Origin of the sequence: Bacillus sp. RSS_NA_20 (genome assembly GCF_020165915.1) — a bacterium.
Taxonomy (GTDB): domain Bacteria; phylum Bacillota; class Bacilli; order Bacillales; family Bacillaceae; genus Bacillus; species Bacillus altitudinis.
Genome location: NZ_JAIUKW010000005.1, coordinates 517,641 through 574,123 on the forward strand (window position 1 = coordinate 517,641; position 56,483 = coordinate 574,123).

Sequence of the window (56,483 nt, forward strand, 5' to 3'; positions counted from 1 at the left end):
AAAACGCATTCTTTGATGAGAAAGCAGACTTACAATTAAGCGAGACGGCTAGACACTTTATCGCAGGTATTGTGAAGCACGCAACAAGTTTCACAGCGGTCACAAACCCAACGGTGAACTCTTACAAACGTCTTGTTCCTGGCTATGAAGCACCTTGCTACGTAGCATGGAGTGCACAAAACCGCAGCCCATTGATTCGTATTCCAGCATCACGCGGCATTAGCACACGTGTAGAAGTACGCAGTGTAGACCCATCTGCAAACCCATACCTTGCACTAAGCGTATTACTTGCAGCAGGTCTAGACGGAATCAAAAACAAACTAGACGCACCAGCGCCAATCGACAGAAACATCTATGTCATGGACAAAGAAGAGCGCCTTGAAAACGGCATCGCTGACTTACCTGCAACACTTGCAGAAGCACTTGAGCTGCTCAAGTCAAATGAAGTCATGATCAACGCACTAGGCGATCACTTATTCGAGCACTTCATCGAATCAAAAGAAATCGAATGGGATATGTTTAGAACCCAAGTACATCCGTGGGAACGCGATCAGTATATGTCTCAGTATTAATCAAGAAACCCCTTGAAGCCATTGGCTTCAGGGGGTTTTTATTTTAATTAGTATATTTTTATAATCGAAAGAGCCACTTCTTATGCAGAAGTGGCTATATGTTATTTATGACTATCACAGATGCAATCAGTAAAGATATACTGATTGCACCTAGTCCTAAACCTTCCCAACTTCCTACGAAAAAACTTATTAATAATAAGATAATACTTATGATGATGAGAATCGATGGTATTCCATACTGTAAAGGTGCATCCTTTCTTTTAAAGATAACAGAAACAACAAGTATAACAATCGTAAGGATAACTGTTAGCAGCCAAAATGATGACATTTATTGACCTTCCTTCTTTTAAAAATATATGAAATTATTTTATTTCCTCATCCATTACTTTCTTATACTTTTCAAATTCAGCATCTTTCATTTCACCGTTCATTTGTAATAAAATGTTTCCTTTTGAATAGGTGTGAGAGAAGAACATAGATCCAGCATTGCCTAACTCATCATAATAGGATTTCGCCTGCTGTAAATCAGTTTCATTTCCAAATTTAAAAATTCGTCCACCAGCATTTTCACCTAAGGAAGGAACGAGAATTCTTTTTCCTTCTTCTCTTATATTTCCAAACTCTTTTTGTTTAAGATCAGATGGTTTTTCTGCTTCAAGCCCAGCACTTTTAAAAGCTTCAATAATATTGGCTGTCGTGAGCTGTTTTTCATTTGATGCTGCGCTACTGCAAGCTGTTAGCATCATTAAACAAATAAAAATGAATATAGATAATTTCTTCATATTGGATCCTCCTGATTTTTAGGTGCAAAGGAAATTTTACATGAAGTACCTTCTTTTTACTATCGTTTCGACAAAAATAGACAGCGTGAATGACTAAGTAACAAATATTCTTCTTTTATTTTGATTAAATTGTCAAATATACTCAGCAAGATGGTATACTTATGTGCATATTTTACTAGGAGGCATCACCTTGAAATCATTTTGGGAAATAGACGAGGAAGGTTACTATACGTTAAAAAAGATCAACGAAGCAGAAATAGCTAAAGCTGAAAAGAAACTTGGAGTCATTTTACCAGATACATATAAAAAGCTCATATTAAAACAGAATGGTGGTTATACCGTTCATAATGCTTTTTCAACCACTTACTCTAATTCATGGGCTGAGGATCATATTCAATTTAATCACCTGATGGGTATCGCCGAAGGTGAAGGAATTATGGATAGTGCCTACTTAATAAAAGAGTGGGAGCTGCCAGAAGGGCTTGTTTTGATTAACGGCGATGGCCATACTTGGGTAGCGATGGATTATCGAAAAACGAAAGAGAATCCTGCAATTCATTATTTTGATGTTGAGATGGAAGAAGACTTTAAGTTAGCTGATTCCTTTGATGAATTCATTGAGGGGCTTTATACAGCTGAGTACAGTGTTGATGAGGAAGCAGCAGAGGGTGAATACGAAGAAGAGGAGGAGGAATATATAACTAAAGCAGAACTTGAAGCGATCTTAGAGAAAGAAGCACCTAATCCAGCCGATATTCATCAAATTACTAAATATCCGTTACAAGACTTAGAAGAAGTAGAGTTGTTCTTTAAAAGAATAAAAAGCTACATTGAATCTGTTAAAGATGAAGACGTTCTTTTTGAAGTAGCTAGAAGCATTGAAACAATCCTTATATTAAGAGTAGATACAATGCCAAGTAACGATATTATAAAAAAGACATTATTTGAAATTGTAGACATTTTTGAAAAAACTAAAATTCCTCAGATAACTGTAACAGCTGGAAATTTCGCTGTTAATATTGATTTTTTAGATTAAGGCAAAATTAGAGCATGTAGAGTATACTGTATAGGGTGAATTTTCATAGAGTGAATGAGAACGGATGTTTAATTATCTGTTTTGTTTTGATTTCATTATAATATAATTTAGATTGATCCCTTCATGAACCTGACTGAAACTCAGTCAGGTCTTTTTATATCAATTTCAAAACAATATTTTGTGAATTTCTTTTTAAAAAATAAAGGTGGTCAATCTAAAAGAAATAAGTATCAAGTCCTTTCTGGCTACTCTCTCTTTTAACCAACTCTTTAATTGCATACCATTCAATTATTATCATATTTGCGGGATACCGAAAATTTCTATTATGAGCAGATTCACTTTACATATGTTGTAAAATGCGTGTTAGAATTATACTAGGGATTTGTTTAGAAGGGGGTAAAGGAATGTCAGGATTAATTGCCTCTCAGGAGGTAGGGAACATGTTAAACACTTGGAATCTTGCGATACAAAAAGGGGATTTATCGGCAGCTATAGAAATGCAAGATGACATAGACAGGGCAATTGATTTAATGGAAGAAAATCAAGATATTCTTTTGTATTATCAACTTTTGAGCTTTAGGCTTAAGCTGAAACTTCAGAATATTAGCAGAAATTTAGATAAGCCATTCTTTCAGCGGAATGCTCCAGACGAAAAAGAAGAAAAAACAAATAAACTAATGTCATATTACTTCTACTTTTATAATGGGATCTATCATGACTACTTACAAGATTATGATAAGGCATTAAGTTACTTCAGAATAGCTGAAAAAAAGTTGGCTTATGTTGATGATGAAATAGAAAAAGCTGAATTTCATTATAAAATCGCAGTTCTATTTTATGATTTGAAAATGACCTTTTTATCAAAATATCATGCACAAATTGCGTGTGACACATTTAATGCCCATGAAACATATATCAAAAGACAGATTAACTGTAGGATGCTACATGCGTTAAACTTAATTGATCAATTTGAATATGATAAAGCAAGAGCTCTTTTTAGTGAAGCTGAGAATATGATCGAAAGTATTAATGACAATCATTTAATCATTCATCTATATTACAATATGGGTTTTCTAGAAAGCAAAAAAGAAAATTTAGAAGAAGCATCAGCACTATTTAGGCGTACGTTGAGTTATAAAGAGATCGAAAATCAAGATTTATTGAAGTTGAGATGTTTATATGAACTTTCTAGAATAGAAATCTCCAGTAAAAGTAATGACGCGATTGAATGGATTGATCTAGGCATTTCTTTATCAGAACAAGTCAACCATAACGTTTTTCAAATAAAATTTAAATTGTTAAAAGAACTATTGTATGAAAAAAATCAATCTCAATTGAACAATATAAACAATCTGTGTTTAGAGCTTGAAGAGAAAAGAGTATGGGTTGATTTAGAGGAAATTCTGGTTGATGTGGCGAAATATTTAGAGGGGAGAGGCTTGCTGAAACAATCATTAAATTACTATAAAAGAGCCTTACTCGCAAGCCAGTATGTAGGAAAAGGAGTGAATTAATTGAAGAAGTCGGTTTTTATTACATTTTCACTAGTTGTGGTAGCTCTAGGTACACTTTTCTTTACAAACGGTTTGACTCAACCTCTACATGAAGATGTCCAAACAGTTGCATCAAGAGGTAGCTCTGGAGGTTAATTGGTTAAAAAACGATAAAGTGGATTAAAGCGTCAAGCTCCTTATGGTATAAAAGAATATGCCATAAAGGAGTCTTTTTTATATGAAAATATTAGATGCTCCATTTGCTTTGATGGCAGCGTATAGAGATACTAAAAAACAAATGAATGTATTAAGCTTTTTGAAGAGGAAACTTTTAGTGTCCGTTAGAGGAACGCTGGCTATTACCCAATTTCACTGTATATATTTATGCGAGAACTGTATAAAGCATGGGATTCTGAAAAACCGAAAAAAATTTATGGAGAATTTCAGGATGTTTTTTATGAAGAAAGAGAAGAAAACAATTTGAGATAAAAATAAATATAGTACATACTTTCAATTTTGTTACTTAAATCCTAAATATGGAACTGACTGTAGAATGTTAAGACTGATTGTTTTATAATTTCACGGTAACATAACGTAATTAAAAGTATAAAACGTAAGTGAAAGTATATCGGGGGATTTGTATGATAAAAGAAGAAGTTTTTCAAATAGTTTTGTTTACAGTCCTTTTGGCAATTTTTCTTTATCAAGGTGTACAAAGAGATTTTCCTTTTGAATATCTGATTACCTTAGTTGTGTGCTATGTTGCTGTAATAGTTTATAGAATTATAAAAGTAATGAAATATAAAAAGGAGTAAAGTACCGTTAAGTAGTTTGAGCTATTTTTGTTTGCGGTGTACGCAATCACTATTTGGATCAGACGTTTGAGGTCATGGCTCTTTAGCATGTTGACATTAAGAATTATATAATGAACTAAATTTAACTTCGGAGGTGCTTTTATATGTCTATTCAAGTGGATGATGATGATGTTTTAGAGATGTGTAATATATATGCTCAAGAAACTCATCACAGAGAAGCACTGATTTTAGGAAACAGGAAGGGTCTATTGGAATTAAAAAATGCGATAGATCAGGCTTTGAAAAATGGTAGTGCTGTTGCAAATTTATACCCATCTGATTTTGAAGGGTATGAAACTTGTATTGCTCTAGTGGATGATGAAAAGCAGTTTGAGAAATTAATTACTCCTTATGTAGAGGAATATACACAAGATGATGATGCGATTGATCCAATTGATATTATTAAAGACTACGATTCCAAAAAAGAAAAACTCTTATAATAGGGTTTTTCTTTTTTTAGTGGAGTATAGTTTCACCTTTTTTAGCTTTGTGTTTACTTGGAGTAAGGGATGGAGAAAGTTATGTAGGTGTGAAAATAAATAAATGGTAAACAGAATATTACAGGGTGGCATTACAACCCCAAGTGATTTGAGATGCAAAAAATTAATAAGTGTCTTAATGATTGCTATCATAATTTGATGAAGTTGTGATGGAGTTTGAACGTGAAAGTAATCTATGTGAGTACTGCCTACCGAAGTGTAGACTATAAGAGCAACTTTGCTAAATCATTTTTGAAAGGTCTTAAAAAATATGATATCGTTGAGAAAAAATTGTTGGGGGGATGTAAATGAAACGCACATTATACATGTTGTTAGGAGCCATCATTTTAACTTATTTTACTTTGATTTTACCTTTTTCAAAAATATACAACAGTGGACTGTTTGAAGTATTGTCTTTTTGGTTAATTCTAATCTTTGTATTTTCTTATAATAATAAAAACCATACTTGAGATATTTACGATTTTTTCTTTATATGGTAGTGTGTGGGCGGAGGTGTTTGGGATGAAAATCAGGTTCATACTCATTTTACTAGCTTTCGTATTCTCATTGACAATGTTTGGGGGTATTTCAAGTGCAAAAAGTAAGGAAACTAAAGATAATACAAGCCAAGAACATTCAGTCAAACTTGAAGTTGTCAAGTCTACTACATATTATAATTCACTAGATGGAGAACGAATTGAATATAATTCTGAGAATGAAAAGCGGATTGCAAAAACAAAATTAGAGGACATAAAGAAGTATAAAAAGCTCACAGGAAAAAGTATTTCATACGAAGATGTAGGGTTGAAAGATAATGGTGATTTAGGAGAATCTGATAAAATACATACCTTATCATCTTTACCGCCAACCGATCCGGCAACAAATAGCAAACTGCTTATTTCTCAACAAGTTTTTTATAAAGGTACATCTGGAACTAATTATAAATATCAATATCATTCTTATGCCGAATGGTTTAAAAAGCCTGTTAACCATAAAAAAGATGCGTTTGCAGTAGCTTGGGATACATCTGCAGTCCCTTTATCAGGTACTTTTGAGGGGTATTGGCAGCAACAAAAGGCCGTTGCTGATGGTAAAGGTGGCCTCACACATGTAACAGAAGATAAACAACTATCAGCTGATACAGACTCATACAAAAATTATGGTCATGGAGTTATTCTTTCACCTGGCTATGGAGATACTCAATTTATAACAATGGATAGAGATGTACTTGTTCCAAAGTCTAAAAAAGGAGATCCTGCAAATATTATCACAAAATATCATCACACTTATGCAACAATAAATGGTATTTCCATTAGTGCTGGCCCAGCTTCAATAAGTTTTAGTGATAGTTGGGGAGATGATTTAGTTACAGAATATAGCTTTGTATATGGAGATAGATAAGAGAAGAGGGAAGCCCTTCTCTTTATTAGGATTCCTTATTAATTCCTATTGATAACAGCATCTCATTCAATGAGTATGTTCAAATTCTTCAAAATTGGTTAAAAAACGATAAAGTGGATTAAAGTGTCAGGCTCCTTATGGTATTCTAGTAAAAGAATATGCCATAAAGGAGTCTTTTTTATATGAAAATATTAGATGCTCCATCTTTACTATCAGCTGTAGAACAGAGATCAAAGGCCTATCATGAGCTTCAAGAAGAAATGAAACTTGTGAAAAAAGCATTAAAAAGTGTGTCGGGCTTAGGTGATGAATTTACTGGAAAAGGTGCAGACAATATCAAAGCTTTTTATGAGGATCTTGCGCTGTACACAGACACTTATCTTGATTTTATCAATATGCAAAAGGCTTTTTTAGATGGGGTGAAAGGAAAGCTTGATGATGAATCATTAGGCGGGAGTACTTTTATTGATGAGCACTTTTTAGACACTCAATTGAAACAAGGGATTCAGAACAATAAAGATATGGTCAAAGAACAAAAAGAGGCACTTTCCACTATTTTTGACGATATCAGTGATTTAATTGAATTACATACTTTTTCAAGTAAAGAGGTCAATGAACATTTAGACGATGCGAACAAAAAAAGAAAAGAGACCATTGAAGTTTTACATCAAATAGACAATGATTTGAAAACGGAATACGCAAAGTCAGAAGCGGTTGAGAATCACCTCAACACTTTTTATGCAAAGATGATGGCTGCTACTGGAAAAGGAAAGAATGCGCAGCCAATGTATTATGATGCAAAAGCATTTCATGAGACAGACGTGTACAAGAACCATGATCAGATTGATGCTCAAGTGAAAGCCTATTTAAAGGTGAAAAAAGAAGAAAAAGAAAAAAGAAGAATCAAAGAACTGAAAGAAAAGCTCAATGATCCTTCGTGTCTATCAGAAGCGAAATACTTTGAGATTGTAGATGAGATCGGTTATGAGAATCTCACATATGATCAAAAAATGTATTACAGTCAGCTTCTCCAAATCAAAGCACAGGAAGAAGCATCAGAGGTGTTCATTGATAGTGTAAAAGGTGCTGCAGTTGGTCTATATGATGTGGCAAAAGATACAGTGACCGGAATCTATGATCTTGTCACTGACCCTGGTGGGGCTGTGGAATCAGTTGTAACGGCTGTTTCACATCCAATTGAAACATCGAAAGCGATTGGAAAATCGATTTCAGACTCATTCCAAAAAGAAGTCATAAATGGTGACGCGTATTCACGGTCACACTGGTTCGCCTATGCGACTGGTTCTCTTGCAGAAATTGTCTTTGGTTCTAAAGGGGCAGGAGCCATCACAAAAACAGGGACAACAGCTGCCAAAACAACAGTGAAGAAAGGCCTTGAACAAGGAGCAAAATCAATCGGTAACGTCACCATTCCGAATCTATTGCCATACTCACCAAAGTTTCAAATGGCTGGTGGCCCGAAGCTGCCGTATAACGTGTTTGACGGAGAAAATCTCAAAAATAAACTTCTCTCCATGGCAAAGCGACTAGACAACAATTCAGGATACGGAATCTCTAAGACAGGCAGAAGATTACCGGCACCCAAATCACCACCGACTGTTGTCAGTTACGGAGAGCACTATGTGCGATGGAAACGCAAAAAGGTATTAAAACCGAATGTCGTTTATTCAACAAAGCAAGGTTACACCTACACAACAGATCACTATGGCCGCATTGTCAAAGTCGAAGCAAATAATTTAAAATATGGAGAGGTCAAAAGAAACCAATATGCCCAATCCAATTCAGGAAAGCCGGATCGATTATTAAAAGATGATGGAGGGCATTTAATTGCCTCTATTTTTAAAGGGTCTGGAGATATTGATAATCTTGTACCAATGAGTTCACAAATTAATCGAAGTGGTGGGAAATGGTATGAGATGGAGCAAAGATGGTTGAAGGCATTGAGGGCTGATCCACCTAAACATGTAGAAGTTAGCATTGAACCTATCTATAAAGATGATTCCTTAAGACCAGATAGTTTCGTCATCGAATATAACATTGGAAAACGATCCTATCTTGAAAAAATTAAGAATCAACCTGGAGGCTAAAGATAATGGAAGGATTAGAATTGAATTATAAAAAAATAGCAGAAGCAATTAATGAAATGATTCCATGTGATTGGGATAAAGTTTGGATGTATGCAGAAATATTGGATGATTCAGCAGGAATTACCTTTTATTTTACTGAACCTAATAATGAAGAACGAGTCTATGGGCACGATATTCCAAAACGATATAGTGTAAGTAACTCTACATATAAACATTTATTTGTCGAGCTCAGTGAAATTCTTGAAGAGTTGAAGAAGGAATATATAGAAAATGGTCTAGGTGCTTGGACAACAGCTACTCTCGAGTTGGAGAAATCGGGTAAATTCTCAACTGATTTTGGATACGAAGATGTTTATTCTTTAGGTATTGACAATGTACAAAGAATAGCCGTTTGGGAATACGAAACGTTCGGATTTCTACCTGAAGATGAGGAAGATAAAGAAGCTGTGCTAAATTATTTGAAAAATAGCAAATAGCAAATGACCCTCCAAATAAATGAAGGAGGGTTTTTGTAATATTTGTTTTCATCGGAATTTCTCATTTCATCTATTTAAACCGATAAACCGTCACTTCACACTCACCAAGGACCTCTTCCATCATCTCTCGAACAATCGTCCAATCGCCGCCTGCCAAGCCGCAGCCGATCCCATAAGGAATGGCGATAGAATGAAGGGGGTTCTTTTCATTTGGATTTGTCACTGTCTGTTTTAGATGTTCAAAGCAGCTGCGTAATGCGTCGTCATCTGTTTGTTTTGTTTTTCTTCCGTATCCAACTTGGGCGAATAAGTTGGCAATGGTTTTTCCGTCGCTCGTTGTGATGAACTGGACGGAGCTTAATAAATCATCTCCTTGTTCTGCACATAACCGTTTATAGTCTTTATACACATTTGGGTATTTGCTTTTGATTTGCTTTGCTAATCCTGCTCCCATGACACCCTTACAATTCACTTGGTGACAGATGATGTCTTCTTCTGCGTCTAAGATATTGCCTTCTACCGTTTTAATCATTTTAAGTCATCCCTTTTCAATAAAATGCAAACTTATGTTCTATTATATCAGTTTTGATGACATTATGTTTAAAAAAATGGATACGTTCATACGACCAAATTGGCAAAAAAAGTCCATGACATCTAAAATAGTGAAAGATAAAGAAAAAGTAGTAAGGAGAGTCTTATGGATAAAATAGAAACAAATCGTTTAATTCTTAGACCATTTCGTGATGAAGATGCACCCGGAATGCTTGCATACTTGTCTCAACCAAGAGTGAATTGTTTTCTGGATGATCAAATTTTTACATTAGAAGAAGCGGTCGCTAAGGTGCAAAAAAGAAAAGCAGATCACTCTTATATGGCGGTTTGTTTAAAAGAAAGTCAGTTGATTATCGGTGAACTGTTTCATTTAAAAGATGAGCCGGACACGTATTCGATTGGCTGGAATTTTCATGCGTCATATGAAGGAAAGGGATATGCCCGTGAAAGTGCTGAAGCGCTCTTGTCATATCTATTTGTCAATCAAGGAGCAAGGCGTTTATATGCATATGTAGAGGATGACAATGATCGATCTCAAACATTATGTGAGCGTTTAGGTATGAGGAAAGAAGGCTTCTTTCTTGAGTTTGTTTCATTTACTACAAATGAGGATGGCACCCCTAAATATGAAAACACCTATCAATATGCTTTGCTGAAAAAAGAATGGGAGCAGTATCATTCTAAATAGTGCTTTGTTTCTTGGTATCCGAATGACAACGAAGTGACAAAAATGTGAGATGATCCCTTTATTTTGTTCGCTCGATCGATGTCACGGTCTTCTTTTTTCATTTATCCTTTTCCTAAACGAAGCAAAAGGAATGAAATGAGATGCAGGAGTTTAATGAACGGGTATTTCGGTCGATTAATCAACTTAGTATGAATCACGATGTCTTAAATCCAGTTCTTATTGGATTGGCTGAATATTCAGTGATGTTCATTGCGATCATGTTTTTGATCATGTGGTTTCAAAATCGGAGCAGAAGAAACAGATGGATGATGATATCTGCTGGGTTGACCTTTATTTTGGCAGAGATGCTAGGGAAAGTCGCTGGGCTCTTTTATTCCAATCAGCAGCCCTTTGCAGAATTGAATCATGTTAATCTTTTAATCGAAAAGGAAGTGAACAACTCTTTTCCGAGTGATCACACCATTTTTATTTTTTCCATTTGTATAGTCTTTTGGCTTTTCCACAAGCGTCGTATTTACTGGCTTTTCATTGCCTGCGCTGTAGGATTTTCAAGGATTTGGGTAGGTGTTCATTATCCATTTGATGTGTTGGCAGGTGCTGTGATCGCTTGTTTAACGGCAGTAACGGTTGTTTATTTGCCGCTATTCCAAAAGGGCGTTAATGTACTTCTGTCGTGCTATGAATGGGTGGAGCAGAAATGGACAGGAGAGAGAACCAAATAAAATGTAAGTCCACGAAAAAACACCCCAATCTGTTATGAAAACAGATCGGGGTGTTTATTATTTTCGCCAAAATGTGGAACAATCTGCTTTGTCTTCAATGTTAAATTCGATGATTTTTTTTAGGAGAGGGTAGTCAATTGGTAAGCTTTCTTTCATCCGAAACATCTTTTTTCCATGGTCATAACCAGCTTGTACAATATCTGTTGAAAAGTGATCAATCCCTTTTCCTTCTGGCGCAACAGAAATGTGGTGTTTTGCGACGCTAAATCCGATAATAAATGTGCCATGATCTGTGAACATGGGCTGATTCCAAGCAATTCTTGGCTCTAATTGAGGGAATGTGTCTGAAATCCATTGTAAGATGTCTTGCATGCGCTGTTTCAGCTCTGGATGACCGATGTTGCTTACATATTCTTCAAAAACCTGCATTGTTTTCATCCTCCATATTCATCAAGCCTCAGACGGGATTCGAACCCGCACTCCTTTCGTAAGCATAGGCTAGGGGGCAACACGCTTCCCTACGGAATTTCACCGACAGGAGTTTCACCTGTCTCAGCTCATTTGCTTTTCGGTGCTTCTGAAACCCTTGCCTTGCGACCCGCTAGCTACAATTGTTTTACGGCGCTCTTCCCTTCTAGAGCTACTGAGGCACGGAAGTTCTTGTTCATATTATATAGAGAAACTTGAAAAATGAAAAGCAGTGCTCATGATTCAGGGCAATCACTCAAAATAGTCAATGGAATAAATCCAAAAAGCCCAATAAGGGTTTTTTTCAATTCAACTGTGTCTTTTGATAAAAAAAGACGGAATTTTTAGTGTATGCATCATTGACTAGGAGAAAGAAACGCAATAACGAAGGAATCGGTTATTGAAGATTCAAGTGATTCATATTAAAATGATGTCAAATGGACTAATTAGCAATTGCTAATAGAAGTTCCATATTTAGTGAAATCATGTGGTGTAGCTGAAGGTGATTGGGGGTGTAGAATGAGCAAAGTTCCTGTGGCGGAATTGGCATCACTATTAAATGACTGGAACATGGAAATCAAAAAAGATCATGCAGATGAGGCAGAACGGCTATTTGCTAAAGCGAAACAGGCAGTAGAGGAAATTGATGATGCTGACATCCTCATGTATTATTCTCTTCTAGAGAAAAGGCATCATATTCTGATGTACAATTTAAGAGGGCAAAAAGGCAATGTTTCAACGAAAAGTATAGAAGGCCATTATGGGAAAAAAGATGATGATTTGTCTAATCGCCTTGCTTATTATTTTGATTTTTATGAGGGTGTGTATGAACAGCATCAGGGGAATTATGAGGTTGCATTACAGATGTATCAAAGTGCGGAAAAGCTCTTAGATAAAATTCCGAGTGAAATTGAACGCGCTGATTTCGATTTTAAGGTCGCGTGGCTTTACTATCGCCTGAGTCATATTATGCTTTCATTAAGTTATATTCGCAGGGCTCTACACGTCTATAAACGTCACAAGCAATATGAAAGAAGAACTGCACTTTCATATTCTCTTATTGCAGCCAACCTTACAGAGATTGGCAGGTACGAAGAAGCGCTTGAGAATTATCGTTTGGCGGAAGAGGTGTTGACGAGCGAACAGGATGATTTTATGCTGGCTCAGCACCATCATAATGTGGCCATTTTATATTCATTTTGGAATAAACCGAAAGAATCCATCAGCCATCTTGAAAAAGCATTGTCTCATCAAGAGTATTATGATTCAGATTTCTTTTTCCATTCTACGTATCTGATCAGCCGGGAACTCTGTGTGATTGGTGAAAAGCAGCGCGCAAGCCAGTATATAGAGGCTGCATATGCACGAATAAAAGATGCTTCTCATGAAGTGTTTCAGCTCAAAATAGGCATCGTACATGATCTTTACTTAACGAATGTGCCACAAAGATTTCAGCAAATTAATGAGAAATTAAGAAAGTTAGAAGAAAAGAATGAATATCATGAAGTGAAAGAGCTTTCTCACTTTGCTGCAAAGTATTGTGAAAAGCAAGCACTTTATGAGCAGTCTGTTTTTTACTTGAATAAAAGTTTAGAAGCGGATTTACATATGAAAAGAATGGGGTTGATATAAGATGAAAACAGGATTAAAAGTATTATTCGTTGTGGGTTTAGCGGTCGCTGCGGCTGTTTTAACTGAAAATGTAGCGGGTTCTTTCGAAGTAGCAGAAAAAATCATTGGTGGTTAATCACCCAATCATATCTCGCCCTTGTTGATGATCATCAGCAAGGGTTTTTTATATGGGTGAAAATAGGCTCTTCTTATTAAACGCTGCAAGAACGTTTAATAAGAAGAATTCGCAACAAAGGGGGTGTGCAAATTTGTTACCTGCTCCATTATTCTAAATAAACATAGGGCAGAGCAACAAGTTAAAAAGGTCACCTTTCTTTGCTTAATTTAATTTTTTGCAGGACTTTTCATTCAAATTTTATGAAATTGGTCTATTGTACATAGAAATTGTTACAAAAGAGGGAACACCGCTCCATTTGTCACGCATATGATGAGATGAAGTGTAAGTTGAAGGCAGGTGATTGTATGGATCCACGGGTGTATGGAGGCTTTCATGGCGGCGGTTTTAGCGGTGGAGCAGTGGGACCTCATATTGGCTTTGGCGGGTATTATGTGAGCCCTGGCGTGTTCTCGGGCTTAGGAGGTTACCCTGGATATGGAGGGTTCGGGACGTTTTCTGGATATTCTCCATATGGCTCCACATTCATTATGGGGCGTCCTCCTGGTTTTTATGTAAGAAGTTATTAATGTTTCATCAAAGTGGTTGAAATAGCCATCTAAGATTGGCTATTTCAATTGGTGAAAGTGCTTAAATGTAGCTGTGATTACAATAACCCCTAGGATGCAAATAGGCAGCCAAATGATGATAAACGGATCGTACGCATCTGTGTATGCTGCTAAAGCAGCACCTAGGCAGTAAAAGACAATAGATCCAATTCGCAGAAAGCTCACATGCTGAATAGGGGCTTTTCTTTTTTCCCGATTTGATAAGCGCTGCGCCAAATCTTCAAATAAGTTAGCAAGTGTACTCGTTAAAACTGTTGTAGAAATGCCAGCGACATTTAATTTGCGTGCGGCCGCCGTTTGCATGCCCATCGCCATACTTAAAAGAATAATCAGCATAAAATAAGCACCTTGCGTATAAGGGAAAATGGTCATAAGAGCAAATAGAAGCAAGATGATGACTTCTATGATAAAGATGCGTGTAACGGCTTTTGGCCAAAATGTTTTTTCTTGTTTTCCACCTATGACAACAGCTAGTAAAACACCTAGAACAAATCCGCTAAGTGCCGTGATGGAATGAAGAGCGGTTAACTGCAATGAACTGCCTGCTGCAATGCCAAGCAGTACAATATTTCCCGTCATATTTGCTGTAAACACATGCCCAAGGCTTAAATAGCCAATAACATCCACTATTCCTGCGGTAAGACATAAGAACATCAGTGCAATGTTTCGTATTGAGTGTGCGGTCAAAATAGTCATCCCTTTCTTCCTCTCTAATGAATAAGTGTAACGCTTAATGACCGCGTGTGTCCATTTTATGAGCTGGTAATATGTCCTGCAGCTGATATAAAACTTGTCGAAAAGAATCATCATTCACATGGTGCCTCATTTGACGGAATGGATCGCCTTTTTCCTTTAGACGTTTCATAACAGCCGGCATCGTAAATAAAGAAGGATGACATTCTTCGCTATTTAATTCTTCCCATTCAATCGGTGTTGCAACAAGTCCAAGCTCGTTTCCTCTCGGGGAATACGGGGCGATGATTGTTTTTCCAGCATCATGTTGAAGGTAGTCTAAATATAAACGGTTGCCGCGGTTTTTCTTTAGACGCTCTAGCGTAAACAGCTCGGGTGCTTGTTCGCATAAAAATTGGCAGATGAACGCAGTGAATTGTCTAGTTTGTTCATATGTGAAGGCATTTTTCTTCAATGGGATATAAACTTGCAGCCCTTTCCCACCACTTGTTTTAATAAATGCGGTGAGAAAGAGTCCATCTAAAATGGCCTTGATTCGTTTGGCTGCTTCTATTGCTAGGTGAAACTCTTTAACAGAAGGCGGATCTAAATCAAATACAATTTCTACAGGCCGATCTGTATCTCTCGTTTCAAAAGGAATATGAAATTCCATCGCCAGCTGGTTACCGAGCCAAAGCAACGTGTCAGGATCATTACAGATTGTGTAAGAAATATCGTGCGCTTGATCTGTCTCAACAAAATCAGGCGCATAATCGGGCGTTGCCTTTTGATAAAAAGATTCTCCACCAGTGCCGTGAGGAAAGCGTATTAACGTAAGACGTCTTTCACGTAAAAAAGGTAATAAACAGGAAGCGGCTTGCCTCAAATAAAGTAAGTAATCTGCCTTTGTGATATGAAGGGCAGGTACAACCGGTTTCTCTGGGTGGGTGACGTCAATCAAAGCTGGGAGCGGATAAAGCTGTTTGAGCATGTGTTGAAAGGTACACGTTGCTGGGTCTGCATCGAATAAAAACGAAGAAAACCGGGGCTCTCGTAAGGCTGATCCATCAAAAGAGATACAGGCAATCTTTGCGACAATGGATGGTGGGATTTCATAATGTGATGCTCCAGTCATTTGACCTTTAGTTAGAAATAAGGTGCGCAGAGTTTGTTCTTCTTCTTTAGAAAAACCATGCTTAAATTGGACAACCTCTATGAGATTCGTTTCTTGATAAAGACATCCTTGAAAATAGCCATTGTCTTTATCAAAACGAGTCACGATGACAGATACATACCGCCAATTTTTGATTTTGAGCCATTCTTTCGAGCGGGTATGCTCCTGCCATTTACTCATCTTCTTTTTAGCAACTAATCCTTCCGCTAAATAGGTCAGCATGATTTTTTTCATGTCATCAGGGCTGCTATCGGTTTGGATGATTTGAAGAAGAGAGGGGTGATTCAGCTGAACGGAGGGAGGAAGATTTGCTGCTTGGAACACCTCATGCAGCTCAGCTTTTCTTTCAATCAGCGGTAAATCAACGAGGGATTTCCCTTTGCATCTCAATAGATCAAATGCAATCAAATGACATGGAAACCGCTTAGCCTGGCGTTGAATGGTTTCTGTGTTTTTCAGGCGGCCTCTTTGCTGAACTTTAGTAAAGTCGCTTTCTTGTTCACTCAGTAAAAAGACCAATTCTCCATCTAGGGTCAGCGGTAAAAAAGGTGCAAGCTGCTTTGTTAGTTGCTGGCACTGATCAATGACTTCAGGAAATTGTTCATTTAATCGCTTTCCGGCTCTGCTCTCTAAATGGATGGCGTCTTTTTCCCATATAAGAATGGCCCTAAAGCCGTCATATTTTAATTCATACAGCCAGTCTGCTCCAACAGGAATATCATGTGCAGACGTTAAACGCATCGGTTTCATTGTGTTTTCACTTCCTTACATCATGTGTTCTTATGGTGGGATGAAATTTTCATAAACATACATAACTCTGATGAAAACATTACATAGTAAGAAGAAAAGAACGGAGGCGTTACGATGCATACAGTATGGAAGGGCGGCATTAGCTTCGGACTGGTCAATATTCCAGTCAAGCTGTTTACCGCTACAGAAAACAAAGATATTAAATTAAGACAGCTTCATAAAGAATGCCATACGCCGATTAACTACAAAAAGGTTTGTGCTAACTGCGGCGAGGAGGTAGCGCCAGAGCAAATTGTAAAAGCGTACGAGTATGCCAAAAATAAATTCATTGAATTGGATGAGGAAGAACTCGAAAGGCTGAGAAAAGAAAATGAAGAAAAAGCCGTCGAAATCATTGATTTTGTGAAGATAGAAGAAATCGACCCCATCTATTATGAAAGAAGTTATTTCCTATCTCCAGATACCGGCGGAGCAAAGGCTTATTCATTATTAAGAAAAGCGTTGAAAGAATCAGGGAAAATCGGTGTAGCCAAGATCATGATTCGCTCAAAGGAGCAATTAGCAATTGTTAGGTGCTACGAACATATTTTATTAATGGAAACCATTCATTTTCCTGACGAAATTAGGCAAGTATCAGACGTCCCGAATATCCCGCAAGAGGAAAACATCGTGAAGAAAGAGTTAGACACAGCGCTCCTTTTAATTGAGCAGCTGACCACCACATTCGATCCAGCCGCATATCGGGATGAATACAGAGAGCAGCTGATGAATGTAATTGGAGACAAAATCTCTGGAGAACATACCGTTCAGCCAGAAACGACAGGTAAAAAAGAGGCTTCATCCAATGTCACCGATTTAATGGCCGCTTTGCAGGCTTCTATCGATCGATCAAAACCGGCAAAAACGAAAAAAGCAGCACCTAAGAAAAGAAAAGCACCCGCTAAAAAAGAAAAGAATGCATAAAGAAAAGACCGCTCGCCAAAGGGCGGTCTTATTTGGGCTTCACCACATCCTGAATCGTCCCGTCTGTTCGGTGGATGACAACTGCTGTTCCTTTTTTAGATGAAATCTCTTTCGCGCGGTCGATGGCTTCCTGTTTCGTTTCTTTTACCTCACTTGCACGCTTCGCTTTTTCAGTTTGAACCGCCCAGCCTTCATCATGTTTCACGACATGCTGCGCATGATCCGTGAGCTCAGGTCGTGCAGAGCTGCTTTTCTTAGAAGGAGTCACAGAACCATGAGAGTGAAAGTCCTCCATTTCTTTTTCCGTCGCATTCTTTTTCCACTCTTTCGCTTGATTGATCGCAATTGGAATCGCTCTACCTTCTTCATAGCCTTCCTGCACCATTTTGTTGGCAATCTCAAGTGCTTTTTTTCGAATGACTTTGTCTAGTGATTGGAATGAAGCTGGATAATCTTCCATTGTCCAAGGCATATTGAACGCTCCTTTCTTTTATTTGAACACCTTCCCCCATATGCAATGGATCAAACATTTAACCATCTCAATCCAATGGCTTGGTTGAAATACATCGTTTTGCTGAGGAAGAATGTTTTCAATTCCTGCACAATAGAAGATAGTAAAGGAGTGATTGAAATGATGATGAAAGGCTTGTATGAAGCACATTTACCTGTGAGTGATTTGAAGGCATCCATTTCTTTTTATGAAAAATTGGAATTAACACTTGCTCATGAAAATGAACGAGTGGCTTTTCTATGGATTGAGAAAGGAAAGAGCTGGCTTGGCTTATGGAAGGCTGATATATCCACTATTCCATATCATCCAGCCACTCGACATGTTGCGTTCCAAATAGAAACATCCAGCATTGAGCAGATCAAAGAATGGCTGATAGAAAAAGGGATCAGCATACATCCGATGTTTGGCTTTTCGGAAGAGCAACAGCCTTTAGTACTTGATAATCCGCCACAATTTCATGCCGCGATTTACTTTCTTGACCCAGATGGCAATTTGCTTGAATGCATTGCACCGCTTGAAATCGATGCAGGAGAACATCATGAGATGATGACATTTGAAGATTGGGAAAGAAAGAAACATCCGTTTATTGATTGACAAAACCGCTTATTGTAACTATATTGATTACAACGGTGGTGAAGGAATGTGAAACAAATTAGCAGCAGATATACCATTGCTGTTCATATCTTGTCTTTTATTGCGGGTGTTTCAAAAGAGTGCACAGGGGATTTTATTGCAGAAAGTGTTAATTCAAATCCAGTCATTATCAGAAAAATGATGGCTATGCTCAAAAAGGCGGATCTCATTGAGATTCGCCGAGGAGTTGGCGGTGCTTCTTTAAAAAGGCCGGCAGAGGACATTACTCTACTAGATGTGTACCGGGCTGTGGATGTAAGCGAAGATGAAGAGTTATTTAACTTTCATCAACCAGTCATTGCATGTCCAATTGGTCAAGCCATGGATACGAGACTGCGGCAAGAACTTAAAGAAGCACAGTCCGCACTTGAGCATCACCTTAAACAAGTGACAATTAAGCAATTATTAATCGAGGCGGAGTAGAAAAAGCTCATACATAGAGCTTTTTTTACCCCTTCGTTGTAACCATTTCGATTATAACGAATGATCTGATGCAAGAAACCAGCTGCTTCATACATGAAACATCACCGTTGAACGAAAAATGAGGAGGTCAAATCAATGACATTATTAGTGACAGGTGCAACAGGACAACTTGGATCGCTCGTCGTCAAACATTTGCTCGCAAAAGTACCAGCTGAACAATTGGCGGTCAGTGTTCGAGATCCGCAAAAAGCAGTTCATCTAAAGGAAGCTGGGGTGGATGTGCGCAAGGGAGACTTCACACAGCCGGATACACTTCAATCAGCGTTTCAAGGGATTGATCGCCTTTTGATCATTTCGTCTGGGGATGGAGACCGCGTGAAGCAGCATATCAATGCCATCCAAGCAGCGAAAGCAGCAAATGTGTCATTTATTGCTTATACAAGTGTTGTCAATGCAAGAGAAAGTCAGCTTAACCTAGCACATGACCATGCAAAAACAGAAGAAGCAATTTTGGCCTCTGGCATACCTCATGTTTTTCTAAGAAACAATTGGTATGTGGAAAATGAAAAAGATACGATTCTGGCATCAGTGAACGGAGCGCCGTTTATCAGCCCAATTGGTGAAGGTAAAGTCGGCTGGGCAACAAGAAATGACTATGCAGAAGCAGCAGCAAATGCGTTAACACTGCCGGCACATGATCAGGAAATCTATGAATTGTCAGGACCGCTTCGCACACACACTGAACTTGCACAAATGGTCAGCAAAGTGAGCGGGAAAGAAATCAAAGTAGAGCACATGGATGTAGATACATTTGGAGAATTTTTAGCGTCAAATGGTGTACCGAAAGAAGCTGTTCCATTTGTCAAAGCGATGCAAAGCGGAATTCGCGATGGGGCATTAGCAGTCGAAAGCCATGATTTCGAAAAACTATTAGGCCGCTCTTTAACACCTATTGAAGATAGAATACGAGAAATGATGTCAAACTAAACATGTAAAAACGCCCTGTAAAAGGGCGTTTTTTTCATGTACCTTCACAAGCATGATGTCCAAATTTTAGACAAATCCGTTCGTTGAAATTTCAGAAATTTGGGATTAAAATGAAATGAAGGTCCATTATTCAGTCATCAGATGACCGGACATAAATCAAGGTGCAGCAAAAGAAAGGAAGTTCGCCGATGAGAGTCAGTTTATTTGTCACCTGTATCATTGACACGATGCAGCCACATGTAGGAAAGGCGACTGTTGAGGTGTTAGAGCGGCTTGGTGTTGAAGTGGAATTCCCTGAAGAACAAGTGTGCTGCGGGCAGCCCGCCTTTAACAGCGGCTATACAAAAGAAACAATCAAAGCGGCCAAAAATATGATGAAAGCCTTTGAATCAGCTGAATATGTCGTCACACCATCAGGTTCTTGTAAGGCCATGTTTTTAGAATATCCGCACCTTTTTAAAGAAGACCGAGCGTGGTTCGCCCGTGCTCAGGCACTTGCTGCGAAAACATATGAATTAACGGAATTTATTGTTGATATATTACATGTAACAGATGTAGGAGCGAGTTTGAAAGGAAAAGCCACCTATCATACCTCCTGCCATATGACGAGACTGCTTAGAATTAAGGAAGCGCCTTTCACACTGTTGTCAAATGTCAAAGATTTGGTGATGGAACCATTGCCTCGCGCTGAAAATTGCTGCGGATTTGGAGGAACTTTTTCAATCAAAATGACACCCATTTCTGAGCAGATGGTCGATGAAAAAGTACAAAGCATAGAGGAGACAGGCGCTGAATATATCATCGGTGCTGACTGTGGATGTCTGCTGAATATCGGGGGAAGGCTGAATCGTCTTCATAAGCCAGTTAAAGTGATGCATATCGCAGAAGTGTTGAATAGCCGCTGAAGCTAAGAGGGGGAACGGCACATGAGTATGAAAATTGGAGAGAAGGCTTTTAAAGAGCGGATCGGCGAAGGATTAGAAGACGCTGTGATGAGAGGAGCTGTTTCCTCTGCACAGGAGCGTCTGTATAAAAGACGGATGACTGCAAGTGAAGTGCTTGGAAACTGGGAAAAGTGGCGTGAACTTGGAGAGGACATCAGGCAGCATACACTTGCCCACCTTGATGACTACTTATATCAATTAAGTGAGAGCGTGAGTAGACGTGGAGGTCATGTGTTTTTTGCAAAAACAAAGGAAGAGGCATCGGCGTACATCCAAGATGTCGCACAAAAAAAAGCAGCAAAAAAGATCGTGAAATCAAAATCAATGGTCACAGAAGAAATTGAAATGAATCAAGCGCTAGAAGAGATTGGCTGCGAGGTAGTTGAAAGCGATCTTGGAGAATATATTCTTCAAGTTGATGACCATGAACCACCTTCACATATCGTGGCACCAGCCCTTCATATGACGAAAGAACAAATACGGGAAGTTTTTCACGAAAAGCTTGGATATGATATGTCAGAGACTCCTGAAGAAATGACCAAATTTGTAAGAGCTTTGTTACGAGAAAAATTTCTTGAAGCAGACATTGGTGTGACGGGCTGTAACTTTGCTGTGGCTGACACAGGATCGATTTGTCTTGTGACGAATGAAGGGAATGCGGATCTTGTCACGTCCATTCCAAAGACACATATCGCAGTCATGGGGATGGAGCGGCTTGTACCAACGATGGAGGAGCTCGATGTCCTTGTCGGTCTATTGTGCCGAAGCGCAGTCGGTCAAAAGTTAACAAGCTATATCTCTGTCGTGGGGCCAAAAGGAGAAGAAGAAGTTGATGGGCCAGAAGAGTTCCATTTGGTCATTGTGGATAACGGACGGTCAAACATATTAGGGACAGAATTTCAGCCAGTTTTGCAATGTATTCGGTGTGCAGCCTGTATCAATGTGTGCCCCGTTTATCGGCATGTTGGCGGTCATTCGTACGGATCAATTTACCCGGGTCCGATTGGTGCTGTTCTTTCGCCGCTACTTGGAGGATATGACGACTACCAAGAGCTTCCTTTCGCCTCAAGTTTGTGCGCAGCCTGTACAGATGCTTGTCCAGTGAAAATTCCACTTCACGAATTATTAATCAAACATCGACAAGTCATCGTTGAAAAAGAGGGGAGAGCGCCTAAAGCGGAAATGATGGCAATGAAAATGTTCGGAATGGGCGCATCCACTCCTAGAATGTATCGATTTGGAACAAAAGCAGCCCCTGTGCTCTTGAAACGTATGGCTTCAAACGGACAGATTTCAAAAGGTGCGGGTCCTTTAAAGAATTGGACAGAAATTCGTGACCTCCCAGCGCCAAGCAAAGAAAGGTTTCGGGATTGGTTTAAAAAGAAACAAAAGGAGGAGCGACAATGAAAGGAACCATTTCTCATCGGGATCCATTTTTAGCACATATCCAGCAACAATTAGGCAAAAGCTCCTCCAAGCCTGCATCTATTCGGCGTCCGGTTTGGAAGCATCGAGTCAATTGGGAAACAAATGAAGGTCTGTCGAAAGAAGAATTGGTAGAGCAATTGAAGGTGCAATGTCAGCAAATTCATACGAAAGTGGTAGAAACAACGCCAAAAGAAGCACCCTCAACGTTACGATTATTGATGAAAGAGTATGGAGAAGGTCCTGTGATGACTTCGAGCGATAGACGTTTTGCACAATATGAATGTCATCCTATGTTTCAAGCCTTGCGGAAAGAAGGAATCTCAGTCACTAGCTGGAATGCAGATACATCAAGAGAAGAAAATATAAGGCGGGCAGAACAAGCGAAATATGCAGTGGTATTCAGCGATTACACACTTGCAGAATCCGGAACCGTTGTTCTTTCCTCCCATCAAGGTCAAGGGAGAGCACTTCATTTTTTACCGATGATGTATATCGTATGTATTGAAAAAAGCACAATTGTCCCGCGGATGATTCATGCTGTTTCAGCTCTTCATCGCCTAGTAGAAGAAGGAGAGCAGACGAAAGGCGCCATTCATTTTATATCAGGTCCAAGTAATTCTGCCGATATTGAAATGAATTTAGTCGTTGGTGTTCATGGGCCGGTGCGGGCTGTGTATGTATTAATAGATGATGAATGAGGGCTTTCGTGAAGAAAGCTTCAGCGTGTAGGCAAACCCTCGCATTCGGTGTCAGTCCTGCGCTTCGGTGCTCACGAATGTTAAATTCGCTCCGCGCCGATGCTCATCCTTCCTAGGACTGCAAAGGTTTTCTATCACGCTGAAAAGAAGACAAAGGGCTAAAATCAAGTTCATTTTAGCCCTTTGTCAACAATCTGGGGCTTTCCTGAAGAAAGCTTTTTTTATGTAAACATTCTTAAAATTCATCTTGCCTCTAGGCGAATGGTCATAGTAAGATGACGTCATACAAGATGAGAAGCTCATCTACTGCTGATGTAAAGGAAGCTGCTAATGGAAATGAAGACAAATGCTCCAAAGAAGTCGATTGCGGTGCCGCTTGTGATCTCCATCATTGCGATTTCGTTTTCGGCCATTATTGTGAAGTGGTCAAGTGCGCCTGCTGCTATTTTAAGTATGTATCGAATGATATTTGCGGCGGTTTTGATGCTTCCGTTTATTCTGCCGCGTCAAAAAGAGTTTGTCTCGTTAAAGCGGAGAGACTGGTTTTTCTTATGTATGTCAGGTTTCTTTTTAGGGCTCCATTTTGTTTTGTGGTTCGGCTCATTGAAGCTCACCACAGTGGCGAGCTCTACAATCATCATTGCACTTCAGCCGATGGTGTCATTATTAGGCGGATTTCTCATTTTTCGTGAACGAACAACGAAGTCAGCCATTTTCACAATGTGTGCGGCGATTGTTGGTGCGCTCATGATCGGATGGGGGGATATCGGACATAGCCAAGACGCCATTATAGGAGACATTTTATCCTTTTTCAGTGTAATCGCTGTTGTTTGTTATTTATTAATCGGTCAACAAGCTGTGAGAAAGATATCTCATTGGATTTATAGTTTTTGTGTATTTGGTTTTGCCGGCCTTTTTTTAATTTTATTTAACCTTATACAGCAAACGCCTTTTGTAGGCTATTCGGGTAAAGAATGGGGGATTTTTTTACTGCTCGCCATTATCCCTACCATGTCCCATGTCATTAACAACTGGCTGTTAACCTATGTGAATGCGACAACTATTTCAATGAGTATTCTAGGAGAACCTGTTGGGGCAACGATACTCGCTGTTTTACTGCTTGGAGAGAAAGTCACGCTGCTGCAAATGTTCGGTGGTCTTCTTGTCCTTTTAGGTGTCTTTTTCTTTTTGATGCAGCAGCGACAAGGGATCGTAATGAAAACACAAAAATCCGGCTAACTCCCGGATTTTTACTCTTTTAAATGATTTTTTTCAACCACTCTGTTTAATCTAGCCTCTACTTTCTTTAATTCCACTTGTTTTCTTCTTATCATTCGAATGGCAATCACAATGATGGTCACGATCAATGCGATGAATAGAAGAGAAAATACTTGGAATACGATATCCCCAACATAGAATGCAGCACTCTCTTCATTAGACATATGTAACCCCTCCTTTTGATATCTATATATTACCATATTCAATAAAAGATTGAGATTTATCCATAATTTATCTATAATAGGTAAAATATCACTCATTAAAGGAGAACCATTATGAGAACTTTAGTCCTTTTACGAGGTCTCCCAGGTGCAGGTAAATCAACTTGGATCAAAGAACAAGGGTTAGAACCATATACATTATCAGCGGATCAGATCCGTCTGTTAACCCAGCCTCCGCAGTTATCAGTCAATGGGAAGCCGGAAATTTCAAGCAAACATGATCATAAAGTCTGGTCTTTATTATTTGAACTCCTCACAGCCCGAATGGAACGAGGAGACTTTACTGTCATTGATGCAACACATGTCACAAGTAAGTCCATTTCGCAGTATAAATCATTAGCTACTTCATATCGCTATAGAGTGTATGTCGTCGATTTTACGCAAGTGCCTCTTGAAACATCCCTGCTGCAAAATCGCGGTCGAGAGCCGCACAAAGTAGTGAAGGAATCTGTGTTATATCAAATGAATGAACGGTTAAAGACAGAGAAGGTGCCTTCATGGGTAACCGTTTTGACGCCTGAGGAATATCAAGCTATTATGACTTATCAGCCCAGATCTTTTGATCAGTATGAGGCCATTCACGTCTTCGGTGATATTCACGGCTGTTACACAGCTCTAAATACTTATTTGCAAGGAGACTTGAAAGAAAACGAGCTTTATATCTTTGCAGGTGATTTGCTTGATAGAGGAATAGAAAACAAGGAAGTGTTAGAATGGATGCTGGCACATAGAGAATGCCGCAATGTGATCGTCATTGAAGGAAATCATGATCAGCATCTTTACAAATATGCACATGAAGAAAAAGTGAGAAGTAATATGTTTAACCGTCATACTGCGCCTGAAATTGCAGAAGCAGGTTTTGACCTAAAAGAATTAAGGAAGTTTGTCAGAACATTTCATCAGCTCACCTATTTTACGTATCATGGTCAGACATTTCTTGTCACCCATGGTGGGCTTGCCCATTTGCCAGAAGAGCTTCTGCATGTCTCAACGCAGCAGCTTATTCACGGAGTAGGTGAATATTCAGATGACATTGACCACTTATTTGTGCAAAATACTTCTGGATTAGATATCATTCAAATTCACGGTCATCGCAATTTATATAGACTGCCTATCCAAGCGGCGGAAAGATCTTATAACCTCGAAGGTCAGGTTGAATTTGGTGGACAGCTGCGTGTGTTAAAAATTACAGCAGGCGGGATTGAGACACATGAAATTGACAATCCTGTCTACAGAGCTTCTGAAAACAAGCAACCGGTCTTTGTTCAGCCCAATGTGACGCTGGATGATTTTTTATCCCATTTAGATCAGCATGAATATGTACAAGAATTAAAGCTGCCACACGATATTTCATCTTTTAATTTCACCAAAAAAGCATTTAGTGAAAGACAATGGGATGAAATAAATGTCAAAGCAAGAGGGTTGTTTATCAATATGACTTCAAAGCAGATTGTGTCTAGAAGTTATAATAAGTTCTTTAATATTGATGAACGTCCTGAAACCAGAATGCAGCATTTAGTGAATCATCTTCAATTTCCTGTGACGGTCTATGATAAAGCAAATGGATACTTAGGCACGGTTGGGTTTAACGACATAAAAGATGAACTGGTGTTTACGTCCAAATCGTATACGTCACATGTGAAGCAAAATCAGCATGCTGCTTGGGTCGAAGAGCTATTTTATGCGACCTTTGACGATGTGCAGGTCGATTACATCAAATCATACGTACGCGACAACCATGTATCCCTTGTATTTGAAGTCATTTTGCCAGGGAAAGATCCGCATATTATCACATATGATCATGATCAACTCATTTTACTTGATATCGTGAAGCGTCAGCTGAGCTATGAAAAAGAACCATTTGCTGAAGTGAAAAGGCTCAGTGAACAGCTTGGCATGCGGTGCAAACAGCAAGTGGCAGTGTTTCATGATTGGACCTCTTTCTATAAATGGTATCAATCTGTATCACATGATGACACAATCAAAGAAGAAGGCTATGTCATTGAGGATAACAGCGGCTTTATGACCAAGTTAAAGCTTCCTTATTATCAATTTTGGAAGCAAATGCGATCCATTAAACAGCGTGTTGCAGATAAGCGCTCCACCCAAAAATATATGCAGGCTTTGCAAACAGCAGAGCAAGCAAGATTTTATACATGGCTACTCGAGCAAGATCCAGTAAACGTGAGAAACAGCTCAATCATTGAGCTGCGTTCACAATTTGAGCAAACAGAAGCGGCCCATTTGAATAATGACGGAATAAATGCATAGTCTAACAAAGAGTCTTTTCTAAAGAAAAGGCTTTTTTTCATGAAATCGAAAGGTGGAAGCTGAAATGCCAGATCACATTGAAGTCATTCTTCGAACCATATTTGCTTTTGCTATTTTATTCGGCGGTGCCCGTCTTCTTGGAAAGCAAACCATTGCGCAAATGAATATTTTTGATTTCATTGCGGCGATCAGTCTAGGTTCAATTGCGGCGAACTTGGCGTTTAATACTACGCTTCCGCTTCATCACACAACCATTTCTTTTATTACACTTGTGATCATTATTTATGTGATTTCTTTACTTGCTTTAAGAAGCCGGAAGATGAGAGGTTTTATGGCCGGTAAACCAACGCTTGTGATTCAAAATGGCAAAATCCTTGAAGAGAATATGAAAGGAATGAGGTATACACTTGATTATTTAAATCAACAGCTCAGAGAAAAGAATGTGTTTGACATTAGTGAAGTTGAATTTGCAATGATTGAAACAGATGGGCATATGTCAGTGAAAAAATACCCTTCATTTGATTATGTCACGCGAAAAGACCTTAACCTGTGGATGCAGGCAGAGCGTTACATGCCCATTGAAGTCATTATGGACGGAAAGCTCATTTTGAAAAACCTTCATGAAAACCAATTAACGGAGCAGTGGATATATGAAGAAATTCAAAAAAGGCAGCTGTCTTTAAAAGACATTGTTTATGCGGTTCGTTCAAGTAATGGCAGTTTATACATTGATACATATGACGATCACATCCATTCTCCAATTGACCAAGAATGAACATATAGTTCAGACGACACCCGCGCGTCACAGAACTGCCAATATTTATAAGTCATTTGGATGTCATCTATCTAGGTATCATTTCTCAATTATTATTATTTTCTGAAAATGTAGTGACGGAGAAAAATAAGTATGTTTAAGTATAAATAGAAGAATTTAAAATATTAATATAATATACATCAAGCGGAATGAACATTCATTCCTGATAAAACGAAAGGAGAGAATGAAATGCCCGCAGCAACTACTGATAAACAGGAGCAGATTATGAAGGCTTCTCTGGACTTATTTATTGAACGGGGTTTTGACGGTACAACGATGCCGATGATTTCGAAAAGAGCCAATGTTGGAGCAGGAACCATTTATCGTTATTTTGATAGTAAAGAGGCTCTTGTGAACATTTTATACCAGCGAAGCCTGACTGCATTTATCGACAAGGTGAATACAAACAGTCCAGACCCTAAAGCAAGTATCAGGGCTTATTTCAAACATGTCTTTTACTGCTTAGTGCTCTTTACAAAAGAGAACCCAAGTGGTCTGTACTTCTTAGAAATTGACAAACGCTCACACTATTTAGATGAGACAAGTAAAGAGAAGATGCAGCAGCTATTAAATGAGCTATTTCATATTTTTGAAGAAGGCAAAAAGGATGGAATTCATCCAAATCTTTCAGGGAGAACGATTTTATCCATTGTATTTGGAGCGTTCGTTCAGCTTCATAAACAGATTCTAGCAGAGGAAATTGAACCAACGATTGAATTTTTAGAAGATATTGAGCAATGCTTATGGCGTGCCATTAGCGTTGCATCATAAAGAAATAAAGGGAGTGGGCACATGCAACAAATATCAATCATTCCAAAACCAAAAACATACGGACCTTTAAAAAATATTCCTCATATCAAAAAAGGAGAGCTTTCTCAAACCTTTTGGCGGCTGGCAGATGAATTAGGGCCGATCTTTCAGTTTGAATTTTCAAAAGCAACAAGTATTTTTGTTTCCAGCCATGAACTTGCCAAAGAAGTATTTGATGAGAGGCGTTTTGATAAATTCATTGGAAGCAGTCTCAATAAAGTGAGAACATTTTCAGGGGATGGGTTATTTACAAGTTGGACAGAAGAGCCGAATTGGAGAAAGGCTCATCACATCTTGATGCCGGCGTTTAGCCAGCAGGCCATGAAAGGCTATCATGAGATGATGCTCGATATTGCCACACAGCTTGTACAAAAATGGCAAAGAACGGGCCGTGATGACGAAATTGAAGTAGCAGAGGATATGACAAAGCTCACTTTAGATACGATCGGGCTATGCGGTTTTGATTTTCGATTTAACAGCTTTTACAAAGAAAATCAACATCCATTTATTGAAAGCATGCTAAATGGCTTAAATGAAGCGATGGATCAAGCAAGTAGATTGCCGGTCGCAGATAAATTAATGATCAAAAGAAGAAAAGAATTTGAACAAGATGTTGATTTTATGAAGCAATTAGTAGATGACATTATTCAAGAACGGAAAAAACAAGATAAAACGGGCAATGATTTACTGTCTCTCATGCTACATGCAAAGGATCCTGAAACAGGTGAACGCCTGTCAGATGAAAATATCCGTTATCAAATCATTACCTTCTTAATAGCGGGTCATGAAACAACAAGCGGATTGTTATCATTTGCGATTTATTTTTTACTAAAGAATCCAGACAAATTAAAAAAAGCCGCACAAGAAGCAGACGACGTGCTACAAGGCGGCCTGCCGACATTTAAGCAGGTTCAAAAACTAAGTTATACGCGTATGGTCTTAAATGAAGCACTTCGCCTCTGGCCGACGGCGCCTACGTTCTCTCTTTATGCGAAAGAGGATACAGTCATTGGAGGGAAATATCCGATCAAAAAAAACCAAAGTGTCAGTGTGCTGCTTCCTAAAATACATCGGGATCAAGCGGTTTGGGGGGAGGATGCAGAAGAATTCAAGCCTGAACGTTTTATGCATCCTGAAAAGATTCCACAGCATGCCTATAAACCGTTCGGAAATGGCCAGCGTGCATGTATTGGGATGCAATTTGCCCTTCATGAAGCCACGATGGTTCTGGCGATGGTTCTGCACAACCTTGAACTGATTGACCATACGTCGTATGAACTGGATTTAAAAGAATCTCTGACCATTAAGCCGAATGATTTTAAAATCAAAGTGCGGCCAAGAAAGCAGCAATTCTTTATGGCGCCTCCGAAAGAAGAACCAACAAAAAGCACGGCATCTGCTGAAGCAAAAATAGCGAGTCATGGAACACCGCTATTGGTCTTGTACGGATCAAATCTGGGCACAGCAAAGCAGATGGCAAACGAATTTGCTGAAGACGGGAAAGCAAAAGGGTTTGACGTGACAACGGCACCGCTTGATGATTATACTCGAAAGTTACCAGAGTCAGGCGCAGTTTTAATTGTAACGGCTTCATACAACGGTCATCCGCCTGATCATGCGAAACAGTTTGTGGATTGGGTGACGCAGGATGATGAGCAGGATCTATCAAATGTGACATTTGCAGTCTTTGGGTGTGGGGATCGAAATTGGGCGAGCACGTATCAGCGTATTCCTCGTCTGATTGATGAAGCACTTGAAAGAAAAGGGGCGAAGCGTGTAACGGATATTGGTGAAGGCGATGCGGGCGGTGATATGGATGAAGATAAAGAAACATTCCAGAAGACAGTCTTCGATGAGCTTGCAAAAGAATTCAATTTAACCTTGCAGGAGAAACGCCAAGAAAAGCCAAACCTATCCATTGCATATACGAATGAGCTAGTGGAACGTCCTGTAGCTAAAACATACGGTGCCTTTTCAGCTGTTGTATTGAAAAATCAAGAATTACAATCTGAAAAAAGTACCCGCCAAACAAGGCATATCGAACTTCAATTACCTGAAGGCAAGCACTATAAAGAAGGAGATCATATCGGAATCGTGCCAAAAAATAGTGCAACACTCGTTCAGCGAGTGTCCGATCGTTTTAAGCTGGATCCCAAGCAGCACATGATACTCTCTTCGGAAAAAGAGGCAAGTCATTTACCATTAAATCAGCCAATTCAAGTCGGAGAATTGTTGGCGTCACATGTAGAGTTGCAAGAGCCTGTGACACGTACTCAGCTAAGAGATCTTGCAAAATATACGGTATGCCCACCTCATCGTATTGAACTTGAACAAATGGCGGGAGAAATTTATCAAGAAGCTGTATTAAAGAAGCGTGTGACCATGCTTGATTTACTAGAACAATACGAAGCATGTGAACTGCCATTTGATCATTTTTTAGCCCTTTTACCAGGATTGAAGCCTCGTTATTACTCGATCTCCAGTTCGCCAAAGGTAGATGAAAAGAGGCTTAGTATCACAGTAGCTGTTGTGAAAGGAAAATCATGGAGCGGACGCGGTGAATACGCAGGGGTCGCATCAAACTATTTATGCGGACTGCAAGAAGGAGATGAAGTGGCATGCTTCCTTCATGAAGCTCAAGCAGGATTCGAATTGCCGCCTTCTCCTGAAATACCAATGATCATGATTGGACCAGGAACAGGTATCGCCCCGTTTAGAGGGTTTATTCAGGCAAGGGAAGCATGGCAAAATGAAGGGAAGTCGTTAGGTGAAGCCCATCTTTATTTTGGTTGCCGCCACCCGCATGAAGATGATCTGTATTATGACGAAATGCAGCTTGCAGAAGAAAAAGGAGTCGTCACCATCCACCGTGCTTACTCTCGCTACGAGGAGCAAAAAGTGTATGTCCAGCACTTCATTAAAAATGATGGAGCCAAGCTCATTGAATTGCTCGACAAAGGCGCCTACCTGTATATTTGCGGGGATGGAAAGGTCATGGCACCAGATGTCGAGGCAACACTTATTGAACTGTATCAGACTGAGAAACAGTGTGCGAAAGAAACAGCTGAACAATGGCTGACATCTCTAGCCAATGACAACAGATATGTAAAAGATGTATGGAGCTGATCATGTTGAAACCGCCAAATTGGCGGTTTTTCTTTTTTCATAGAGAGATCGCTAGAATAAATATTTGGAAGATACGAAACACCTAATTTACAAATGAAATATTTTGTAAAAAATAAGAATATTCTCTCATTTACTCCAATATGAAACAATCGTATCATTTTTGATATAGGACATAAAGGAGGAATATGATGAAAAAGGTGAAAAAATTAATCCCTTCTCTACTCGTTTTTGGTGCTTTAAGTGTGCCTAGTTTTGCCCATGCAGCATCTGATTCAGTACTTACGTCTGATTATGACATGGTGACTTCTGACGGAAAGGTGATTTCTTCAGCTGACTTCCACAACGATATGAAAACCCCCTCATCCTTTGACAAAGTGGATGATCTCTCTTCTACTATTGGCGAAAAAGTAAAACCACTCACAAAATATTTAAAAGACTTTCAAACAAAAGTAGTTATAGGAGACGATGGTAGAACAAAAGTGACGAATACAAGAGTAGCACCCTATAATTCTATTGCCTATATTACATTTGGTGGATCTAGCTGCACAGGAACACTCATTGCTCCAAACAAAATATTGACAAACGGACACTGCGTCTACAATACAGCCACAAGAAGCTATAGTGCAAAAGGGTCTGTCTACCCAGGCATGAATGACAGCACGGCCGTGAACGGCTCAGCAAACATGACCGAATTCTATGTACCAAGTGGATATATCAACACGGGGGCGAGTCAATATGATTTTGCCGTCATTAAAACAGATACGAACATTGGAAATACGGTCGGCTATCGCTCTATTCGTCAAGTGACAAATCTAACAGGTACAACGATTAAAATTTCTGGATATCCAGGTGATAAAATGAGATCGACTGGCAAAGTGTCACAATGGGAAATGTCAGGTCCAGTCACGAGAGAAGATACGAATCTCGCATACTATACGATCGATACATTTAGCGGAAACTCTGGCTCTGCGATGCTAGATCAGAACCAACAAATCGTCGGGGTCCATAATGCGGGTTATTCAAACGGAACGATCAACGGCGGACCAAAAGCGACTGCTGCCTTTGTTGAATTTATCAACTATGCGAAGGCGCAATAAAAATAGAACAATCAGCTTGTTTCCTTTACAGGGGACAGGCTTTTTTTATCGTCAAATGCAGAAAAGTTTCTTTTTTTGTTCATCACTATTTCATATTTAAAAGCTATGCTGAATGAAATAAATGATAAAGAAAGAAGAGATATGAGTGAAAAATAAAAAAATAGATATGATATTGTTGTTGATTTTATTGATTGCAGCTTTTCTCTACACCTATCAAATTTGGCAGAATGACAGTGCCAATCAATATTATTTAGCTGCAGTCAAAAGTATGTCCAAAAGCTTCCATCACTTTTTTTATGCCTCATTTGATGCAGCTGGATTCGTATCAATTGATAAACCACCCGTCGTTTTATGGATTCAAACCATCAGTGCACTTATTTTTGGCTTTCATACATGGAGTGTGATATTGCCGCAGGCACTTGCTGGAGTGGGATCTGTTCTTCTTCTTTATCTCATGATAAAACCGGCTTTCGGTCAAGGTGCTGCAAGGGTGTCAGCGGCCGTTATGGCTCTCACGCCAATTGCCGCAGCTGTGAGCAGAACAAACAATATAGACAGTATGCTCGTCTTCACATTACTTGCGGGTACGTATTTCTTAATGCGTGCTGTAAAAAGCGGAAAGATGCGCTGGCTTCTTATTGCCTTCGCTTTGGTAGCGGTAGGATTTAATATGAAGATGCTGCAAGCGTTTATGGTCGTTCCAGCATTTATTTTCTACTATTTTATTGCTGCTCGCGTACCGTTAAAAAAGAAAATTTTCTCGCTCTTATGCTCGATCGTCGTATTAGCCTGCTTATCTCTATCGTGGGCAGTTACTGTAGATATGACAGCTGAAAGTGAGCGCCCTTATGTGGGAAGCAGTCAAACAAATTCAGTGTTAGAACTTGCCTTTGGGTATAACGGCACGGAACGGCTGCTTGGTCAGACGACAGGGAAATCCTTTGGTGACATGAACCAGCAAGCAGGTATGGTGATGCCAGACAATTCTGGATTAGGCGATTCGTCAGAGGATCAGTCAAACAGAAATCAGCCGCCACCACCCCAAAATCAAATGACGCCACCTCAACATGGTCCAGATGGTGGTTCTCCGCCTGGAAGTGCTGTAGGTCAACAAAGCATGAATATGTATGGCACTGGGAATCCCGGTATATTTCGTTTATTTCAATCTGCATTGTCAGGTCAAATCAGCTGGATGCTGCCGTTTGCTTTGTTTGGACTTTTAGGGATGATCATCAGCTGGTGGAAGGAGAGAAAAGCTCAATTAAATGAATGGAAACAAACGATGTTTTGGACAGCATGGCTGATTCCTGCTGCCGGATTCTTTAGTATTGCGGGTTTCTTTCACCATTACTATCTCATTATGCTTGCCCCGCCTATTGCAGCACTATGCGGCATAGGAGCTAAGAAGATGGGAGAGTTATTTAAGGCCAACAAAGGAGTATCTGCGTATTTGCTTCCAGCAGCAATCGCTGTTACAGCCATCTTCCAAGGGTATATTTTGAGTAACTATACGACTCAAATCAGTAGTATTTGGATGTATGCCATTGCGATTGCGGGAACAAGTATCGCTATCCTATTGCTGATGTACAGAGAAAAACAATTGATCATGAAACGACTGCTCATCACCGCTTTGACAACGCTGTTACTGATTCCAGGTTTTTGGTCCGCCACCCCAATCATATATGGTGGAAATGCTGTTCTTCCAGAGGCAGGTGTTCAGCTGGCTAGTTCACGAGGAGGGAACATGTTTACATCTAGTGTCAATCAAGGCTTACTCACTTATTTAAAGGCGCATCAAACAGGAGAAACGTATTTATTTGCAACGCTTACGACTGTTACCGCAGCGCCATATATTATTGATGAAGATGAGAATGTCATGGCTTTAGGCGGTTTTAATGGGACAGATCCTATTTTGACTGTCAATAAATTAAAAGCACTTATTCAACAAGGAAAGGTGAAATACTTTTTATTACCAGACAATCAGTCATCAGCTAACAGCAAATTGGTGAGCTGGATTAAATCACATGGTACAGTCATCTCATCAGAAGAATATAAACAATCCTCATCAGCTGAAGAAGGGATGCCGTCCGAGATGTCTTCGCAAAATGAAATATTATATAGAGTAGATGAAATATCTTAAGTAGAACAAGGCGAATGATGAAGAAATCATTCGCTTTTTCTTATGAATCTTTTGCTAGGCAGATTCAGCACATGTTTTTCACATGTCATCACGCAGCCACTCATACATTAAAAATGACTCATTTCCTTCAAGTCAACATCATTTCATCAAAAGTATGAGGAGGTCACGAGCTTTTGAAAATGAGAAAAGGCTGGATCGCTGCTGTCGTTCTTTGTTTTGTCATTTGGATGGGTGCGTTATTAGGTGGTTTTGGAGAGGATCGTTCCGCAAAAGGGGCAGATCGTTATGATCATGTGATTCAATTTCCTAAGGAACGGTATCCTGAAACAGGCAGTCATATTCAAGAAGCTATTCGAAAAGGGCACTCAGATGTGTGTACCATTGACCGAAATGGGGCAGATGCCCGCAGGCAAGAATCATTAAAAGGAATTCCCACAAAACCTGGTTTTGACCGGGATGAATGGCCGATGGCAGTGTGTCTTGAAGGAGGAAAGGGGGCGAGCGTTCAATATGTCAGTCCATCAGATAATAGAGGCGCTGGTTCATGGGTCGGGCATCAAATCAGCGAGTATCCTGACGGGAAACGAATTTTATTTATTGTCAAATAAGCATAGACAAGAGGCTCCTTGAGGGGGGCTTTTTTTGTTCAACAGGAGCGTATTCGAGCTAGCAGGTACAAAAGATTCAGTGGTACAATCAATCCATCAGGTACAAAGACTGACAAGTAGAAAATGTGAAGGGACATATGCTTATGGAAAAGAACCGTGCATTATACGATTTTTTCATGCAACATGCAGAGAAACTGACTGAAACATGGTATGAATCAATTGAGGATGATGATCCAGAATCTATTTATCGTTCAACAGATTCCAGCATCATAGCAGAGCTTAAACGGCAAAATCAAGATTATTATCAGCATTTTATACGCGCACTTATTGAAGACAAGACGTATTTACATACGAAATTTAAAAAATGGTCTGAAGACTTAGCAAGTGATCCGAAGCACTTGAACACACCATTAGATTACGTCGTGAGAGAATATATGTCCAATCAAAGAGTGGTTCTTCATTACTTAAAAGAGTTTATAAAACAGCATCAAGGTGATATTGACATTGATCGAATATTTTATTGGTATGATTTGATATCTGAGGCATTTAACATTTCAATTCATGTCTTTATTCAGCAATATGTGAAAAATACCACCAAAAAACTCGTTGCACAAAGAGACATGATTTATGAGCTGAGTTCCCCAGTCATTGTGTTAAAAAGTCATGTTGCCTTATTGCCTTTAGTTGGAGATATTGACACTGCGCGAGCAAAGATTATCTTAGAAAATACATTAAAACAGTGTTCGCAAAAAGGTGTTCAACATTTATGTATTGATTTATCAGGTGTCGTCATTATTGATACGATGGTAGCACATCAAATCTTTGATCTTGTCACGTCACTTCGGTTAATTGGGGTTGATACGACCATTTCAGGCATTAGACCAGAAATTGCTCAAACGGCTGTACAGCTTGGACTGCCTTTTAATGAATTTCAAACGGCTTCATCACTTGCTCACGCTTTAGATCGTATGACTGAATTTTCACCAATATAAAAAACCAGGCCTAGTAAACGGCCTGGTTTTTTATTTAGATCACAGCGTCAATTTTTGTTACTTTCCAATCGTTTTGTACTTTCTCGAAAGTGACAGTACGTTTTACTTTGCGTCCATCAAGTGTTGGGACTGAGAATTCGTATGTGCGGATTGTACTTTTCTTAGAGACGAGTTTAGGTGTTGCCTTATCCCAATTAAGCATATTGTCTCCGTCACCAACTGGCACAGCCATTTTTCCTTTATGAACGATGAACTGATAGTCTTTTAAACCTTGAGTAATGGCATCTTTTGTGAACACTTGAGATAGATAGCTGTTTAGTTTTTTCTTTGTATCAAATGTTTTAGACAGGTAGTTGTAAGTCATATCTTTATAAGTAAATGATTTTAATTTGTAATCTGAATGCTCTTTAATGTTGTAGCCTGACATCGCACTCCAAAAGTGTTCTCTTGCATCAAGGGCAATATGTAACGCTTCTTTATTTGTCAAAGCGGCTGATTTTTTGGAAGCGGCCAGTGTTGTTGTTTGTAATGAGATCATAAGCATAATAGCGGTTAATAAAACAAATAATTTTTTCAAGGCGATTGCCTCCTTTTCTCAATGAAAACTTCTTATGTTACAAATGTTACAATAGTTACAGAGATATTACAAGTATTAAATCTAAATGTTTTTTATTTCTTTTCTTTCTATCTATATAACGTTTGAGGGAGACAAAAAGTTTTCATTTTTTTATTTTTTTCTTCCTCATTAGTATTTAACCGTTCTAAAGAAGAATAAAACGTCTTTTGGAAAGATTTCTATTTGTCTCCTCAACACTCTTTTTTTATGTATGACATATACTGTCGTGATGAATGTCTAAGAAAGTGGTGTTTAGTATGTATAATCCATATGAAGGTACGTGGAATGGGTACTTGTACGATCGGCAGGTCCAAAGCATGCCGGCGTTTCCTATTTCTCAAGTTGGAGGATTTCCCGGCTTGCCATTCGGAGGGACTGGGCAAGGGCAAGGTGCAGGAGGACAATCGGTCCCGCCAGCCCCGCCGCAGCATATCATCTCGCAATATCAACAAGCAGTCTCTCAGCCTCAAAGTATGCAGCCGCTCATTGCAGGGCAGAGTGTAGGCGGAAGCCAGCAAACGGTTCAATTTGCAGCTGGATGTAATAGAAGGTGGACCATTGTGTTCCTTAGAAACGGTCAAGTATTTCTCATGTATGTTCTTTCCTCGCAGCCTTTTGGCCGTACAACGGGTTTCATATGGCCGAACTTTACATTTGGCTCGTTCCCAAGCTCTAGTATTCTTGCATATTCTTGTTCATAAAAGAAAAAGCCGGCTCTCATCAGCAGTTGATGAAATACCGGCTTTTTTTAATGAATATTTCTAAATACGCCAATCACTTTACCTAGTATACTCACATTCTGTAAAATAATCGGTTCCATTGATGGATTCTCGGGCTGTAATCTAAAGTGTGTATCTTCCTTATAAAAACGTTTCACTGTTGCTTCATCTTCTTCTGTCATAGCCACCACAATATCTCCATTGTTGGCAGTGCTTTGCTGACGCACAATGACGTAGTCTTTGTCCAAAATACCTGCATCGATCATACTTTCTCCCATAATTTCAAGCATAAATACTTGTTCATCTGGCGCTGCAAAAGTTTCTGGAAGTGGGAAATATTCTTCTACATTCTCAACAGCCGTGATAGGCAAGCCTGCTGTGACTTTTCCGATGACTGGAACATTCATTACAGCGCTCTTTGGAATATTCATTTCCTCTTCATCTAGTACTTCGATCGCTCTAGGTTTTGTTGGGTCTCTTCTAATTAAACCTTTCGTTTCTAGTCTAGCTAAATGTCCATGGACAGTTGAACTTGATGCTAGACCGACAGCTTCGCCAATTTCACGAACGGATGGGGGATAACCCTTGCTTTTTACTTCTTCTTTTATGAATTTCAGGATATCGAGTTGTCTTTTTGATAGCTTCGTCATCTTTTGCACCTCAAAACGTCAATTTTAAAGAAATTATAGCATGTTTTTCCTAACAGTACAAACATAGGTTCGAAAAAAACGTTTGACAGAAACGTTTGTTCGTATTTATAATGAGTGTCAGAAACAACGAACACACATTCTATTAGGAGAGATGACATTATGAGGTTAAAGGAATCTATTATTTTTATTGGGCTATTCTCATTCATCGTAGGCATATTTCTCTCACTTATTGCAGTCACTAGCCATAATGATCCAAATCAATATGTTAAAATAGAGGTTCAATCAGGTGATACTCTTTGGGGATTAGCTGATCAAGTAAACGACAGTAAATCAATCGATAAAAATGCTTTTATTGACTGGGTAACTGAACACAATGATCTCGCTTCAACTGACATCCAGCCGGGAGATATTCTTGTGATTCCAGTTAAAAAAGAGCATCCAGTCGTATATCAACTTGCAACAGTACAGTAGAAAGGTCGATTGAAGACATGAATGCAATCATTTATGCGAGAGTAAGTACTGCCAAAGAAGAGCAAGAAACCTCGCTTAAAAGACAAGAAGAAGAACTGCTTGCTTTAGCTGCAGCGCACAAGATGAATGTAGTCAAAGTGATTAAAGAAAAAGCGAGTGGATACGATCTTGATCGTGACGGTGTTTTTGACATGCTGGCTACGCTGAAAGAGGAAGAAATCGATGCTGTTCTCATTCAAGATGAGACACGCCTTGGAAGAGGGCAGGCGAAAATCGCTCTTCTTCATTGTCTGTTTAAAGAGAAAGTCAAGGTGTACAGCGTATTTCATAGAGGAGAGCTTGAGCTTTCAGAAGCAGACGAAATGGTCATTGAAATTGTAGGCGTTGTAGAAGAGTATCAGCGGAAAATTCATAATTTAAAAATTAAGCGCGGGATGAAAAAAGCTGTTGAGCGAGGGTATCAACCCGAACTGAATTTAAAACACCAAGAACAGGCGCCTGGCCGCGAACGTATTGAAGTACCGATTTCTGAAATTGTTCGATTAAGAAAAAACAACATGACATTCGCTGAAATTGCAGTGACATTGCAGGCACTTGGTTTTGACATTTCAAAAGCAACCGTCCATAGAAGGTACCAAGAATATGAAAAAGGGCTTGCGACTTAAAGCGTGATTTGTTGTAAAAATGACTGATATTTAGTAGTATGTAGAGAAAATGTTTTAAAGGAGTTTGTCATGATTTCTAAAGAACAGCTTGCAAGAATCAATGAGCTTTCAAAAAAGTCGAAAGAGGCCGGTTTGTCGGACGCTGAGAAAACAGAACAAAAGCAATTAAGAGAGGAATATTTAAAGGCTTTTCGTTCTTCTATGAAAAATACACTCAAAACCGTGAAAATCGTCGATCCAGAAGGAAACGATGTCACACCAGAAAAATTAAAAAGAGAAAGAGACCAGAATCTTCACTAAAGGTCATCATTTCTTGATTTTTGAAAAGATGGGAGGAATATTCTCATCTTTTTTCATATTTGTATAAGTTTTTAGGTGATCGATAAACTAAATGTGACAAAATCCTTCTTTTTCGGCGTGAAATAGTTGTGAAAAAAGGACAGTAGATTTATGATAATGGTGTACACAAGATACGGAAGGGGATTTATATGGAAACGATTGAATTGAAATCTATTGCAACAATACGTACTCTCTCCATAGACGCAATTGAAAAAGCGAATTCCGGTCACCCTGGAATGCCGATGGGCGCTGCTCCAATGGCGTACGCTTTATGGACGAATCACTTAAACGTAAGTCCGCAAAATCCAAATTGGTTTAACAGAGACCGTTTTGTGTTATCTGCGGGACATGGCTCTATGCTTTTATATAGCATGCTTCATTTAAGCGGATACAATCTGAGCATCGAAGATTTAAAACAATTCCGCCAATGGGGAAGCAAAACACCTGGACATCCTGAGTTTGGACATACAGAGGGCGTAGATGCGACAACAGGTCCTTTAGGACAAGGGATTGCGATGGCTGTAGGAATGGCACTTGCAGAAAGACATCTTGCAGAAACGTATAACAAAGATAACTTTAATGTTGTGGATCACTATACATACAGCATTTGCGGAGATGGAGACTTAATGGAGGGCATTTCCTCTGAAGCTGCTTCACTTGCTGGTCATTTAGGCTTAGGCCGTTTAATTGTTCTTTATGATTCAAATGACATTTCTTTAGATGGCGACCTCGATCGTTCTTTCTCTGAAAATGTGAAGAATCGTTTTGAAGCGATGAATTGGGAAGTTCTTTATGTAAAAGACGGCAATAACATTGACGAAGTGACGGCTGCCATTGAAAAAGCCAAACAAAGTACAGACAAACCTACACTTATTGAAGTGAAGACGACAATCGGTTTCGGATCTCCAAACCGTGCGGGAACGTCTGGGGTGCACGGTGCACCGCTTGGCAGTGAGGAAGCGAAGCTAACGAAGGAAGCTTATTCTTGGACGTTTGAAGAAGATTTCCATGTACCTTCTGAAGTGTACGATCATTTCAAAACAGCTGTTAAAGACGCTGGACAGAAAAAAGAAGCAGCGTGGAATGAACTGTTTGAGCAATATGAAAAAGAATATCCAGAACTAGCAGCTCAGCTGAAGCTTGCGATTGAAGGAAAACTTCCTGAGAATTGGGATCAAGAGGTTCCTGTTTATGAAGCAGGTTCAAGCCTTGCCTCTCGTGCTTCTTCTGGAGAAGTATTAAATGGCATTGCAAAACAAGTACCATTCTTTATTGGCGGGTCTGCTGACCTTGCTGGATCAAATAAAACAACAATCAAAGATACAACTGACTTTGGCAGAGAGAATTACGCTGGCAGAAACATTTGGTTTGGTGTGAGAGAATTCGCAATGGGTGCAGCATTAAACGGTATGGCACTTCACGGCGGACTTCGTGTATTCGGCGGAACATTCTTTGTTTTCTCTGACTACTTAAGACCTGCCATTCGTCTTGCTGCATTGATGGGACTTCCTGTCACTTATGTATTTACGCATGACAGCATTGCGGTTGGGGAAGATGGACCAACGCATGAGCCAGTTGAACAGCTCGCTTCATTACGTGCGATGCCTAACCTTTCTGTGATTCGTCCAGCTGATGGAAACGAAACAGCTGCAGCATGGAAAATTGCTGTATCTTCAACGAATAAACCGACAGCGCTTGTTCTTACTCGTCAAAACCTTCCAACGATTGATCAAGCACCAGAGAAGGCGTATGAAGGCGTAGAAAAAGGTGGATATGTCGTCGTTGAAGCAGCTGATGCACAGCCAGAAGCTCTTCTACTTGCTTCAGGATCTGAAGTAGGTTTAGCCATTGAAGCGCAAAAAGCACTTGAAAAAGAAGGCATTCGCGTTTCTGTCGTGAGCTTACCTGCATGGGATCGCTTTGATGAGCAGTCAGACGAATACAAAGAGTCCGTTCTTCCTAAAGCAGTGAGAGCACGTGTTGCAATCGAAATGGGTGCTTCACTTGGCTGGGAACGTTACACTGGCCTTGATGGCGATGTGATTGCGATTGATAAATTTGGCGCTTCTGCACCAGGCGAAACCATTATTGAAAAATACGGTTTCACTGTCAGCAACGTGGTGAGCCGCGTAAAGGCAAAGCTAAATAAATAATCAGTCTCCAAGCATCATGCTTTTTTGCAGTCGGTTTGCAGAGCTTTTCACTATGCTCTGCAAACTTTTTTCTTTTTTCTTGTTTTTTTGACAAAACTAGTTTCTTCTTGCTTCATATATAGACAATTCTTTCTTTCACATTTTTGTATAATACAAGCAATAAGCGAGATTGACGAAATGTGAAAGGAAGGGATAGACATGGAACGCCATTATTATATTTATTGGATTGAGGATGAGTTTGCTCATCATTATTTTGGTAGAGAATCTATTTTGTTTCATTTGTTTGAATCGTTACACTGGACGAACCGCAGTGATGACGAATTAGTCATGCTTGTTAAGCAAGTGGATTATGTAACGAAACGTATCCCTGCTTTTCATATGCACCAGCGTTTAATGAACAATTTAACCAACATTCACTATACACAAATAGGCTCAATATACAGTGCATCGCTGCCAGATGGAAAAGGCACAGCCGCATTCATTATAAAAGACCGTTACATTCAAATGTCTGCCACAGGCAGTTATGAGGCAGAAGCGGTGTTTTTTGAAGTACTCAGAAAAATTAGTCCTTGTTTCCTAGCTATGGACTTTGGATCAAAGAAGCATGGTTGGCTCAATCCGGTAAAAGTGAGGAATTTTGTTTAAAAAAATAAAATTGAACGTGAAATGTTGTATAATAGCCTTTTGTTTAGTACACTTTATACGAGACAACATGAAGGAGGAAGAATTATGGATTTATGGGTTGTCATCCTTGTAGGCGTTGTTGCACTGCTTGCAGGAGTTGCACTCGGATTCTTTATTGCTCGTAAGTATATGATGAGCTACTTGAAAAAGAATCCACCAATTAATGAACAAATGCTTCGAATGATGATGATGCAAATGGGCATGAAACCGTCCCAAAAGAAAATCAATCAAATGATGAAAGCCATGAACAACCAAGCGAAATAATACGTACGTTATTATGATCATAGATGGAACATGGTCCCTAAAGATTGGACAAGCGATGTCCTTTCTTTATTGAAGTCACCTTCATCAGACGCATAAAACCACTGTACTTGCATGAATAAAGCAGGGAAAGTGGTTTTTATTTTGCCGTGAACCGTCCGTTAAAGACAAAACAAAAAACCCCTGTGAGCAGAGGTTTTCGTTTCTTTTATTGTCACACATATCAACTTTTCTAAAATCGTGCGGCATTTGTTTCTATCTTGAGATATCATTAGTTGGCTGAGTTTGAGTGTAAGTGTCGTTGATATTGTAAGAGGAGATGATCTAGCTGCTGGCTATGTTCGATGGTCACTGTTGATGTCATCCCATTATGCAAGACAACTTTCATCAACTCTTCTCTTTTTTCTTCAATTTGAGTTAATAATGATGTTTTTACCAAAGTCATGTTCCTTTCATGCAAATCTTGATAAAAAGAATCGGTTCTATTATATCCATTTTAAGGTTTATTTTCAAATTTAAAGGGTTTGGTATCTTGATGTCAAATTAAATTATATAAGGTTTTAAGAGATTAGACCATCTTTATTGAGATGATGTAAAAAAAATGAAATGAATTTGTCATCTCTTATTGTATATTGTAAGAAGGGGGTGTTCTTTTGTCAGATTTGAATTACTTTTTAGCGTTTGGAGCAGGGTTTCTTTCTTTTATCTCACCGTGCTGTCTGCCACTTTATCCAGCCTTTTTATCCTATATTACGGGCGTTAGTATAGATGAAGTGAAATCTGAGAAGGTGATGCTGAGAAGGAGAAGTCTTCTTCATACATTATTCTTTTTAATTGGATTCTCTCTCATTTTTATTGCCATTGGATTTGGGACATCGTTTGTTGGGAAGTTTTTCATTGAATATCAAGATGCGATTCGTCAAATTGGTGCCATTCTCATTATTTTCTTTGGCTTTATGATTCTTGGTGTATTTCAGCCTTCTTTTTTAATGGGAGAAAAGAGGTTGCAGTTTAAGAATCGTCCAGCCGGTTTTTTTGGATCGATTCTCATCGGAATGGGTTTTGCTGCTGGTTGGACACCATGTACCGGCCCGATTTTATCAGCCGTCATCACACTTGCCAGCAACAAGCCAGAGTCCGCTGTGACCTACATGATTGCGTATGTATTAGGTTTTGCTATCCCATTTTTTGTTCTTTCCTTTTTCATCACAAAAATGGCTTGGATCAGAAAGCGCCAGCAGCTCATTATGAAAACTGGCGGGATTATTATGATCGTGGTAGGAATCTTGCTGTTCTTTGATCTTCTGACGTGGATCATTATTATGTTCTCATCATTATTTGGAGGATTTACTGGTTTTTGAAATCGTTTTCTACAGTCGCGGCGAATGGTTTTTTTTCGTCAATTGGAGTATATTATACATAGGCTGACCTTAAAGAATAAAGGAATGATTTGATATGATGATCATAATTTCTTCTATAGTGGCGGTATGTATGGCGGTAGCCGTCATGTTTATTCGCATTAAATCATCTGCAAAACCTGCAACCGCGAAAAAAATTATTTTACCTCCTATCTTTATGAGCACTGGTGCACTGATGTTTTTTGTGCCAATGTTTCAAGTAACTGGAGCTGAATTTTTAGAGGCGATTACTGTAGGGATGTTTTTCTCTATCTTTTTAATTAAAACATCGAAATTTGAAATTAGAGGCAATGAAATCTATTTGAAGCGTTCAAAAGCATTTGTGTTTATTCTCATTGGGCTTCTTGTTCTTCGTATCGGAATGAAGACGATTTTAAGCTCTTCCATTGATTATGGTGCGCTTAGCGGGATGTTTTGGATTCTAGCCTTTGGCATGATTGTCCCTTGGCGGGTTGCGATGTATTTGTCGTTTAGAAAGCTGTCTAAACAATTAGATCTGCAGCAGGCCCAAATAAATTAAACCTCCTTTTTAAAAGGAGGTTATTTTAATAAAGATTCATATGGTGAATGGTCGATCTTTTTTTCTTGAAGGCGCTTTAGTAGAAATTTATGATCCCGCTTCGGTGTAGCGATAATATAGCCACGAATGATTAAGTCTAAATTAATGCTGGCCGCTTGTTCTTTAAGTGCCAGCTCGCCAATTTTACCGGCGATTTTTTCTTTGGCGACATCTCTAAACAGCTCTGGAACCGGTAAAACTAGCTCATTTAATAGCTGTTTGTCTTCATCACGCCATAGGTGCAGGCTCTTTTGAATATATTCATCCTGCCAATCAAGCTCTGATTTCCCGTCTTCTTTCGGCAATCGTTTTAAAAACTTGCGAAACATAAAAAAGCCACCGATCGCTAGTAATCCAATCATCACTGTACCCCAAAATAAAATGAACCACAAAAACCAGCCGCTTAACATGTTCTCACTCCCTATATCCCTTCTCTCTATTCTATTTTACATGAAGAGAAGGTAGAAGAAAATAACAAAAATGTATGTGTTTTTTCTCTATAAACGCCTTTTTTGATCAAGAGACGCCCATTTACTAGAATGACCCAAACCATTTAGTAGAAAAGGAATACATTATTGTATAGCGACTCTACTATTTGGCCATGGTGGTTCGCACAAGGTATTGACTTGAAACGAACGGAAGAGAGCCCGCCTGTATACAGGCGGGCTCTTAATGTTTGAAGTGCGGCATTTGAAAGGAAAATGCTCCGTCTTGACGATGGGCATCCTTTTTGATTTTGATTGATATGATTCTGTTTTCGTAATCTGTATCAATGTCTTTGTCATTCAAATAAAAAGGCAGTATGACACTTTTTTCAATCGGCTGTTCTCTTTCATCAATCAAATAAGCGAGGATGAGCTCACATCCGGAAAAGGTCAGTTTTAAATCAGTGATCGATAGGGTGGAGAGGTCGATCTCAATAATATAATCACGGCTCGTTTCATAAAGATCGATTGGGAGCTGCTCGTCATACCATGCAAAAGGATCGTCCATTAATACATTCAGCCAATCATCTATTTCAAGAAAATCAGAGGAATTCACTTGCTTTTCATTCTCCATAAACACTCCTCCATCACATCTCATAATAAATCATATGATAAAAGCTGAAATGTGTGAAAGACCTAAAACATCCCGTTTGGTCACGGGCTTTAGAGAAAATGTTTACATATCATGATGTGAATTGTGCTTTTGTCTTGTATGGTTGCGGTTTTTCACTTTTTTACTGCCTGATAGTGGCTCAGGCTGCCCGCCTTGATGCTCTTTAGGAGAGTTTTGACGTATGTCTTTCCCTGTGTTTTTGTTCGTCATCATTTCTCACTCCTTTCTTATTGGTTTTTTTTACGCTTTTTATTGTTTTGCTTTTGTTCTTCTGTTAAAACGAGCTGATCATTTTCTATATAACCTGCACCATTTCCTTGGCTTTTGGCTGCGTTCATGCCGTCAATGACATGATTTGCTTTTCTTTTTGTCATGTTCTATCACCTCAGCATTAGTATGAACCCGTGCTGCTCAGTTTATGAAGAGTAATCATTTCCTTGTGATAAGCTAAACTTATTGAATTTAATAAAAGCATTGTTATTTACTTATGTATGAATTTGTTTTAAGATGAAATTGTGAGAAAATTGTGGTGAAATACGACGATTTTTCTGAGAATTGAAATTGATCTTGATCATCAAAAGGGGGATTTTGGACATGTCGAAACAGCAGCAAGTCGCTAAACAAGACGCTTTTCAATCTAGAAAAACGTTTTCGACAAATGGGAAAACGTATCACTATTATTCGTTAGAAGCACTCGAGAAACAAGGAATCGGAAATGTTTCTAAGCTGCCTTATTCCATTAAGGTACTGTTAGAATCAGTGCTTCGCCAAGTAGACGGTAGAGTGATCAAAAAGGAACACGTTGAAAACTTGGCAAAATGGGGAACTGCCGAGGTAAAAGAAATTGATGTTCCATTTAAACCTTCTCGTGTTATTTTACAAGACTTCACGGGTGTGCCAGCTGTCGTTGACCTTGCTTCTTTAAGAAAAGCAATGGCAGATGTGGGCGGAGACCCAGATAAAATCAACCCTGAAATTCCAGTTGACCTGGTCATTGACCACTCTGTACAAGTCGATAAAGCTGGAACTGAAGATGCATTAAACATTAACATGGATTTAGAATTCGAACGTAACGCAGAGCGTTATAACTTCCTTAGCTGGGCAAAGAAAGCGTTTAACAATTATCAAGCTGTTCCGCCTGCAACAGGGATCGTTCACCAAGTGAACTTAGAGTATCTTGCAAGTGTTGTTCATGCAATCGAAGAAGATGGCGAGATCATCACATATCCAGATACATTAGTTGGTACTGACTCACATACAACAATGATTAACGGTATCGGTGTACTTGGATGGGGCGTTGGCGGTATCGAAGCAGAAGCTGGTATGCTTGGTCAGCCTTCTTACTTCCCAGTGCCAGAAGTCATTGGGGCTAAATTAGTTGGAGAGCTTCCAAACGGAACAACTGCAACTGACCTTGCATTAAAAGTGACACAAGTTCTTCGTGAAAAAGGCGTAGTGAACAAGTTCGTCGAGTTCTTCGGACCTGGTGTTGCACAATTGCCGTTAGCTGATCGTGCAACAATTGCGAACATGGCGCCAGAATACGGTGCAACTTGCGGATTCTTCCCAGTAGATGAAGAAGCGCTAGCTTACCTTCGCCTTACTGGACGTGATGAAGAGCAAATTAATATCGTTGAAGAATATTCTCGCGCAAATGGCTTATTCTATAAGCCAGATGCAGAAGAGCCAATTTTTACTGATGTTGTGGAAATTGATCTTTCTCAAATTGAGTCAAACTTATCTGGTCCGAAACGTCCACAAGATTTGATTCCACTTTCTCAAATGAAAGAGACGTTCCATAAACACATCGAAAGCCCAGCTGGTAACCAAGGTTTTGGCTTAGAAAAATCAGAGCTAGATAAACAAATCGAATTTGATCTAGCAAATGGTGAAAAGGCTGTGATGAAGACAGGTGCGATTGCGATTGCAGCGATTACGAGCTGTACGAATACATCGAACCCATACGTCTTAATCGGAGCAGGTCTTGTTGCGAAAAAAGCCAGTGAGCTCGGTATGAAGGTGCCAAATTACGTGAAAACGTCACTAGCACCGGGTTCTAAAGTTGTAACAGGGTACCTCGTGAATTCGGGACTTCTTCCATATTTAAGAGACCTCGGATTTAACATCGTTGGGTATGGCTGTACAACATGTATCGGAAACTCAGGACCGCTGGAAAAAGAAATTGAAGATGCTGTCTCTGAAAATGATCTGCTGATCACTTCTGTTTTATCAGGTAACCGTAACTTCGAAGGTCGTATCCACCCGCTTGTAAAAGGAAACTACCTTGCATCTCCACCATTAGTTGTGGCCTATGCACTTGCTGGTACGGTGAATATTGATTTAACAAAAGATCCGATCGGTGTCGATAAAAATGGAGAGAACGTTTATTTCAATGACATTTGGCCATCAATGGATGAAATCAACAGCGTCGTGAAAAGCACTGTCACACCTGAGCTATTCCGTTCAGAGTATGAAACTGTTTTTGACAACAATGACCGCTGGAATGAAATTAAAACAACGGATGATGCATTGTATAAATGGGATGAAAATTCCACATACATTGATAACCCGCCATTTTTTGAAAACTTATCAGTTGAACCTGGTAAAGTTGAACCACTTAAAGGATTGCGCGTAGTGGCGAAGTTCGGTGACTCTGTCACAACAGACCATATTTCTCCTGCTGGAGCAATTGGTAAAGACACGCCTGCAGGTAAATACTTGCAAGAAAGAGGCGTTTCGCCAAGAGACTTTAACTCATATGGATCACGTCGTGGTAACCACCATGTAATGATGAGAGGTACTTTTGCAAACATCCGCATTAAGAACCAAATCGCACCAGGAACAGAAGGCGGGTATACAACGTACTGGCCAACTGGTGAAGTGACATCCATTTATGATGCATGCATGCGTTATAAAGAAGATGGAACTGGTCTTGCGATCTTAGCAGGCAAAGACTACGGAATGGGTTCTTCACGTGACTGGGCTGCAAAAGGAACAAATCTTCTTGGAATTAAATTCGTTCTTGCGGAAAGCTTTGAGCGTATCCACAGAAGTAACCTTGTCTTCATGGGCGTACTTCCTTTACAGTTTAAAGACGGTGAAAGTGCAGAAACTTATGGACTAACAGGAACAGAAACATTCGAAGTAGATGTTGATGAAACAGTTCGTCCGCGTGATCTTGTCACTGTAAAAGCAATTGATACAGATGGCAACGAGAAAACATTTGAAGTAATTGTTCGCTTTGACAGTGAAGTCGAAATTGACTACTACCGTCATGGTGGTATCCTTCAAATGGTACTGCGTGAGAAATTGGCAAGCAACTAATAAAGCAAAGAAGAGAAGGCGATTAGACAGCTTTCTCTTCTTTTTTAACATAGTGGAGGATCAATCATGTGGAAAAAAGGAATGGCAAGCGCTGTTTTACTTGTGTTGATTGGTTTACTTGCATGGAATGTATTCGGACCAAAAGAACCCGCCATCGGTCTTGAAACAGGGGACAAAGCCCCTGATTTTGAGCTCAAAACCCTTGATGGCAAAACGGCATCTTTATCTGATTATCGAGGGAAAAAAGTACTTCTCAATTTTTGGGCGACATGGTGTAAGCCTTGCCGAACAGAAATGCCAGATCTAGATGCAATTAGAAGTGAAAATGACCAAGTTGAGGTACTAGCGGTGAATTTGACGAACACTGAAAAGAGTGTGGATCACGTCGCATCTTTTATTGATGAACTTAAGGTCAGTTTTCCTGTTTTATTAGATCAAAAAGGTATTCAAGCGAGATATCAGGTACTTTCATATCCGACGACATACATACTAGATGAAAAAGGGCGTATCCTGTCTGTAAAGCATCAAATGCTCACAAAAAAAGAAATTGAAAAAGAGCTGGATCTATAATGATTCAGCTCTTTTTTGCTTATTTTCTAAATGTTTTGGCGAAAATGGTATGAACAGAGTGGAGGTGGTGATAGAAATGAGACGAAGAAAGCGCCGTACTTTTGAAGAACTTGTGCTTGAAAATAAAAAAGAATTATTAAGCAATGAGGAATTTTTAAACCAGCTTGAAGAAAAGTTGGAAGAGCGATTTAGACAGAAATAAGTTATGATTTGACCTTTTTCGTTCATCCTAAAGAAGAGGGAGGGATGAATGATGGGTAGAGAGCATGATAAACAAGCGCAGTTTACACCAGACCATTTAGGGACAAAACCTGTAGCATACAAACGAAATAAAGGCAAAAAGATGCATAATAAATCGAATGAACAGCCTGATGTGATACAGACGAAGGGCGAATAATAGGAGGGAAGCATGATGAATGACAAGTCATATCAATCCAATCCAGATGATCGTTCTGATAATGTTGAGAAGCTGCAGGATATGATCGAAAACACACTTGAAAATATTGATGAATCTGAAGCAGCAATGGGTCTTTCAACAGAGGAAGAAAAGCAGATGATCAAGCAAAAAAATGAAAACCGTAGAACAAGTATTGACGCAATGCGTTCTGAAATAAAGGACGAGGAAGCAGCAAGAAAGAGCGGTTACACTGAATAAACCAGGGATTCCTGGTTTATTTTATTGCCTCTTTTTAGAAGAACCAATTGGAATGTGGTAAAATGTCAGAGACGTTAGGTTTTGATAGGAGAGCGATGAAAACGTGTATGTATCTAAAAAAGAAATAGAAGTCCGTTATGCAGAAACAGATCAAATGGGCATTGTGTATCATGCCAACTATTTAATTTGGATGGAAGTCGGCAGAACAGCGTTAATTAAAGAATTAGGCTTTTCCTATGCCCAGTTAGAGGCAGACGGTGTCCTTGCACCTGTTGTCGATCTTCAGGTTCAATATAAGAAACCACTACTGTACGGTGAAACGGCTACAGTTCACACATGGATAGAAGAATATAACGGCGTGAAAACAGTGTATGGCTATGAAATACAAAAACCTGATGGACAAACGGCTATTACAGGGACCACCTCACATATTTGTGTGGACAAAGAAACCTTTAGACCGATTCAATTTAGAAAAGCTTTCCCTGCATGGCACAGCGTTTACGAACAGTCCAAGAAGCAGGTTTGATCCATGGCATTTGGAATTAAAAGAAGAGATTTGAATGCTTGGAAATCAGCTGTTCGGCAAGGGAATGTGGCCTTTTTGACACACTATTGGCTTGATGACCGTTTTCCGCATGCGAATACTGTCACAAAGGCAGCCTGTCAGGATATGGAGCAATTAATCGCTTGGGGACAAAAGCATGGATTAAAGAAAGAATGGATCCATGTTCGCGAAGGTTTTCCTCATTTTGATCTCATCGGTGATTCGCAAAAACGAATTTTACAAAAAGAGCGGTCGTTAGGAAACATTCAGGAGTATGGACTTTATATTGAGTGATAAACAAAAAAGATACCCGAGGGATGAGGTATCTTTTTTGTTTATTCATAATGAAATTCTGGTTCTTTCACGGACTCGTTATAATCAATATGCAGATCATGGTTGTCAAAATACCAAATATCACTTTCTTCCACGAAGAAAGTAATGCCTTCTACTTCAGCGGTTGCGCCGGCATTTTGAGGTTCATCTTTTGCGACGCCGAGAGAAAAGCCTTTTTGTACATTACTGCACCCGCCATATCTGACAAAAAAGCGAACATGATCACCTTTTTCTAAATCCAGTTCATTCTTGTACCAATTGAGTGCATCATCTTTTATCGTTAATTTCAATGTGATCGCCCCTTTTTGAAGTCATGCTGTTTTTAAATGCAGGATGCAAAAACAGCTTTTCTTTACTTTTACCACATATTTAAATTGATGAAACGGCTAAAGCCATTTGATTTTCGGTTCAGTTTTGTTGAGAATTCGTTTGAGGTTGGCGATGTGTCTGAAGATCACAAAGCCAGCAAGAACAGCAACAACAATAATTAAAAATAGATCTTGGGTGAATATGCTGTAAATGAATGTGTAGATCCCAGTCAGCATAGATGATAATGAAACATATTTACTAATGTATAAAAATAAGAAAAAAGCAGCGATCATAGTGATAAATAAGAACGGGGCATAAAATAACAGCACGCCGCCTGATGTAGCGACCGCTTTTCCCCCTTTAAATTTTGCAAAGACAGGAAAGCTGTGACCGATAACAGCAGCAACTCCTGCTAATAAGGGATGAATGTCCAGTTGCATGAAAAACGGTAAAGCCGAAGCAAGAGTCCCCTTTAAAATATCAGCTGTGATAACGATCGATCCTGCTTTCACACCTAGCGTACGGAATGCATTCGTCGCACCTAGGTTCCCGCTGCCATGTTCACGGATATCGATTCCCTTTGCAGCTTTCCCGACAATGAGACCTGATGGAATACTGCCGAGAAGATAAGCCAAAATAAACATCAAAGCAATTAACATCTGCATAACTCCTTTATATTCTCCCTCTTGTCTTACATTTTAACATGATCTTATGAAAAACATGGCGATCTTTTTTTGAAAAAAACGATGGCCGATGAATTCAGCTTTGTTTTTAACAAGAAATTCGCTAAAATAGAAGAAAAGGAGTGTCTGGATGAATCATCCTTCAAAACAAGAAATTGGGCGTATATTAAAAAGCAGTAAGCGAATTGCAGTTGTAGGTTTGTCAGATCAGCCGCACCGAACGTCCTATATGGTTTCAAAAGCCATGCAGGATGCCGGTTATGACATCATTCCTGTCAATCCAACGATTGATGAAGCACTTGGGGTAAAAGCGGTCGCCTCTTTAAAAGACATAGAAGGGCCTGTTGATATCGTCAATGTCTTTAGACGTTCTGAGTTTTTGCCTGAAGTGGCGAAAGAATTTCTTGAAATAGACGCACCTGTTTTTTGGGCGCAGCAAGGCGTATATCATGAAGAGGCAAAAAGGCTGATTGAGGAAAATGGCAAGGTCGCCATCATGGACTTATGTATCAAAGTGGCTCATGCGATGACAAAAACTCATTAAATCGTCAAAAATCCTTGGTTTTTCAAGGATTTTTGCTTTTTTGTTGCAGAAATATATTTGCGATTCTAGAAGAAAGCGATAAAATAAGGCGACAGGGACCTATCGGTGACCTTGCATATCGAGAAAAAGAGCGATAAGATAAATTTAGAACATTTGTTCTGTTTTGCTAAAACCATCATATGATTGCATTTGGCTTATGAAACAGTCTTGTTTATAATGGACTTCTAGTTCTGATTGCAGAATGTAGAACATTCTCATAACCGTGCAAAAGAGCATGTATCGCTGAATCACACATGCATGGTGATGATGCAGCTTATTAAAGTGGACAGTAATGAGCAGCATGATCATCATTAAAATCTAGAGAGATCATTGATGATTAGCCGGTTATGTTTGTTAGTGAAAGGGGATTAAGCATTTGGTTAAAAAGCAGCAAGTAGATTATAACGATGATTCTATTCAGGTGCTAGAGGGGCTTGAAGCCGTCCGTAAACGCCCAGGGATGTATATTGGATCGACGGATTCACGAGGTCTTCATCACCTTGTCTATGAGATTGTAGACAACTCTGTCGATGAAGTGCTCGCTGGCCATGGAGATCATATCATTGTCAAAATACATAAAGATAACAGCATTTCCGTCCAAGATAAAGGACGCGGAATGCCTACTGGTATGCATAAGCTTGGAAAACCGACACCAGAAATCATTTTAACGGTCCTGCACGCAGGCGGAAAATTTGGTCAGGGCGGTTATAAAACAAGTGGTGGACTTCACGGGGTTGGGGCGTCCGTTGTGAACGCACTTTCAGAGTGGCTCACCGTGACGATAGAACGCGATGGATTTATTTATCACCAGCGCTTTGAACATGGCGGCAAGCCAGTCACATCACTTGAAAAAATCGGGAAAACGAAAAAGACCGGTACACTGATTCATTTTAAGCCAGATCCAACGATGTTCAGTGTCACCACCTATAATTTTGATACATTATCAGAGCGTTTAAGAGAATCAGCCTTTTTATTAAAAGGGCTAAAAATAGAGCTGATTGATGAGCGCCATGATGTGCAGGAAACCTTTTATTATGAGACAGGTATTGAAGCGTTCGTTGCTTATTTAAACGAGGAAAAGGATGTACTTAGTGAAGTCGTTTCGTTTGAAGGGGAACATCAGTCCATTGAAGTCGATTTTGCCTTTCAATTTAACGACGGATATTCAGAAAATATTTTGTCGTTCGTCAATAACGTAAGAACCAAAGATGGCGGTACGCATGAGTCTGGTGCAAAAACGGCCATGACGAGAGCCTTTAATGAATATGCACGCAAAGTGACCCTTTTAAAAGAAAAAGACAAAAATTTAGAAGGTACAGATATTCGTGAAGGCCTGTCAGCTGTTATTTCTGTCAGAATTCCTGAAGAACTTCTTCAATTTGAAGGGCAAACAAAAGGAAAGCTTGGAACGAGTGAAGCAAGGTCAGCTGTTGATGCCGTGATTTCTGAAAAATTGGCTTATTTCCTTGAAGAAAACCGCGAAACGGCGACTCTGCTTGTGAAAAAAGCGATTAAAGCGCAGCAGGCAAGAGAAGCGGCTAGAAAAGCAAGAGAAGAAGCAAGGAGCGGCAAGAAACGGAAAAAATCTGAAGCAACACTCAGCGGAAAATTAACACCTGCTCAATCTAGAAACCCGGCAAGAAACGAACTGTATCTTGTAGAGGGCGACTCAGCGGGTGGATCAGCCAAGCAAGGACGTGATCGTAAATTCCAAGCGGTGCTGCCGCTTCGAGGGAAGGTCATTAATACAGAGAAAGCAAAGCTTGCGGATATTTTCAAAAACGAAGAAATCAACACCATTATCCATGCTATTGGCGGCGGGGTTGGTGTCGATTTTAATGTAGAAGACATCAATTATGACAAAATTGTCATCATGACAGATGCTGATACAGATGGCGCGCATATTCAGGTTCTATTGCTTACATTCTTCTACCGCTATATGAAGCCGCTGATTGAGCATGGCAAAGTATTCATTGCCCTTCCGCCTTTATATAAAGTCAGCAAAGGCTCAGGGAAGAAAGAAGTCATTGAATATGCTTGGTCTGATGAAGAAATGGATGACGTACTAAAGAAAGTTGGAAAAGGATATACGATTCAGCGCTATAAAGGTTTAGGTGAAATGAATGCCGACCAGCTATGGGAAACGACAATGAATCCAGAGTCGAGAACGCTTGTCAGGGTGAAGATCGATGATGCTGCACGGGTGGAGCGCCGCGTCACGACACTGATGGGTGACAAAGTAGAACCACGCCGTAAATGGATTGAAAAGAATGTCGCCTTTGGACTTGATGAGGAAAGCAACATTCTTGAAAATGAAAACTTGTCGCTAGCTGAGGAGGTTTAAACATGGCACAACAAGAACGATTTCATGATTTACCGTTAGAAGAAGTGATTGGGGACCGTTTTGGTCGCTATAGTAAATATATTATCCAAGATCGTGCACTTCCAGATGCACGTGATGGATTAAAACCTGTACAACGAAGAATTTTATATGCGATGTATGCGGAAGGAAATACACAAGATAAAAACTTCCGTAAAGCTGCTAAAACAGTCGGTAACGTCATTGGTAACTATCATCCCCATGGTGATTCTTCTGTTTATGAAGCAATGGTGAGAATGAGCCAGGAATGGAAAGTGCGAAATGTGCTGATTGAGATGCATGGAAATAACGGGAGTATCGACGGAGATCCTCCTGCTGCCATGCGTTATACGGAAGCAAGGCTTTCTGCCATTGCATCAGAGCTTTTAAAGGACCTCGACAAGGAGACAGTCGAATTTGTCGCGAACTTTGATGATACAAGCAAAGAGCCTGTTGTCTTACCAGCGATGTTTCCCAACCTTCTTGTGAACGGGTCAACAGGGATTTCAGCCGGTTATGCGACTGATATTCCGCCGCACCACCTAGGAGAAGTGATTGATGGCGTGATTAAGCGAATCGAACAGCCGCATTGTACGGTTGAAGATTTAATGACAGTCATCAAAGGACCAGATTTCCCAACAGGCGGGATCATTCAAGGTGTGGATGGTATTAAGAAGGCATATGAAACAGGAAAAGGAAAGATTATGATTCGCGGAAAAGCGGAGATTGAAACCATCCGCGGTGGACGCCAGCAAATCGTGATCACAGAAATTCCTTATGAAGTGAATAAGGCCAATCTTGTCAAAAAGATGGACGAGTTCCGCATTGAAAGAAAAGTAGAAGGAATTTCTGAAGTTCGGGATGAGACGGATCGTACCGGTCTTCGGATTGTTGTAGAGCTGAAAAAAGAAGCGGATGCGAATGGTGTCTTGAATTTCTTATATAAAAATTCTGATCTGCAAAT

At 39.5% G+C, this 56,483-nt stretch carries 65 protein-coding genes (2 of these 65 cut by a window edge); 48 read left to right on the forward strand and 17 right to left on the reverse strand.

What is annotated here, in order from left to right; all coding sequences use genetic code 11:
- Nucleotides 1–572 carry the end of a type I glutamate--ammonia ligase gene (gene glnA, locus LCD32_RS08150; protein WP_007499421.1) on the forward strand. Its footprint begins 763 nt before the window's first position, so 572 of the gene's 1,335 nt are visible here — the last part of the coding sequence; its start codon lies beyond the left edge, outside the window; its stop codon occupies nt 570–572.
- A 94-nt stretch (nt 573–666) separates the two neighbouring features.
- On the opposite strand, the gene LCD32_RS08155 is transcribed toward glnA, so the two are convergent.
- Both LCD32_RS08155 and LCD32_RS08160 read right to left on the reverse strand, forming a co-directional pair.
- Complete coding sequence (locus LCD32_RS08155) at nt 667–900, reverse strand: YesK family protein (protein WP_224563460.1); 234 nt, start codon at nt 898–900, stop codon at nt 667–669.
- Between the two features lie 34 nt (nt 901–934).
- Nucleotides 935–1,354 (reverse strand): stress protein, encoded by a 420-nt coding sequence (locus tag LCD32_RS08160; protein ID WP_224563462.1) that lies wholly within the window; start codon nt 1,352–1,354, stop codon nt 935–937.
- A 190-nt stretch (nt 1,355–1,544) separates the two neighbouring features.
- Here LCD32_RS08160 and LCD32_RS08165 point away from each other — a divergent pair, with 190 nt between their 5' ends.
- The 8 genes from LCD32_RS08165 to LCD32_RS08200 all read left to right on the forward strand — a co-directional run bounded on the left by LCD32_RS08165 (nt 1,545) and on the right by LCD32_RS08200 (nt 9,201).
- Nucleotides 1,545–2,390, forward strand: coding sequence for an SMI1/KNR4 family protein (locus tag LCD32_RS08165; protein WP_224563464.1), 846 nt, complete (start codon nt 1,545–1,547; stop codon nt 2,388–2,390).
- 404 nt (nt 2,391–2,794) lie between these two features.
- Nucleotides 2,795–3,904, forward strand: coding sequence for a RapH N-terminal domain-containing protein (locus LCD32_RS08170; protein WP_046526677.1), 1,110 nt, complete (start codon nt 2,795–2,797; stop codon nt 3,902–3,904).
- A 217-nt stretch (nt 3,905–4,121) separates the two neighbouring features.
- Nucleotides 4,122–4,367 (forward strand): hypothetical protein, encoded by a 246-nt coding sequence (locus LCD32_RS08175; protein WP_017367298.1) that lies wholly within the window; start codon nt 4,122–4,124, stop codon nt 4,365–4,367.
- Nucleotides 4,368–4,524: 157 nt separating this feature from the next.
- On the forward strand, nt 4,525–4,698 hold the full coding sequence (locus LCD32_RS08180) for a hypothetical protein (protein WP_224563467.1): 174 nt from the start codon (nt 4,525–4,527) through the stop codon (nt 4,696–4,698).
- Nucleotides 4,699–4,841: 143 nt separating this feature from the next.
- Complete coding sequence (locus LCD32_RS08185) at nt 4,842–5,177, forward strand: hypothetical protein (RefSeq protein ID WP_065460402.1); 336 nt, start codon at nt 4,842–4,844, stop codon at nt 5,175–5,177.
- A 561-nt stretch (nt 5,178–5,738) separates the two neighbouring features.
- Entirely contained in the window at nt 5,739–6,617 is an 879-nt protein-coding gene (locus tag LCD32_RS08190; RefSeq protein WP_224563468.1) for a hypothetical protein, read from the forward strand.
- Between the two features lie 182 nt (nt 6,618–6,799).
- Complete coding sequence (locus LCD32_RS08195; protein ID WP_224563470.1) at nt 6,800–8,725, forward strand: T7SS effector LXG polymorphic toxin; 1,926 nt, start codon at nt 6,800–6,802, stop codon at nt 8,723–8,725.
- Between the two features lie 5 nt (nt 8,726–8,730).
- On the forward strand, nt 8,731–9,201 hold the full coding sequence (locus LCD32_RS08200) for an immunity protein YezG family protein (RefSeq protein WP_224563472.1): 471 nt from the start codon (nt 8,731–8,733) through the stop codon (nt 9,199–9,201).
- A 70-nt stretch (nt 9,202–9,271) separates the two neighbouring features.
- On the opposite strand, the gene LCD32_RS08205 is transcribed toward LCD32_RS08200, so the two are convergent.
- Nucleotides 9,272–9,733 (reverse strand): macro domain-containing protein, encoded by a 462-nt coding sequence (locus LCD32_RS08205; RefSeq protein WP_025207379.1) that lies wholly within the window; start codon nt 9,731–9,733, stop codon nt 9,272–9,274.
- A gap of 165 nt (nt 9,734–9,898) precedes the next feature.
- On the opposite strand from LCD32_RS08205, the gene LCD32_RS08210 reads away from it, so the two are divergent.
- A complete protein-coding gene (locus LCD32_RS08210; protein WP_065460410.1) occupies nt 9,899–10,441 on the forward strand; it encodes a GNAT family N-acetyltransferase in 543 nt (180 codons plus the stop codon).
- A 140-nt stretch (nt 10,442–10,581) separates the two neighbouring features.
- On the forward strand, nt 10,582–11,163 hold the full coding sequence (locus tag LCD32_RS08215) for an undecaprenyl-diphosphatase (RefSeq protein ID WP_065460412.1): 582 nt from the start codon (nt 10,582–10,584) through the stop codon (nt 11,161–11,163).
- A gap of 57 nt (nt 11,164–11,220) precedes the next feature.
- Here LCD32_RS08215 and LCD32_RS08220 read toward each other — a convergent pair whose 3' ends face one another.
- Nucleotides 11,221–11,592 (reverse strand): iron chaperone, encoded by a 372-nt coding sequence (locus LCD32_RS08220; protein ID WP_060781071.1) that lies wholly within the window; start codon nt 11,590–11,592, stop codon nt 11,221–11,223.
- A gap of 558 nt (nt 11,593–12,150) precedes the next feature.
- Here LCD32_RS08220 and LCD32_RS08225 point away from each other — a divergent pair.
- Together LCD32_RS08225 and LCD32_RS08230 are read left to right on the forward strand one after the other, a co-directional pair.
- A complete protein-coding gene (locus LCD32_RS08225) occupies nt 12,151–13,263 on the forward strand; it encodes a tetratricopeptide repeat protein (RefSeq protein ID WP_008343950.1) in 1,113 nt (370 codons plus the stop codon).
- A gap of 462 nt (nt 13,264–13,725) precedes the next feature.
- Entirely contained in the window at nt 13,726–13,947 is a 222-nt protein-coding gene (locus LCD32_RS08230) for a hypothetical protein (RefSeq protein ID WP_008343948.1), read from the forward strand.
- A gap of 39 nt (nt 13,948–13,986) precedes the next feature.
- Here the strand turns inward: LCD32_RS08230 and LCD32_RS08235 are convergent, their stop codons facing one another.
- Both LCD32_RS08235 and LCD32_RS08240 read right to left on the reverse strand, forming a co-directional pair.
- A complete protein-coding gene (locus tag LCD32_RS08235) occupies nt 13,987–14,682 on the reverse strand; it encodes a YoaK family protein (protein ID WP_035700895.1) in 696 nt (231 codons plus the stop codon).
- Nucleotides 14,683–14,716: 34 nt separating this feature from the next.
- On the reverse strand, nt 14,717–16,582 hold the full coding sequence (locus LCD32_RS08240) for a DNA ligase D (protein ID WP_224563476.1): 1,866 nt from the start codon (nt 16,580–16,582) through the stop codon (nt 14,717–14,719).
- 114 nt (nt 16,583–16,696) lie between these two features.
- Between LCD32_RS08240 and LCD32_RS08245 the strand changes: the two genes are divergently transcribed.
- The gene (locus LCD32_RS08245) at nt 16,697–17,545 is read left to right on the forward strand and encodes a Ku protein (RefSeq protein ID WP_113747393.1); all 849 of its coding nucleotides are present in this window, start codon (nt 16,697–16,699) and stop codon (nt 17,543–17,545) included.
- Between the two features lie 28 nt (nt 17,546–17,573).
- On the opposite strand, the gene LCD32_RS08250 is transcribed toward LCD32_RS08245, so the two are convergent.
- Nucleotides 17,574–18,017, reverse strand: a complete 444-nt coding sequence (locus LCD32_RS08250; RefSeq protein ID WP_113747394.1) for a DUF2188 domain-containing protein — start codon at nt 18,015–18,017, stop codon at nt 17,574–17,576.
- Nucleotides 18,018–18,176: 159 nt separating this feature from the next.
- Here LCD32_RS08250 and LCD32_RS08255 point away from each other — a divergent pair, with 159 nt between their 5' ends.
- The 7 genes from LCD32_RS08255 (at nt 18,177) to LCD32_RS08285 (ending at nt 24,408) form a co-directional block, all read left to right on the forward strand.
- Nucleotides 18,177–18,650 carry a VOC family protein gene (locus LCD32_RS08255; RefSeq protein ID WP_051626170.1) on the forward strand — a complete coding sequence of 158 codons (474 nt, stop codon included), beginning with the start codon at nt 18,177–18,179 and terminating at the stop codon, nt 18,648–18,650.
- A 48-nt stretch (nt 18,651–18,698) separates the two neighbouring features.
- The gene (locus LCD32_RS08260) at nt 18,699–19,112 is read left to right on the forward strand and encodes an Rrf2 family transcriptional regulator (protein WP_035700902.1); all 414 of its coding nucleotides are present in this window, start codon (nt 18,699–18,701) and stop codon (nt 19,110–19,112) included.
- Nucleotides 19,113–19,247: 135 nt separating this feature from the next.
- Entirely contained in the window at nt 19,248–20,099 is an 852-nt protein-coding gene (locus LCD32_RS08265) for an SDR family oxidoreductase (protein WP_008343941.1), read from the forward strand.
- A 188-nt stretch (nt 20,100–20,287) separates the two neighbouring features.
- Nucleotides 20,288–21,004: a (Fe-S)-binding protein gene (locus LCD32_RS08270; RefSeq protein WP_035700904.1), complete on the forward strand. Its 717-nt coding sequence runs from the start codon at nt 20,288–20,290 to the stop codon at nt 21,002–21,004.
- Between the two features lie 21 nt (nt 21,005–21,025).
- On the forward strand, nt 21,026–22,450 hold the full coding sequence (locus tag LCD32_RS08275; RefSeq protein WP_046526646.1) for a LutB/LldF family L-lactate oxidation iron-sulfur protein: 1,425 nt from the start codon (nt 21,026–21,028) through the stop codon (nt 22,448–22,450).
- A complete protein-coding gene (locus LCD32_RS08280) occupies nt 22,447–23,169 on the forward strand; it encodes a lactate utilization protein C (protein ID WP_008343937.1) in 723 nt (240 codons plus the stop codon). Before LCD32_RS08275 ends, LCD32_RS08280 begins: the two co-directional genes overlap by 4 nt.
- A 330-nt stretch (nt 23,170–23,499) precedes the next feature.
- On the forward strand, nt 23,500–24,408 hold the full coding sequence (locus LCD32_RS08285; protein WP_224563478.1) for a DMT family transporter: 909 nt from the start codon (nt 23,500–23,502) through the stop codon (nt 24,406–24,408).
- Nucleotides 24,409–24,419: 11 nt separating this feature from the next.
- Here the strand turns inward: LCD32_RS08285 and LCD32_RS08290 are convergent, their stop codons facing one another.
- Nucleotides 24,420–24,611, reverse strand: a complete 192-nt coding sequence (locus LCD32_RS08290; RefSeq protein WP_224563481.1) for a hypothetical protein — start codon at nt 24,609–24,611, stop codon at nt 24,420–24,422.
- A gap of 111 nt (nt 24,612–24,722) precedes the next feature.
- On the opposite strand from LCD32_RS08290, the gene LCD32_RS08295 reads away from it, so the two are divergent.
- The 8 genes from LCD32_RS08295 to LCD32_RS08330 all read left to right on the forward strand — a co-directional run bounded on the left by LCD32_RS08295 (nt 24,723) and on the right by LCD32_RS08330 (nt 36,526).
- Nucleotides 24,723–26,939, forward strand: coding sequence for an RNA ligase (locus LCD32_RS08295; RefSeq protein ID WP_224563484.1), 2,217 nt, complete (start codon nt 24,723–24,725; stop codon nt 26,937–26,939).
- A gap of 64 nt (nt 26,940–27,003) precedes the next feature.
- Nucleotides 27,004–27,714, forward strand: a complete 711-nt coding sequence (locus tag LCD32_RS08300) for a DUF421 domain-containing protein (protein WP_035700916.1) — start codon at nt 27,004–27,006, stop codon at nt 27,712–27,714.
- Between the two features lie 228 nt (nt 27,715–27,942).
- Entirely contained in the window at nt 27,943–28,524 is a 582-nt protein-coding gene (locus tag LCD32_RS08305; protein WP_007499369.1) for a TetR/AcrR family transcriptional regulator, read from the forward strand.
- Between the two features lie 21 nt (nt 28,525–28,545).
- Nucleotides 28,546–31,689 carry a bifunctional cytochrome P450/NADPH--P450 reductase gene (locus LCD32_RS08310; protein ID WP_224563486.1) on the forward strand — a complete coding sequence of 1,048 codons (3,144 nt, stop codon included), beginning with the start codon at nt 28,546–28,548 and terminating at the stop codon, nt 31,687–31,689.
- Nucleotides 31,690–31,877: 188 nt separating this feature from the next.
- Nucleotides 31,878–32,786: a trypsin-like serine peptidase gene (locus LCD32_RS08315; RefSeq protein ID WP_008343827.1), complete on the forward strand. Its 909-nt coding sequence runs from the start codon at nt 31,878–31,880 to the stop codon at nt 32,784–32,786.
- 145 nt (nt 32,787–32,931) lie between these two features.
- A complete protein-coding gene (locus tag LCD32_RS08320; protein WP_224563495.1) occupies nt 32,932–34,926 on the forward strand; it encodes a glycosyltransferase family 39 protein in 1,995 nt (664 codons plus the stop codon).
- A gap of 227 nt (nt 34,927–35,153) precedes the next feature.
- Nucleotides 35,154–35,534, forward strand: coding sequence for a NucA/NucB deoxyribonuclease domain-containing protein (locus LCD32_RS08325; protein ID WP_224564554.1), 381 nt, complete (start codon nt 35,154–35,156; stop codon nt 35,532–35,534).
- Nucleotides 35,535–35,677: 143 nt separating this feature from the next.
- The gene (locus LCD32_RS08330) at nt 35,678–36,526 is read left to right on the forward strand and encodes an STAS domain-containing protein (protein WP_008343823.1); all 849 of its coding nucleotides are present in this window, start codon (nt 35,678–35,680) and stop codon (nt 36,524–36,526) included.
- 34 nt (nt 36,527–36,560) lie between these two features.
- On the opposite strand, the gene LCD32_RS08335 is transcribed toward LCD32_RS08330, so the two are convergent.
- Nucleotides 36,561–37,103, reverse strand: coding sequence for an IseA DL-endopeptidase inhibitor family protein (locus tag LCD32_RS08335; RefSeq protein ID WP_046343622.1), 543 nt, complete (start codon nt 37,101–37,103; stop codon nt 36,561–36,563).
- Nucleotides 37,104–37,399: 296 nt separating this feature from the next.
- Between LCD32_RS08335 and LCD32_RS08340 the strand changes: the two genes are divergently transcribed.
- A complete protein-coding gene (locus LCD32_RS08340) occupies nt 37,400–37,843 on the forward strand; it encodes a hypothetical protein (protein ID WP_008343821.1) in 444 nt (147 codons plus the stop codon).
- Between the two features lie 47 nt (nt 37,844–37,890).
- Here LCD32_RS08340 and lexA read toward each other — a convergent pair whose 3' ends face one another.
- On the reverse strand, nt 37,891–38,511 hold the full coding sequence (lexA, locus tag LCD32_RS08345; protein WP_007499350.1) for a transcriptional repressor LexA: 621 nt from the start codon (nt 38,509–38,511) through the stop codon (nt 37,891–37,893).
- Between the two features lie 159 nt (nt 38,512–38,670).
- On the opposite strand from lexA, the gene yneA reads away from it, so the two are divergent.
- From yneA to LCD32_RS08375, 6 genes are all read left to right on the forward strand, one after another.
- On the forward strand, nt 38,671–38,982 hold the full coding sequence (gene yneA / locus LCD32_RS08350; RefSeq protein WP_007499348.1) for a cell division suppressor protein YneA: 312 nt from the start codon (nt 38,671–38,673) through the stop codon (nt 38,980–38,982).
- Between the two features lie 17 nt (nt 38,983–38,999).
- The gene (locus tag LCD32_RS08355) at nt 39,000–39,647 is read left to right on the forward strand and encodes a recombinase family protein (protein ID WP_025207396.1); all 648 of its coding nucleotides are present in this window, start codon (nt 39,000–39,002) and stop codon (nt 39,645–39,647) included.
- Nucleotides 39,648–39,716: 69 nt separating this feature from the next.
- Nucleotides 39,717–39,947 (forward strand): DUF896 domain-containing protein, encoded by a 231-nt coding sequence (locus LCD32_RS08360; RefSeq protein ID WP_008343816.1) that lies wholly within the window; start codon nt 39,717–39,719, stop codon nt 39,945–39,947.
- A gap of 188 nt (nt 39,948–40,135) precedes the next feature.
- On the forward strand, nt 40,136–42,139 hold the full coding sequence (gene tkt, locus LCD32_RS08365) for a transketolase (protein WP_041092713.1): 2,004 nt from the start codon (nt 40,136–40,138) through the stop codon (nt 42,137–42,139).
- 198 nt (nt 42,140–42,337) lie between these two features.
- A complete protein-coding gene (sirA, locus tag LCD32_RS08370) occupies nt 42,338–42,784 on the forward strand; it encodes a sporulation inhibitor of replication protein SirA (protein WP_007499339.1) in 447 nt (148 codons plus the stop codon).
- An 84-nt stretch (nt 42,785–42,868) separates the two neighbouring features.
- Nucleotides 42,869–43,087: a YneF family protein gene (locus LCD32_RS08375; protein ID WP_003212379.1), complete on the forward strand. Its 219-nt coding sequence runs from the start codon at nt 42,869–42,871 to the stop codon at nt 43,085–43,087.
- 268 nt (nt 43,088–43,355) lie between these two features.
- Here LCD32_RS08375 and LCD32_RS08380 read toward each other — a convergent pair whose 3' ends face one another.
- Nucleotides 43,356–43,529: an aspartyl-phosphate phosphatase Spo0E family protein gene (locus LCD32_RS08380; protein WP_369810454.1), complete on the reverse strand. Its 174-nt coding sequence runs from the start codon at nt 43,527–43,529 to the stop codon at nt 43,356–43,358.
- A 208-nt stretch (nt 43,530–43,737) separates the two neighbouring features.
- Here LCD32_RS08380 and LCD32_RS08385 point away from each other — a divergent pair, with 208 nt between their 5' ends.
- Both LCD32_RS08385 and LCD32_RS08390 read left to right on the forward strand, forming a co-directional pair.
- Nucleotides 43,738–44,445, forward strand: a complete 708-nt coding sequence (locus LCD32_RS08385; protein WP_008343813.1) for a cytochrome c biogenesis CcdA family protein — start codon at nt 43,738–43,740, stop codon at nt 44,443–44,445.
- Nucleotides 44,446–44,539: 94 nt separating this feature from the next.
- Nucleotides 44,540–45,022 carry a CcdC family protein gene (locus tag LCD32_RS08390; RefSeq protein ID WP_224563497.1) on the forward strand — a complete coding sequence of 161 codons (483 nt, stop codon included), beginning with the start codon at nt 44,540–44,542 and terminating at the stop codon, nt 45,020–45,022.
- Between the two features lie 20 nt (nt 45,023–45,042).
- Here LCD32_RS08390 and LCD32_RS08395 read toward each other — a convergent pair whose 3' ends face one another.
- The 4 genes from LCD32_RS08395 to sspO all read right to left on the reverse strand — a co-directional run bounded on the left by LCD32_RS08395 (nt 45,043) and on the right by sspO (nt 46,533).
- Nucleotides 45,043–45,471 carry a DUF2621 domain-containing protein gene (locus LCD32_RS08395; RefSeq protein WP_007499335.1) on the reverse strand — a complete coding sequence of 143 codons (429 nt, stop codon included), beginning with the start codon at nt 45,469–45,471 and terminating at the stop codon, nt 45,043–45,045.
- Between the two features lie 259 nt (nt 45,472–45,730).
- Nucleotides 45,731–46,120 carry an Hsp20/alpha crystallin family protein gene (locus LCD32_RS08400; RefSeq protein WP_035391929.1) on the reverse strand — a complete coding sequence of 130 codons (390 nt, stop codon included), beginning with the start codon at nt 46,118–46,120 and terminating at the stop codon, nt 45,731–45,733.
- Nucleotides 46,121–46,222: 102 nt separating this feature from the next.
- A complete protein-coding gene (locus tag LCD32_RS08405; RefSeq protein ID WP_003211331.1) occupies nt 46,223–46,369 on the reverse strand; it encodes a small acid-soluble spore protein P in 147 nt (48 codons plus the stop codon).
- A 17-nt stretch (nt 46,370–46,386) separates the two neighbouring features.
- Nucleotides 46,387–46,533 (reverse strand): small acid-soluble spore protein O, encoded by a 147-nt coding sequence (gene sspO, locus LCD32_RS08410; protein ID WP_017359581.1) that lies wholly within the window; start codon nt 46,531–46,533, stop codon nt 46,387–46,389.
- A 220-nt stretch (nt 46,534–46,753) separates the two neighbouring features.
- Between sspO and acnA the strand changes: the two genes are divergently transcribed.
- The 7 genes from acnA to LCD32_RS08445 all read left to right on the forward strand — a co-directional run bounded on the left by acnA (nt 46,754) and on the right by LCD32_RS08445 (nt 51,546).
- Nucleotides 46,754–49,483 (forward strand): aconitate hydratase AcnA, encoded by a 2,730-nt coding sequence (gene acnA / locus LCD32_RS08415; RefSeq protein ID WP_224563500.1) that lies wholly within the window; start codon nt 46,754–46,756, stop codon nt 49,481–49,483.
- A 66-nt stretch (nt 49,484–49,549) separates the two neighbouring features.
- Nucleotides 49,550–50,053: a TlpA family protein disulfide reductase gene (locus tag LCD32_RS08420; protein WP_008343807.1), complete on the forward strand. Its 504-nt coding sequence runs from the start codon at nt 49,550–49,552 to the stop codon at nt 50,051–50,053.
- Between the two features lie 76 nt (nt 50,054–50,129).
- A complete protein-coding gene (locus tag LCD32_RS08425) occupies nt 50,130–50,255 on the forward strand; it encodes an FbpB family small basic protein (RefSeq protein WP_003211002.1) in 126 nt (41 codons plus the stop codon).
- A gap of 51 nt (nt 50,256–50,306) precedes the next feature.
- Nucleotides 50,307–50,450 (forward strand): acid-soluble spore protein N, encoded by a 144-nt coding sequence (locus LCD32_RS08430; RefSeq protein ID WP_008357830.1) that lies wholly within the window; start codon nt 50,307–50,309, stop codon nt 50,448–50,450.
- Between the two features lie 15 nt (nt 50,451–50,465).
- A complete protein-coding gene (tlp, locus tag LCD32_RS08435; protein WP_017359579.1) occupies nt 50,466–50,708 on the forward strand; it encodes a small acid-soluble spore protein Tlp in 243 nt (80 codons plus the stop codon).
- A 103-nt stretch (nt 50,709–50,811) separates the two neighbouring features.
- Nucleotides 50,812–51,234 carry an acyl-CoA thioesterase gene (locus LCD32_RS08440; protein WP_008343800.1) on the forward strand — a complete coding sequence of 141 codons (423 nt, stop codon included), beginning with the start codon at nt 50,812–50,814 and terminating at the stop codon, nt 51,232–51,234.
- 3 nt (nt 51,235–51,237) lie between these two features.
- The gene (locus LCD32_RS08445) at nt 51,238–51,546 is read left to right on the forward strand and encodes a hypothetical protein (RefSeq protein ID WP_019744130.1); all 309 of its coding nucleotides are present in this window, start codon (nt 51,238–51,240) and stop codon (nt 51,544–51,546) included.
- A 41-nt stretch (nt 51,547–51,587) separates the two neighbouring features.
- Here LCD32_RS08445 and LCD32_RS08450 read toward each other — a convergent pair whose 3' ends face one another.
- Both LCD32_RS08450 and plsY read right to left on the reverse strand, forming a co-directional pair.
- A complete protein-coding gene (locus tag LCD32_RS08450; RefSeq protein ID WP_008343795.1) occupies nt 51,588–51,875 on the reverse strand; it encodes a HesB/YadR/YfhF family protein in 288 nt (95 codons plus the stop codon).
- A gap of 96 nt (nt 51,876–51,971) precedes the next feature.
- Nucleotides 51,972–52,553: a glycerol-3-phosphate 1-O-acyltransferase PlsY gene (gene plsY / locus LCD32_RS08455; RefSeq protein WP_008343794.1), complete on the reverse strand. Its 582-nt coding sequence runs from the start codon at nt 52,551–52,553 to the stop codon at nt 51,972–51,974.
- Nucleotides 52,554–52,707: 154 nt separating this feature from the next.
- Between plsY and LCD32_RS08460 the strand changes: the two genes are divergently transcribed.
- From LCD32_RS08460 to parC, 3 genes are all read left to right on the forward strand, one after another.
- On the forward strand, nt 52,708–53,121 hold the full coding sequence (locus LCD32_RS08460) for a CoA-binding protein (RefSeq protein ID WP_017367328.1): 414 nt from the start codon (nt 52,708–52,710) through the stop codon (nt 53,119–53,121).
- Between the two features lie 415 nt (nt 53,122–53,536).
- Nucleotides 53,537–55,504, forward strand: a complete 1,968-nt coding sequence (gene parE / locus LCD32_RS08465) for a DNA topoisomerase IV subunit B (protein ID WP_007499323.1) — start codon at nt 53,537–53,539, stop codon at nt 55,502–55,504.
- 2 nt (nt 55,505–55,506) lie between these two features.
- Nucleotides 55,507–56,483, forward strand: partial view of a DNA topoisomerase IV subunit A gene (parC, locus tag LCD32_RS08470; protein ID WP_224563502.1) — the start only. It continues 1,465 nt past the right edge of the window; the window shows 977 of its 2,442 coding nt (coding positions 1–977); the start codon lies at nt 55,507–55,509; its stop codon lies beyond the right edge, outside the window.

Bases quoted from the DNA above. Each gene is read 5' to 3' on its own strand.
- LCD32_RS08275 (WP_046526646.1), top strand. From the start codon at position 21,026: ATGAGTATGAAAATTGGAGAGAAGGCTTTTAAAGAGCGGATCGGCGAA.
- LCD32_RS08200 (WP_224563472.1), top strand. From the start codon at position 8,731: ATGGAAGGATTAGAATTGAATTATAAAAAAATAGCAGAAGCAATTAAT.
- LCD32_RS08300 (WP_035700916.1), top strand. From the start codon at position 27,004: ATGCCAGATCACATTGAAGTCATTCTTCGAACCATATTTGCTTTTGCT.
- LCD32_RS08325 (WP_224564554.1), top strand. From the start codon at position 35,154: ATGGGTGCGTTATTAGGTGGTTTTGGAGAGGATCGTTCCGCAAAAGGG.
- LCD32_RS08210 (WP_065460410.1), top strand. From the start codon at position 9,899: ATGGATAAAATAGAAACAAATCGTTTAATTCTTAGACCATTTCGTGAT.
- LCD32_RS08425 (WP_003211002.1), top strand. From the start codon at position 50,130: ATGAGACGAAGAAAGCGCCGTACTTTTGAAGAACTTGTGCTTGAAAAT.
- LCD32_RS08195 (WP_224563470.1), top strand. From the start codon at position 6,800: ATGAAAATATTAGATGCTCCATCTTTACTATCAGCTGTAGAACAGAGA.
- LCD32_RS08175 (WP_017367298.1), top strand. From the start codon at position 4,122: ATGAAAATATTAGATGCTCCATTTGCTTTGATGGCAGCGTATAGAGAT.
- LCD32_RS08155 (WP_224563460.1), bottom strand. From the start codon at position 900: ATGTCATCATTTTGGCTGCTAACAGTTATCCTTACGATTGTTATACTT.
- LCD32_RS08380 (WP_369810454.1), bottom strand. From the start codon at position 43,529: ATGACTTTGGTAAAAACATCATTATTAACTCAAATTGAAGAAAAAAGA.
- LCD32_RS08245 (WP_113747393.1), top strand. From the start codon at position 16,697: ATGCATACAGTATGGAAGGGCGGCATTAGCTTCGGACTGGTCAATATT.
- LCD32_RS08225 (WP_008343950.1), top strand. From the start codon at position 12,151: ATGAGCAAAGTTCCTGTGGCGGAATTGGCATCACTATTAAATGACTGG.
- LCD32_RS08340 (WP_008343821.1), top strand. From the start codon at position 37,400: ATGTATAATCCATATGAAGGTACGTGGAATGGGTACTTGTACGATCGG.
- LCD32_RS08405 (WP_003211331.1), bottom strand. From the start codon at position 46,369: ATGACGAACAAAAACACAGGGAAAGACATACGTCAAAACTCTCCTAAA.
- LCD32_RS08250 (WP_113747394.1), bottom strand. From the start codon at position 18,017: ATGCCTTGGACAATGGAAGATTATCCAGCTTCATTCCAATCACTAGAC.
- lexA (WP_007499350.1), bottom strand. From the start codon at position 38,511: ATGACGAAGCTATCAAAAAGACAACTCGATATCCTGAAATTCATAAAA.
- LCD32_RS08390 (WP_224563497.1), top strand. From the start codon at position 44,540: ATGATGATCATAATTTCTTCTATAGTGGCGGTATGTATGGCGGTAGCC.
- LCD32_RS08240 (WP_224563476.1), bottom strand. From the start codon at position 16,582: ATGAAACCGATGCGTTTAACGTCTGCACATGATATTCCTGTTGGAGCA.
- LCD32_RS08290 (WP_224563481.1), bottom strand. From the start codon at position 24,611: ATGTCTAATGAAGAGAGTGCTGCATTCTATGTTGGGGATATCGTATTC.
- LCD32_RS08375 (WP_003212379.1), top strand. From the start codon at position 42,869: ATGGATTTATGGGTTGTCATCCTTGTAGGCGTTGTTGCACTGCTTGCA.
- LCD32_RS08420 (WP_008343807.1), top strand. From the start codon at position 49,550: ATGTGGAAAAAAGGAATGGCAAGCGCTGTTTTACTTGTGTTGATTGGT.
- LCD32_RS08265 (WP_008343941.1), top strand. From the start codon at position 19,248: ATGACATTATTAGTGACAGGTGCAACAGGACAACTTGGATCGCTCGTC.
- LCD32_RS08330 (WP_008343823.1), top strand. From the start codon at position 35,678: ATGGAAAAGAACCGTGCATTATACGATTTTTTCATGCAACATGCAGAG.
- LCD32_RS08215 (WP_065460412.1), top strand. From the start codon at position 10,582: ATGCAGGAGTTTAATGAACGGGTATTTCGGTCGATTAATCAACTTAGT.
- LCD32_RS08430 (WP_008357830.1), top strand. From the start codon at position 50,307: ATGGGTAGAGAGCATGATAAACAAGCGCAGTTTACACCAGACCATTTA.
- LCD32_RS08235 (WP_035700895.1), bottom strand. From the start codon at position 14,682: ATGACTATTTTGACCGCACACTCAATACGAAACATTGCACTGATGTTC.
- LCD32_RS08460 (WP_017367328.1), top strand. From the start codon at position 52,708: ATGAATCATCCTTCAAAACAAGAAATTGGGCGTATATTAAAAAGCAGT.
- LCD32_RS08315 (WP_008343827.1), top strand. From the start codon at position 31,878: ATGAAAAAGGTGAAAAAATTAATCCCTTCTCTACTCGTTTTTGGTGCT.
- LCD32_RS08205 (WP_025207379.1), bottom strand. From the start codon at position 9,733: ATGATTAAAACGGTAGAAGGCAATATCTTAGACGCAGAAGAAGACATC.
- LCD32_RS08280 (WP_008343937.1), top strand. From the start codon at position 22,447: ATGAAAGGAACCATTTCTCATCGGGATCCATTTTTAGCACATATCCAG.
- LCD32_RS08395 (WP_007499335.1), bottom strand. From the start codon at position 45,471: ATGTTAAGCGGCTGGTTTTTGTGGTTCATTTTATTTTGGGGTACAGTG.
- LCD32_RS08160 (WP_224563462.1), bottom strand. From the start codon at position 1,354: ATGAAGAAATTATCTATATTCATTTTTATTTGTTTAATGATGCTAACA.
- LCD32_RS08270 (WP_035700904.1), top strand. From the start codon at position 20,288: ATGAGAGTCAGTTTATTTGTCACCTGTATCATTGACACGATGCAGCCA.
- LCD32_RS08305 (WP_007499369.1), top strand. From the start codon at position 27,943: ATGCCCGCAGCAACTACTGATAAACAGGAGCAGATTATGAAGGCTTCT.
- plsY (WP_008343794.1), bottom strand. From the start codon at position 52,553: ATGTTAATTGCTTTGATGTTTATTTTGGCTTATCTTCTCGGCAGTATT.
- LCD32_RS08190 (WP_224563468.1), top strand. From the start codon at position 5,739: ATGAAAATCAGGTTCATACTCATTTTACTAGCTTTCGTATTCTCATTG.
- sirA (WP_007499339.1), top strand. From the start codon at position 42,338: ATGGAACGCCATTATTATATTTATTGGATTGAGGATGAGTTTGCTCAT.
- LCD32_RS08170 (WP_046526677.1), top strand. From the start codon at position 2,795: ATGTCAGGATTAATTGCCTCTCAGGAGGTAGGGAACATGTTAAACACT.
- tkt (WP_041092713.1), top strand. From the start codon at position 40,136: ATGGAAACGATTGAATTGAAATCTATTGCAACAATACGTACTCTCTCC.
- LCD32_RS08220 (WP_060781071.1), bottom strand. From the start codon at position 11,592: ATGCAGGTTTTTGAAGAATATGTAAGCAACATCGGTCATCCAGAGCTG.
- LCD32_RS08295 (WP_224563484.1), top strand. From the start codon at position 24,723: ATGAGAACTTTAGTCCTTTTACGAGGTCTCCCAGGTGCAGGTAAATCA.
- LCD32_RS08255 (WP_051626170.1), top strand. From the start codon at position 18,177: ATGATGATGAAAGGCTTGTATGAAGCACATTTACCTGTGAGTGATTTG.
- LCD32_RS08400 (WP_035391929.1), bottom strand. From the start codon at position 46,120: ATGGAGAATGAAAAGCAAGTGAATTCCTCTGATTTTCTTGAAATAGAT.
- LCD32_RS08445 (WP_019744130.1), top strand. From the start codon at position 51,238: ATGGCATTTGGAATTAAAAGAAGAGATTTGAATGCTTGGAAATCAGCT.
- LCD32_RS08285 (WP_224563478.1), top strand. From the start codon at position 23,500: ATGGAAATGAAGACAAATGCTCCAAAGAAGTCGATTGCGGTGCCGCTT.
- LCD32_RS08360 (WP_008343816.1), top strand. From the start codon at position 39,717: ATGATTTCTAAAGAACAGCTTGCAAGAATCAATGAGCTTTCAAAAAAG.
- LCD32_RS08180 (WP_224563467.1), top strand. From the start codon at position 4,525: ATGATAAAAGAAGAAGTTTTTCAAATAGTTTTGTTTACAGTCCTTTTG.
- LCD32_RS08310 (WP_224563486.1), top strand. From the start codon at position 28,546: ATGCAACAAATATCAATCATTCCAAAACCAAAAACATACGGACCTTTA.
- LCD32_RS08185 (WP_065460402.1), top strand. From the start codon at position 4,842: ATGTCTATTCAAGTGGATGATGATGATGTTTTAGAGATGTGTAATATA.
- LCD32_RS08230 (WP_008343948.1), top strand. From the start codon at position 13,726: ATGGATCCACGGGTGTATGGAGGCTTTCATGGCGGCGGTTTTAGCGGT.
- LCD32_RS08355 (WP_025207396.1), top strand. From the start codon at position 39,000: ATGAATGCAATCATTTATGCGAGAGTAAGTACTGCCAAAGAAGAGCAA.
- tlp (WP_017359579.1), top strand. From the start codon at position 50,466: ATGAATGACAAGTCATATCAATCCAATCCAGATGATCGTTCTGATAAT.
- acnA (WP_224563500.1), top strand. From the start codon at position 46,754: ATGTCGAAACAGCAGCAAGTCGCTAAACAAGACGCTTTTCAATCTAGA.
- yneA (WP_007499348.1), top strand. From the start codon at position 38,671: ATGAGGTTAAAGGAATCTATTATTTTTATTGGGCTATTCTCATTCATC.
- sspO (WP_017359581.1), bottom strand. From the start codon at position 46,533: ATGACAAAAAGAAAAGCAAATCATGTCATTGACGGCATGAACGCAGCC.